This window comes from Sulfurospirillum cavolei (genome assembly GCF_001548055.1).
Taxonomy (GTDB): domain Bacteria; phylum Campylobacterota; class Campylobacteria; order Campylobacterales; family Sulfurospirillaceae; genus Sulfurospirillum.
On record NZ_AP014724.1, the window covers coordinates 344,862 to 401,057 of the forward strand.

Consider the following 56,196-nt stretch of genomic DNA (forward strand, 5'->3'; position numbering starts at 1 on the left):
TTGAGCGCATCGAGGGCGACCTCTCCGTCCATAAAAAGATCGACGGTGTATCCTTCTTTGACCAAGACGCTTTTGATCACGTTGGCAAGGCGTTCGTTATCTTCCAAGACTAAAATTTTCATACGGCACTCCCTAAAATAATCGTAAAGCACGCACCTTGATTTTGATTTGAGACAAAGATACGTCCGTTCATTTTATCTTCGATAATTAATTTTGACATGTAAAGCCCTATTCCGTGTCCGTGTTCTTTGGTGGTAAAGTATGCCTGAAAGACGTAAGGAAGCTTCTCCTCCGCAATACCGCCGGCGTTGTCCGCGATCGTGATGACGAGATTTCCCGCTTGATTGTAAATGGCGATGTCGATGATGCCCCGTTTGATTTTTTTGGCTTCTCGCGCCTCTTTGATTTGATCTTTGGCGTTGTTGACGATGTTGAGCAGGGTTTGCATAAATTCGTTTTTATACCCGCGAACCCTAAGATCGGTCGCGTTTGAGATGTCCACGCTAACGTCGATATAATTGTACTTGATCGTATGGTTGATGATCTTTAGCATCGTTTCAACCGCTTCATTAACATCAAAAACGGTCTTTTCGGAAGAGGGCATAATAAACGTTTGAAAATCGTTGATCGTGTCGGTCATATAGCGTACCTGTACCATAATGTCCTGAACGTATCGAGTGTGTTCTTCGTCGCTTTGAACCTCTTGCGCATAGAAGCGTTCTTGGGCAATGGTGGCGATTTCGACGAGCGGATTTTTCCATTGGTGTGCGATCGAAGAGAAAATTTCGCCGATTTCGGCAAGCTTGGATTGTTGAATGATGAATTGTTGGTGCTTGTTTTTTTGCATTTCGATCGCACGCAGCTCTTGCTCGGAACGGATACGTCGGTAAATATTATGAGCAAGCCCCAAGATCAAGAAAATTAAAAACGGCGAGATTAAAAAGACCGCATCGATAAATTTACGGTACGTGTCGAAAAAAGTCGGCGTTGCGTTGATCGGTTCGTACGTGTCGATCGCAGGCTTTGGGTTTAGGGAAAAAGCCTCGAGTTTTTGGGCATCGAACTGATATGCATACGTTTGAAACGTGTCCACGTCGAGTGCGGGAAGTTTTTTATCTAAAATCTTGATCGCTTTTTCGCCGGTATGTTCGCCCAATTTTTTAATCAAAACGAGTTTACCGCCTAACGCACCTTTGCCGATAAAAAGCGTATCGGTAACAAAAACGGGCAATGCGCTTTTGTCAAGCATCGAGGCGATTTGGTTGTTGTAGTAAAGATTGCCTTCTTTGTCGTTGTAAAAGCGTACGAAAAAGATGGCTTCTTCGGGGTTTGGCTGCGAAAAACGCTCTTCAAGCTCCGCAAGCGTCGATCGACGGATATATTCGATCTCGATCGGAGCGCGGTTGTTACGGATAGCCTCTTGAATAAAAGGTTCGCTGTCGTCGCCGTTCGCACTCGTATCGTTGATAATATAGAGTTTTTTCAAATGCGGTATCATCGAGCGTATCATGGTTATCGTCTCAGGAATGGCACGTCTCTCCAAGATGCCGTAGACGCGATCTTCCAACTGCCTAGAGCTGACTTCTTCGGGTTCGAATTGCTCCAAGCCCGTAAATAAGATAGGCTCATTCGTGAAGAGCTCATGGTAGTATTTGATCACAAAATCATAGGCAAAATTATCGACGGCAATGATCAAATCGTAACGGTTTTTTTGCAATTGAAGCTTATACAATTCGCGCAATTTGGCGTAATACTCTTCGGAATTAATACGCTTAGAATCCATATACCAAATATTGATTTTAATGTCGGGATGCGTGTAAAAAACTCTTTCCATGCCTAAAATAACGTCATCGCTCCATTGAAAGCCGCGATGGTAGGAGTTAATAATTAAGATATTTTTATCGTGAGCCAAAAGAGGAATGACGTTTAAAAGAAGCATAAAACAGAGTAAAATGGCCTTTTTCACGGTCGTCTCCTCTTTAATTTTGGGCAGATATTATAACACCAAACCTTTTGACATGTAAAGAATATCTCACCCCAAAAAATGGGGCGAGAAAAAGGCTTAATATTCCAAGAACAGTTTTTGAAGGGCTTTTTTATCGTTGGTTTTGGTTAGTCCCAACATTAAAAGAACGCGCGCTTTTTGCGGATTTAACGTCGTCGTTGCGATAAACCCGTATTTGGCGTCGTCCACTTCTCCCTCTAAGGTCGTACTGCCGCTACCCACGCGAGAGCTTCGCGCCACGATAACCCCTTTTTTCACCGCTTCGGCCAAAGCCTCTTGCGTTAAAGGGAAAGGATTGCCGTTACCCATACCGGCATGGATAATGCCTTTCGCACCGGCGGCGACGGCCGCTTTAACCATAACGTCCGTATCGCTTGGATGGGCGTAAACGATGTCGACACGCGGTAAATCTTCCAATTTGCTAATGTCGAATTCGGAAGCGACGGTGTGTTTACGGGTCGGTTGCATGTAGTATTCGACATTACCGTAGTAAACGGTACCGATTTTACCGCTGTTAGGCGATGCAAAGGCGTTTACGGAGCTGGTATTTACTTTCGTGACTTCGCGAGCACTGTGAATTTCGTCGTTCATCACGACGACGACGCCTTTACCGGTCGTCTCTTTGTTAATCGCCACGTTGACCGCATTGAAAAGATTCATCGGACCATCGGCACTCATGGACGTCGAAGAACGCATTGCCACAACAAAAACGACAGGCTTTTTGCTTTTAACCGTAAGATCGAGAAAGTACGAAGTCTCTTCGACCGTATCGGTTCCGTGCGTAATGACGACGCCGTCAATGTCCGGTTGCGCTAAAAGCTCGTTGACGCGTTTAGCAAGTTTCAACCAGACTTGGTTCGTCATTTCCTGCGAACCGATGCTAGAAATTTGCTCGCCTTTGATCGTTGCCATGTCGTTAATGGCGGGAACGGCGGCTAGCAATTTATCGACCATTACGGCACCGGCGGAATACGAACTTTTAAGCTCCGACGTTCCGGCTCCGGCGATGGTTCCTCCGGTCGCCAAAATGGCAATGGTCGGTTTGGCGATCAAAGAAGAGGCGCTAATGAGCGCCGACATACACAAGACATGTAAAAACTTCATCGTAACTCCTTTTGAAAAATGTGGAAACCCTCTACACGTTATAAAATGATCTCGCCGATGACGAATGCAAATGCGACGGAAAGTGCGATTGCAACGACACCGGGAATAATAAACGGATGGTTAAAAACAAACTTACCGATGCGTGTTGAGCCGGTATCGTCCATTTCGACTGCGGCAATCAGCGTCGGATAGGTCGGAAGAACGAAAAGCGCACTGACCGCGGCAAACGATGCAACGACGGTCAAAGAGGAAACGCCGAGTAGCAAAGCACTCGGAATCAAGGCTTTTGCGGTTGCCGCTTGCGAATAAAGAAGCGTACTGGCAAAGAAAAGTACTACCGCCAACATCCACGGATAGACGTTGAGCAAATCGCCCGCCATCGCTTTAATTTGTGCGATGTGATTAGCCACGAACGTATCGCCGAGCCATGCGACGCCAAGAACGCAGATACATGCACTCATTCCCGATTTAAACGTTGCGGAATTAAGCACTTGGGCGCATTCGATTTTGGTAAATGCCGCGATCAAGGTTGCCGCCGCAAACATAAAAAGCATAATCGCTTCGTTTCTCGGAACGACCGGATTTTTAATGATGCCGACCTTATCGCTAATGAGCGTTGCGTACGTGACGACCGCAATAATCGTCAGTAAAAAGATACCGACGGAAAGCTTTGCACCCGGTTTAACGTCCAGTTGCGTCGTACCGCGCATTTTAACCAAGCCTTTTGCCACTCTTTCTTGGTAAATAGGGTCGTCTTTAAGCTCTTTTCCGAGGAAGTTGGAAACGAATGCCGCAACCATACATGCTAAAAACGAGGAAGGAATGCAGACCGCCAAAAGTTCCAAATAGCCGATACCGTGTTTTTCCAATGCCCCGCTTAAAAAGACGACGGCGGCGGAGATCGGAGAAGCCGTGATGGCGATTTGCGATGAAACGACGGCGATGCTCAAAGGTCGAGAGGGGCGTATGCCTTGTTCTTTGGCGACTTCCGCAATTACCGGAAGCGTGGAAAACGCGGTATGTCCAGTACCGGCAAAAAACGTCATAACGTACGTTACGATCGGTGCTAGAAACGTAATATACTTAGGGTTTTTACGCAAGATTTTTTCGGCAATGCTGACCATATAGTCCAGCCCGCCCGCCACTTGCATCGCGCCGATAGCCGCAATAACGGACATAATAATTAAGATAACGTCGATGGGAATCGACCCGAGCTTGAGTCCAAGTCCAAGCGTCAAGACTAAAACGCCTAAACCTCCGGCATAGCCGATACCGATACTACCGAGTCTTGCTCCGAAAAAAATCGCGGCAAGGACGACAATCACTTCTAACCATAACATGGAAACTCCTTTAAGTAAACTTCTCTCAAGGTTTGATAAACCCTCAAAGCAGCTTAATGCTCGGGGCTTACGCCCCGAAGCAAAAGGCTATTTTTCGAATTTATCTTTTTCGGAGAGACCGAAATTGCGGGGTTTGATCATATTTTCAGGCTTGATGATGTCTTCAAGCTCTTCTTTGGCTAAAAGACCGCGTTCGAGAACGATGTCGTAAACCGAACGATGGGTTTCCAAAGCTTCCTTGGCGACTTTCGTGGAGTTTTCATAGCCGATAAAAGGGTTGAGCGCGGTCACAAGACCGATGCTGTTAAGCACCAAGGCTTTGCATCGTTCCGAATTGGCGGTAATTCCGTCCACGCACGTATACGCAAGCGTTTCAAACGCATTTCGCATCATGTTGATCGAATTGAAAAGATTAAACGCAATGACGGGCTCGAAAACGTTAAGCTGAAGTTGACCGCCCTCGCATGCCATCGTAACCGTGATGTCGCTCCCGATGACTTGAAAGCAGACTTGGTTGACCACTTCGGGAATGACGGGATTGACTTTGCCGGGCATAATAGAACTGCCCGGTTGCATCGCGGGAAGATTGATTTCGCCAAAGCCCGTACGAGGGCCTGAACTTAAAAGCCTAAGATCGTTGCAGATTTTAGACATCTTGGTCGCAACGCGTTTGAGTACGCCCGAAATCTGTACGTACGCACCCGTATCCTGCGTCGCCTCGACCAGATCGCCCGCCGTCACGAAAGGTCGTCCCGTCACCTCTTGAAGCTTGGCTTCGACGGTCTTGGCATAATCGGGATGTGCATTGATACCCGTACCGATTGCCGTAGCTCCCATATTGATTTCGCGTACGAGTTGTCTCGCTTCGCTAACCCTTTGAATGTCTTCTCCGATCATAACCGCATACGTTCGAAACTCTTGCTCTAAGCTCATCGGTACGGCGTCTTGAAGTTGGGTTCTTCCCATTTTAATGACGTCTTTGAATTCGCTTGCTTTCTTGGCAAACGAATCTTTGATAATCCGCATCGAATCGCCGAGTTCCCCAAGCTTCTCGTAAAGAGCGACCCTTAACGCCGTAGGGTATGCGTCGTTAGTGGATTGAGAAAGATTGACGTCGTTGTTGGGATGTAAAAACTGATACGCACCCTTAGGATGCCCCATCGACTCTAAACCGATGTTGGCGATGACTTCGTTGGCATTCATATTGGTCGAAGTACCCGCACCTCCTTGAATCATATCGACGACAAATTGATCGTGAAACTTTCCGGAGATAATGTGCTCGCACGCTTCGACGATAGCGTTTTTCTTTGCCTCCGAGAGTAAATGCAGTTCGTAATTGGCTAAAGCGGCTGCTTTTTTAACCTTGGCGATGGATTCGATAAAAGTCGGAAAACTACCGAGCGTAACGCCCGTAATGTGAAAGTTCTCCGCCGCTCGCGCGGTTTGAACGCCGTAATAACATTCGTCGGATATCTCTTTATCGCCGATTAAGTCGTGTTCGATTCTGGTTGACATAGTGTCTCCTTAAAATTTAAAGGTAGCGGAAGTGTAAACCTTGAAAGAGACTTGAAAATGACTTTTCGACGTTTTTTTAAAATTTTTTTGAAATAAAGCAACTAATTATCGAACGTAAAAAATAGATCGTAAAAAGAGGGAATGAAGGAGGTAAAGTAGAGGGCAAAATGCCCTCGGAAGCGTTAGCGTTTTTCGAATTTATCTTTTTCGGAGAGACCGAAATTGCGGGGTTTGATCATATTTTCAGGCTTGATGATGTCTTCAAGCTCTTCTTTGGCTAAAAGACCGCGTTCGAGAACGATGTCGTAAACCGAACGATGGGTTTCCAAAGCTTCCTTGGCGACTTTCGTGGAGTTTTCATAGCCGATAAAAGGGTTGAGCGCGGTCACAAGACCGATGCTGTTAAGCACCAAGGCTTTGCATCGTTCCGAATTGGCGGTAATTCCGTCCACGCACGTATACGCAAGCGTTTCAAACGCATTTCGCATCATGTTGATCGAATTGAAAAGATTAAACGCAATGACGGGCTCGAAAACGTTAAGCTGAAGTTGACCGCCCTCGCATGCCATCGTAACCGTGATGTCGCTCCCGATGACTTGAAAGCAGACTTGGTTGACCACTTCGGGAATGACGGGATTGACTTTGCCGGGCATAATAGAACTGCCCGGTTGCATCGCGGGAAGATTGATTTCGCCAAAGCCCGTACGAGGGCCTGAACTTAAAAGCCTAAGATCGTTGCAGATTTTAGACATCTTGGTCGCAACGCGTTTGAGTACGCCCGAAATCTGTACGTACGCACCCGTATCCTGCGTCGCCTCGACCAGATCGCCCGCCGTCACGAAAGGTCGTCCCGTCACCTCTTGAAGCTTGGCTTCGACGGTCTTGGCATAATCGGGATGTGCATTGATACCCGTACCGATTGCCGTAGCTCCCATATTGATTTCGCGTACGAGTTGTCTCGCTTCGCTAACCCTTTGAATGTCTTCTCCGATCATAACCGCATACGTTCGAAACTCTTGCTCTAAGCTCATCGGTACGGCGTCTTGAAGTTGGGTTCTTCCCATTTTAATGACGTCTTTGAATTCGCTTGCTTTCTTGGCAAACGAATCTTTGATAATCCGCATCGAATCGCCGAGTTCCCCAAGCTTCTCGTAAAGAGCGACCCTTAACGCCGTAGGGTATGCGTCGTTAGTGGATTGAGAAAGATTGACGTCGTTGTTGGGATGTAAAAACTGATACGCACCCTTAGGATGCCCCATCGACTCTAAACCGATGTTGGCGATGACTTCGTTGGCATTCATATTGGTCGAAGTACCCGCACCTCCTTGAATCATATCGACGACAAATTGATCGTGAAACTTTCCGGAGATAATGTGCTCGCACGCTTCGACGATAGCGTTTTTCTTTGCCTCCGAGAGTAAATGCAGTTCGTAATTGGCTAAAGCGGCTGCTTTTTTAACCTTGGCGATGGATTCGATAAAAGTCGGAAAACTACCGAGCGTAACGCCCGTAATGTGAAAGTTCTCCGCCGCTCGCGCGGTTTGAACGCCGTAATAACATTCGTCGGATATCTCTTTATCGCCGATTAAGTCGTGTTCGATTCGCGTAGGCACGGGTACTCCTTTGAGACGGTTTGCACCATTATAGAGAGTCTTGCTTTGCGAAATCTTTACATGTAAAAATTATATCGTAGATGAATCTTGAAAGATAAGCGTTTGTAATACATCAATCAGGATGCATTTAATGCATATTTAAGAAAATTTACAGTTAAATGTGACGTTATATTTTTTTATATCTAACGAAATATAACCCAGCGTACCTGTTGTGTGAATTTCATTTTTCGTTCTTGTTTTTAACTTCAAAGATGCTTTTTAGGCTATGCGGATACGATAACTCATCCCAACGAAATGTGATTTTTTTATTCTAAATACCTCACAGGTGAACGTTTTGTTGCTCTATCGGTGAAGCCTAACGCAACGCCACTCATTGTATATAAATAGATATAGTTTAATTATTACTTAAAAGGAGTCGGCGTGAACAAAAACGGTTTGAAGGGGTTGAGTGCGATACTGATCCCTCTTTTGTGTGCTACAAGCGTATGGAGTGAAGAAAGTAAAGACAAAACCAATGTCGTGCTTGAGGGTGTCGTTGTTTCGACGGAACGTTTTCAGGAGTTAGAGGGCGGTATCGCGGACGGTTTTTTAACCAAAGAGGTTTCCGTCGGTGCATTGGGCGATAAACGAGCGTTTGATGTTCCCTATCAAATCAACACCATTCCCAAAGAGATCATTAAAAACCAACGCTCCCAAGGCTTGGAAGACGTTATCAAATACATTCCCTCTGCTCAAATAGAGTGGCGAGGCGGTGCGGATGTCGGGCGTCCACAAACCAGAGGTATGCGAGGCGATGTCGTGGCGAACAGTTACTGGGACGGATTACATGTCGTTTCTACGACCGCAACCCCGATGGCAATGTTCGATAGCCTCCAAATTTTAAACGGGCTCTCAGGCTCATTGTACGGTGCGGCCAATCCTTCGGGCGTATACAATTTTGAACGTAAACGACCGACGAATGAGTATGAAAACTCTCTACTTTTTACGTATGGAGAAAGTGGACATGCCGAAGCAGAAGCCGATGTAGGCGGTAGACTCAACGATAAAGTAGGGTACAGAGGTGTTTTCGTAGGCGGTGACGGCGAGGGATACGTCGAAGGAAGCAATCTCAGACGCCAGCTTATCTCGACGGGGCTTGATTTTTATCTGACCGATCGGCTGACATTGGAGACAAACTTCAGTTACTACAAATACATCAAAGAGGGCTATACCGGTCAGTTTAATATGCCTTATACCGCACTAGGCGTTGCACGCTATACCCTTCCTGACGCATACGATGCATCCGATGAAAAATACGCGCAAAAAAATGCGGGGAGGAAACTCACAACCACCACGTACAGTGGAAAACTCAAATACGACATAGCCGATAATTGGTATGCTGAGGGCGGATACTTAACACAACGTGCCGATAGAGCGCTTTATGGCTTAACCAACACATATAATTCCAATAACGGAACGTATACGTCATCCGTACCGGCTCAAACCACGGCAACCCGCTTTGAGCTTGATAGTTATATGGCTTATATCAAAACGAAGCAAGAGATTTTAGGCTTTGAAAATGATATTGCGATGGGCGGAAACGGTTATATTTGGGATATTTATACCAATAAAGCAACCGGAGGTAGGTACATCTCTTCGACTACCGATGTGAAGAATTTAACGTTGGGAGATACGATTAGGTTTAACGATCAGTGGCAAACTTTAGTATCCGTCGGTAAAAGCTGGATAGGAACCGAATCGTACAATGTTGCGGGAGTAACGACTTCGGACGTTTCTAAACAAGACTACAGTTATGCCGCAAGCGTGATTTACCAGCCGATAGAAAATTTAAGTTTGTACGTGACGTATGCGGACAGTATTCAACCGGGGGATTCCGGAACGGACGTACACGGGGTTATAAGAACGTTAGATCCTTACCGCAGTAAACAGTACGAAGTCGGTGCAAAACTCGCTTTAGAGCGGATCGATCTCTCAACGGCTCTTTTTCAAATCAAACGACCGACAGCGTATACGGGAAGTGATGGCGTCTTTGAAGAACAAGGTGAACAGACCAATAAAGGCGTCGAGTTTATGGCATCGGGTAAGTTGACCCAATCAACGGCGGTATTCGGCGGCGTTACGTTTATGGATACTGAAATCAGCGGTGCCAAAATAGCCAATATCAACAATAAAGAAGCAATCGGCATGCCCGAATGGCAAGCCAATCTTTTGGTGGAATACACCGTTCCTAGCTTTGAGGAACTCGTACTCAGCAGTAACTTTCACTACACGGGTGAGCGAGCGATTGATCCGGCTAATACCCAATGGGCAGATGAATACTTTACGATTGATCTAAGCGCACGGTATGCGACCAAAAAACTTTGGGGCGATCGAACGATTTTTAGGCTTTCTGTCAATAACATCACCGATGAAAAATATTGGGGCGGCATTTTTGCCAGTAACGGTTTAGACGGCAATGCTGCTTCTGGTTCAACCAGCTTGTTTTTAGGCGAGCCGCGCAATATTACGGCTTCGGTTGAAGTTCGATTTTAAGGATTACGATGAACGGACTTGTGAATTGGGAAGCATTGCGTCGACAACGTTTTGCAATGCTTAGAGACCCTAAAACGCCAAACGTTGATTGGAATGCGATGGCGGAAATGTACGACGGCATGGCTAAGCTTGAAAAATCTTTTACGCAAAAACAAGTCGATGCGATGGGTATTACCCAAGACGATACGGTCGTCGATATCGGTTGCGGACCGGGAAGATTAACCGTGCCGATGGCACAAAAAGCTAAATCGGTGACATGCGTGGACGCTTTTGAAAAAATGTTGGAGCGTTGCGTGCAAAACGTACGCGATGCAGGGCTTCATAACGTTAAACCTTTGTTGCAAAGTTGGTTAGAGAAGGACGCGGTAGCAAAGATCGGCAAGCATGATATTGCCGTGGCGTCACGCTCGGTCGGTATGTTTGATATTCTCAAACTCAATCAGTTGGCGACCAAGTATGTTTTTGTGATGAGTTTTGCGAATGCTCCGAGTTTACGGGAAATTCAGTTGGATTTTTTGGAGGGCATTACGGATATTCCTCCGATGAAGAAATTACCGGATGAGCGTATGTTTGACTATAACCTAACGTTCAATACCATTTACGATCTTGGAGCCAACCCCAGCGTCGTTGTATTGGACGACGGGTTTGAGCGTATTTACGATTCGAAAGAAGAGGCGTATGAACATTTACGGTTTGTGGGGAAAATCTTGCCCGAGCACGAGGAACGCTATCGCTATAACGTCGATCGATGTTTGATGCCGCTTGAAGACGGAAAATGGCAAATGCTTCGAAAAACGCAAACGTATGTGATGTGGTGGAAACCTTCGGAATTACAATTACCCTAAAGAAGAAAAACATGAGAAACTTTTTGGTGCTCTGGATCGCCTTTTGGACGATCAGTATTCATTTGTATGCCGACGAAGCGGTACGAACCCTCAAAGATAGCGACGGTAAAGAGGTCGTCGTACCTTTACATGTCAAAAGGGTCGTACCGCTGATCGGGGCATTTGCCCAAGTGACGGGTATGCTTGGCAAAGAGCACACGATGGTCGCGACCGTACCGCGGCTTTCCACCATGTTCTATACGGTTTTTCCTTCCGTAGAGCAAAAAAGTAGCGTCGGTAATCCTTCGGTCAATATCGAAGCGATTATTGCCGCTCAAGCGCAAGTCGTGTACGGACCGACCGCTTATTTTTTAAAGGATACCCAGATCGCTCAATTAAAGAGTGCCGGTGTTGCCGTTGTGAATGTGGCAAACTTTTCGACGATCGAAGAGATGAAAGAGAGCATTACGTTGATCGGAGAGATTTTAGGGGAAGATGCTCCGCAAACCGCAAAGCTTTTTAACGACTATTACGACGCCGTTATAGCGCGCGTACAGGCTAAAACGCAAACGCTTTCTCCAAAGCTGAAAGTTTTAACGCTTAATTTTTCGGCGGGAAGCTATACGACGCTCAACGATAGCGATATAGGGTCTATATACGTTAAAATCGCCGGAGGCGTCAATGTCGCCGCAGATTATGCCTTGGATTCGAAAGGGATCGCAAAAACGCTCAACGGCGAACAGGTTCTTGTATGGAACCCCGACGTCATCGTAACGTATAGCCGAATGAGCCAAGAAACGATTCTTAACAACCCCGCATTTCAAACACTCAATGCCGTTAAAAACCGTCGTGTTTACGTCGTTCCGACGGGCGTTTATTTGTGGGCGGTGCGCAGTGCCGAGGGTGCGTTAGAGCCTTTATGGTTGGCAAAAACGCTTTATCCCGATCTGTTTCAAGACCTCTCTTTAGAAAACGAGGTACGTAGTTTTTATCGGCTTTTTTACCGTTACGACGTGAGCGATGAAGAGATCAAAACGATTTTGAAAGGCGCGTAACGTTACTTTTTCGCAATCCCCACTTTTTGCGGGCGGATCGTCAGGTCGGTGATCGCACCGTTTATATGTAAAACATCTAACACGCTTTGAGCGATGGTTTGCGGTAGTAAATAGGTCTGCTCGTCGTTACTGGGCTCAAAATGCAGAGCGTCAAAAAAAGGCGTTTGCGTCATGTCGGGGTTGATAGAGGTGACCTTCACACCGCTTTTGCGCACCTCTTCAAACAGACTCAGTCCAAAATCGCGAAGCCCGCTTTTGGTGGCAGTGTAAAGGGCTGAGTATTTGGCATGGCGTGTGGCTTCGATGGACGCGATGTTGATGATGTGCCCGCTTGTTTTTTGCAAAGAGCGCAAACAGAGGCTGGAGAGAATGATGGGTGCGGTGAGATTGACATCGATGAGGTTTTTGATCTTAGCGGTGCTGATCGTCTCGTGCGGATCAAACAGTCCCACCCCAGCGCAGTTGATGAGCACATGCACATCGTGTTCTTTCAGCCACGCTTTCACAACGCTTTCAAGTGTCTCGCCATCCCGCAAGTCACACACGATGTCCGCTTCGCGCCTGCCGATGTTAAAAACGATGTAACCGTCCTCTTGAAGTCTCTCTCTGATCGCTTTACCGATGCCGCTACTGCCGCCAGTCATTAAAACGGTTTTCATTGGATTCCTTTTATGTTCACATGCTTTGCTGTTAAATGTTTCTCAACAAGAGTTGAGGCACGATGGGAACCCCAAAACGCTGGCGCTTTTTGTCCCATCGGCTCAAATTGTATCGCAAAATTTACAGCATCGCATTGATTTTGTCTGTGTATGCTTTAAGCATCGCTTCTTCAAACACTTCATTGTTCGCATATTCGCGTCCGAAAACCTTTTTCCACAAGCTCTCATCTTCCATGCAGAGGTAAAAAAAGACTTCATTGTGCCACGGTTGAAACGCTTGGTAAAGCGTGCTAAACATCTGCTCTTTTAAAGCAAGCGGATAGGAGTATTTTCCGTTTGCGTCGTGTAGGGGCATTTGAAGGATTTTACTCTTTTGCGCCCGCAGGCGGATCTTTTTGAGCACGGGTTTGATGAACGTGAGCGTGCCCATCGAAACGAGTGCTACCTCTTTACATGTAAAAAGGTTTGTCAGTTCATGAGCGATGGCGGTGTAGGCTTCTTTCCAGCCTTCAAATAAAACGATGGGATGAAAATGAAACCCAACTCGCACGCCTTTATCTGCCAAAGTTCTAGCACTTTGGATGCGTGCTTTCAAGCTTGCGGCACGCTTTTCTTCATTGTCGATGATGACCTGCGGATTGAGTGACCATGTACAGAGGATATTTTTAGGAACATCGTTTTCCAACAAATACGCGATGTTGTCTGACTTGCTTTTAAGTTCCAAAATGACGTTGGGGTTTTTCCTTGCAAAGTGAAACAGTGCTTCTAAAACACCCGCGCGGTTGCCCCACATCAGTGAATCCGATGATTGACCTGTGCCGATGTGATATTTTTTTGTTGGGTCAAGTTCTAGACGTTCTAGTTTATGCGCGAATGTTTTGTCAAATGTGATGGTGTTGTTTTTGTAAAAACTCTGAATCGAGCAGTAGGAGCAGTCAAATCCGCAACTCTCCACGGCATCCAAAGTCATCAAGTTGCAGCAGCGCGTTTTAGGTGAAGCCACAGGGCAAGACCCAAGTCCTAAGCTCTCCTTTTCGATCTCTTCAACCTTGAAACTCTCTTTTTCAAAATCTATCGGTGTTTGAGGGTAGCGTTTCAGGTTGGTTTTTAATGCTTCGTATCGGTTTTGAAGGTGCGTTAGTGTCTCTTTTTTTTGCTCTTTATCTTCCCAAAGTATGGCAATATTTTCATTCCACATTTGTAAATCAATGGCGATAATGATGCAATTTTGAATTTCCGAAAAACTGAGACGATAGGCATTGGCTTTGTTCCGTAAGAACGTTTGCGTTTTTATATGTAATTTTTCAAATGCCGTATTTTCACAGGCTTTTTCAAAATGTGCTTGTCTATCATCTAACATATTTTCCCCATAATTTTAAACTTTTGTTTATCCAATTTCCCACATCACTTTTGCTTGGAATGCTCCCATCGCAATAATCAGAGACGACTTTAAAGACGTACCTTTCAATGGTGTTTGGAATGGCATCTAAAAAGGCTTTCGCTTCCATATCGACCAGTATGGTTTTTACATGTAAAAGATTTTCTACCGCCTTTGGATGCGAGGAACACGTCGCAAAAGGAACGTCTGAATCATGATGCGTTGTACAAAAAAGTGTGCCCTTGGCAATGCTTGTATCCGTGCATCCTGCGATGCCCACATTGATGGCAACTTCGGGCTCATAAAGGCTCAATGCATACGTAAGTGCCGCTTGTGTGTTTTCGCTTCCCATACCTGAGACGATAAGCGCGACGTTTTCGTTTTCATACAGGTTGTACGGTTGCTTGGCTTTACATGTAAGCCCAAAATACCCAATGATGGGCTTGGCTTCGGCGACAAGGGCAGTATGAATAAGAATAGAAATGGTACGCACGGATAAACCTTTATTTTTATGTGGTCATTATAGACAATCTTTGAAAATATTGCTATAATTATCCTATCCCCTAGTATAGGATATAAAATGTCACAACATACTTCACACGACGAGGTTGTCAAACGGCTCAAACGCGCCCACGGGCATCTGCATAGCGTCATCACGATGCTTGAAAGTGAGCGTTCGTGTACCGATATCGCACAACAACTGCATGCCGTCGAAAAGGCTGTCAATAACGCTAAAAAATTACTCATTCACGATCATATCGATCATTGTTTAGATGGAGCCGTGGGTGAGGGGAGTTTGAGTTCCAAAGAGATTCTCAACGAATTTAAACTCATTACAAAATACCTCTAGAGAAAAATATGGATATTACTTCTTTGATTAGTGAGGGTGCAAACCTCTGGATTTTACTGCCGAGTGCCATCGTTTTAGGTGCTTTGCATGGGCTTGAGCCTGGGCATTCGAAAACAATGATGGCTTCTTTTATCATCGCTATTCGAGGAAGCGTCTGGCAAGCCGCGATGCTTGGCGTTGCCGCTACGATTTCGCATACGGCGATTGTTTGGATCATCGCGTTAGCAGGTCTTTATTTTGGAGCACAGTACAGCGACAGCGCCATCGAGCCTTATTTGCAAATTGCCTCTTCCATCATTATCTTAGCCATTGCCGCGTGGATGATACGCCAAACCTATAAAGACCAACACGCATGCTTGAATCATTGCCATGACGACCATCATCACCATCACGATGAAATTTTCACGATAGAGACGCAAGCGGGTGTTATTGAACTGTCGATTTTTGAAGAGAACCAGCCGCCGAAATTTCGCATCAAAAGTGATGTGCAATCTTCTTTGGCGCACGATAAAATCATTCTTCAAACCGAGCGCAAAGATGGAAGCGTTCAATCCTTTTCGTTTGCCCGTCACGGTGATGGTTTAGAGTCTTTGGAAGCAATCCCCGAGCCGCATGAATTTATCGCTCACCTTTTTTTCACGCACGAGGGTGAGAGCGAACACTACGACGTAGAGTTTGTTGAACACCATCACGAACACGTTCATGAGGAGCTTGTCGGTCTTGATATCACGGCACCTGGCTACCAAGACGCGCACGAACTTGCCCACGCCAATGATATTCGCAAACGCTTTGCCAATCAAGAAGTCACGAACTTTCAAATTCTTCTTTTTGGATTGACAGGTGGACTTATTCCATGTCCTGCAACCATCACGGTCTTACTGTTGTGCCTTCATCTCAAAAAAGTGACGATGGGTGCCGTATTGGTGTTAGGCTTTAGTATCGGGTTGGCACTCACGTTGGTGCTTACGGGCGTTATTGCAGCGCTAAGTATTCGTTACATGTCAAAGCGATTTAGCGGTTTTGGCGATATCGTGAGAAAAGCGCCTTATTTTTCCAGTGCGATTATTGTTTTAATTGGTCTGTATATCGGATATGAGGGATTGTCGCATTTAGGTTAGGAGATATTTCAAAAGGATGAAAAATGAAGCGTCTTTTGCTCATTGAAGACGATGAAGAGTTTGCATGTTTGATTCAGGCTTTTTTGGCTCAACGAAGCTTACATGTTGATATGTGTAATGATCCTTTTTTAGCTCTTGTTACGCCACTTGAGCCGTACAGCCTTATTCTTTTAGATTTAGGCTTACCATGGATGGACGGTTTGGAGGTGTGCAGAGAGCTAAGAAAAAAGAGTCAAATCCCTATCATCATCTCTTCGGCTCGAAACAGCACTGCCGACAAAGTCATGGGGCTTCAAATCGGCGCGGACGATTATCTACCAAAACCGTATGACCCAGATGAGCTTTACGCACGCATTAGTAGTTTGCTTCGCCGTGTCAATGCATTTAGCAACGAAAAGCAGAAAAGGGCTTTTATGATTGACGCACAAGCCCATGACGTCATTTTTTTAGAGCATCCTTTGCTGCTGACCGAAGCGGAATTTGAAGTCGCTTCGCAATTGGTAAAACAAAACGGCCATGTTATCTCAAAAGAGCAGTTGCTCTACGATGCTCCTGCCATCTCTTCGATGGAAGGAAAAAGTTTGGAGATGATTATCAGTAAAATTCGTGCTAAAGTAAAGCCATATTCTTCGAAAGAACACATCGTCGCATTGCGAGGAAGGGGGTATCGTCTTGTTGAATAATATCAAACGCTCACTTTTAGGGCAAATTCGCTTGCTATTTGTTGTATCTTTTGTCGTTATTCTTGGATTGTGGGGCTATTTTTATCTGCGCCAAACACATTTGCAAAATGAGCACGCCATGGCACGTTACTTTAGTATCGCAAGTTCATTACAACCTTTTTTGTTTCAGTCGTATCCTTTAACGAACAAAGAGCTGCAAGAGTATCATGTAACTTTGTTTACGCAAGCGCTTAGCACCAAAGCCAAGATACAAGAGCACAGAGGCGACGATATCAAAGGGTTTACGATTTTTGAGGAGAACGGAAAACACATTTTACACGTGTATAACCCTATCGGAGAGATTTACCTTGAAGATAAAGAAGAGGATTATACCCTTAGCCTCATTCATACCATTTTTTTAGCTCTCCTTGGCATCCAAAGCATTTTGTTGGTTGTTTCACAAAGACTGTTGCATCCAATTTTAGAGATGGGGCAAAAACTTAAAGAGCTTCAACAGGGTGATTTTTCAAAATTGTCCATTCATTCTTCCTATAAAGAGTTACAACAAATCGAACATTCCTACAATCATGCGATTGATTATATTCATTACTTGGTGCAAACCAGAGAGATGTTCAATAAAATATTGATGCATGAGCTTAAAACACCACTTGCAAAAGGGATGTTTTACCTGAAAAATGTACCCTCAACACAAAGTCATACAGATATCAAAAAGGTGTTTGAAACCATTAATTCGCAACTCGATACCTTCCGCATGCTCGAAGAACTCATCGCCTATAAAGGGGAGGTCTCATGCGAGGAACACTCTGTTGTAACCGTCTTAAATCACGCTATAAAAACCTTACATGTAAAGAAAGATGAAACGATAGATGTTCATCAAAGTTGTGAAACCTGTTTGATACAAGGCGATGGCGCATTATGGCAGATTTGTTTTAAAAACCTCATGGACAATGCTTTGCGTTATTCGCCCAATCATCATGTTTTTATTGAATGCTCACAGACGGCTATAACGTTTGTGAATGAAGGTGAGCCTTTACCCCTAGATATTTCTGCTCCTATTCGTGATTGGAAAATAGAGCGCTCAAAAAATCATCGAAGTACAAGCGGATATGGTTTTGGGTTATTTATTGTTAAAAATATTATTGAATTGCACGGGTACACTTTGCGTTATCATTATGAAAATCACCGTCTCGCTTTAAGTATCCAAATCTAAACGCTATTTACCTTCATTTACCTTCGCTTGGGAAAGAGGTTACCTTCGTCTTTTATACTTTCATCATATATCAATAAAAGGATTAACGATGAAAGCAAAACTTATCACACTTGGTTTAACGGTTATGGTAGCATCAAGCTCTCTGTATGCTTTTGGAGGAGTGCAAGGGTGGAATTGTGGTAACCAACAAAACAGGATGCCTTTTTCGCACCCTATGTCTTTTAACGGTAACAGTATGCGAGACATTATGATGACGCTCTCTAGTATGGACTTATCAAAAACGCAATGGAGTGAAATTCGAAAAGTGATGTTTGAGATGCGCGATCAGCACTTTGATGCATCGGCTGAAAAAGCATCGGTAGAGGTGATTCATAAAGACGGCAGTTTTGACAAAGAGCATTTTATCAAAAACAGAACGTCTTTGTCCAAAGAGATGATTGATACTCAAGCCAAGAGTATCGAAAAAATCTTAAGTATCCTCACAGAAGCTCAACGTAAATCGTTAGCCGGCAAGCTTGCGATTTAAGGAGCCGTTATGACACGCTATACATCACGCTCCATCTTCCTTCATTGGCTTAGTGGGGGATTGCTTGCATTTCTTTTGGTGACGGGTACGTTTGTTTTATCCGATATCCCCAATACGGTTGAAAAACTTGGTTCTTTGAAAATACATATGATTTTAGGCATCGTTGCAACGCTAGTAAGCGTGGTGCGCATTTTTGTCATCATTAAATCGCCAAAGCCCGAAGTATTGCTGATGAGCCCATTGCGCGCTAAGCTCATGCACGCCAATCATATAGCGATTTACGCGGTTATTCTTGCTGTTGGAGTAAGCGGCCTTATGTTGGCGCAAAGTGCTTCTTTAGGTCAGATGATTTTTTTTGGAGTAGAAAAAGAGTTATACAGTAGTTTTCACGATTTTGGCGTTGGAGTCGTGCATGGTCTTTTAACCAAAGTGCTTCTCTTTTTAGTTGTGATGCATATTGTAGGAGTGGTTTCTTATACGCTAAGTCATCAGAGCAACATTATAAAACGCATGTGGTTTTAAAGGAGTATAGATGCGTAAATATAATTTTTTAGGAACTTTGGTATTAGGTACTGCTATTGCATGCACTAGTTTGGTTGCAGAGGAAAAGACAGCCGATGATTTGGTTGCAAGCATGCAAAAAGAAGACATTACTTACGCACAACTCATGAGCGGAATGGGTATGGCGTATGAGAGTATTCAAAACGGTGTCATCAGCATGAATAAGCTGCTGGTTGATCGAGGAATCTATTTTATCCGTACCCATCCTGCTCCCAAACAAAAGCCATGGGTGATTATGGATAAAGAGGATCAAGAGGGATTTAAAGCGATGTTGGTCTATTACGATAAAAAGATGGACGAAGATGTTGCTATTATTGAAAAAGCAGCACAGCAAAAAGATTGGATCAAAGCTTATGAGGGTGCGAAAGAGCTAGGCAATAGTTGTCTTTCGTGCCATATGGCGTCTAAAAATAACGTCAAATACGTAATGAAGTAGTCTCTTATCAAAGAGAGTCTATTCTCTCTTTGATTGAGTGTATTTACTATACATGTGAACTAACATGTAAAACCTACTGCATCACCTCAAATCCCGACAGTGCCGCACCCACAGCGCCGATGAGTTGAGGGTGTTTTGGGATGAGAATGGTTCGCTCAAGTTTAAGTTCAAGCATATGGTGCAAGAAAGGGTTGAGCGCGCCGCCACCGGTGAAGACGATGGTTTCATTTTCTTTGATGACAAATTTTCGAGCCATTGAGGCAAGTCGTGAGGCGATGGATTCGTGTACGCCATAGCAGATGTTCGCCAAACTCTCTTTTTTGGCGATAAGGGAGATGACTTCCGACTCGGCAAAAACGGCGCACATGCTTGAAATGGTCAGCTCTTTATCGTGCTCAAAGCCCGCTTTGGCGAAAGTTTCCATGTCAAGCCCTAAACGATTGGCGGCAATCTCTAGGAATTTTCCTGTCCCTGCCGCACATTTGTCGTTCATGCGAAAGTCGGTAAAACTGCCAAATTCGCCCATTTTGATGACTTTGCTGTCTTGCCCGCCTAGGTCGATGACAGTGGCGACATTTGGCTCAAAAAAGTAAGCTCCTTTGGCGTGCGCTTTGATTTCACTGATGACGGGCGCACCGTGCGAATCTTCCAGCATATAGCGACCATAGCCCGTGGCGACGAGCATTTTGACCTCTTTGTCTGCCAAATACTCGCCCACGATGGCATCTTGATTGAAAATGGTCGGGATGACCGCGCTATGAGTGATCTCCCGCTCTTTTCCGATACCGATGATTTTTGTATAGGTCGAGCCTATATCTACGCCCCAAAACATTATTTGGACTGAAACGCTTGCGCTTTTTTCTTGAAGTTGATGCTCTCTAAAAAGGCTTCAACGCGCGTTTTGATCTGTCCGGCATCTTCAGGTGAATAGTCTGATTCGATGACAAGACACGGAATGCCCTCTTTGGCGAGCGCTTCGGTGACGAGGTGCGACTCGACATTGTACGTGTGGCAAAAGGAGAGCGTGTAGTAGATGACACCATCGGCTTTACGGTCTTTATACATTTGAACGATTTTATCGGTTCGAGGTGTATTGGGAGTGAAACAGGCACAGTCGATTTTGGAGTAGCGTTTCATCAAGCGCGCGTAGAGTTCGTCTTCGCTTTGAACGCCTTCGATGTCCACATTGTCTTTAAAGTAGCGATGTCCGATGCACCCTTCTTCGTTGATGATACACGCACCTGAGCCTTCAACCGCGGTGTGGAGTTTCCAGTTTGGCGGAGCGATAGGCGTACCAAGCACCATAATGCGAGGGGTGTTCTCAGGGAAAACGCTCACTTTTTCTTTGATGCGCTCATCCAGTTCATCGCAGAGTTCATTCACTTTTTGCGTAAAGCGTTTGGGGTCATCTAAAAAGCTCATTTGGCTGATGAAAAGCGCGTCTTTGCCACTAATGGGCATGACGTCTGGGTGCATGCCGCGAAGCGTGTCAAGGCGTTTCATCGCGTCGCGTTTGGCGTTGATGACTTTGACACCTTCAAGCATCTCAGCAAGGCTTAGTTTTCGCTCACTCACCTCTTCGATGTGCTCTTTAAACTCTTTGATCTCCTCTTGCCACATTTTGAGGTCTTTCTCACGCTTCATATGCGGAATGTTCATGACATGTACGGGATGGTGTTTGGCTAAGATCTCCCATGCTTTTTTCTTGGCTTCACAGGTGGTTTCGCCGTAAATAAAATCACTGGATTGCGTATACGCACAGGTACGTTGAAGTTTGAAACCGTGCGCGGATTTAATCAACGGGCAGATATTGCGAGGCAGTTCGGTTTCGGCGTCCGCTACGGTAGCGTTAGAACCGCCGCATAAGCCATAACAGGCTCCGCCCGCACCCACGACGATCTCTTCAGGAACGAAGATACAAAACGTACCCACCGCGGGTTTTTTTTCAGCACGAAGCGCGTTGATCTCGGCAATGCGTTGCCCTTGAATCTCGCTCATAAACCAGTCGAAATATTCCATACCGCGAGGGCGATTGGGTTGTCCTAAAAACTGTGCTTTGTAGGCTTCTAACCCGGCACCCATCATCTTTGCGTGACGCTCAACGTCAACACCGATACTTCCTAATAAATCCTTGTGGAGCTCAACACCCATGGTTTTTCCTTTGTGAAAAATGTAGTGCTGTTTGGGTTTACATGTAAAGTGGTGAGCAGGAGAAAAGAGTGCTACGTTTCATGTATGTCTAAGCCTTAGACCAACAGCAATTAATGTATTGTAATCTACTAAAGATTAAAATTCGGTAAATTTTACTTTACCGAATTAAGAGCAAATTTCTCCGCTTACAACGTTGCGTATGCGATGTTTGGCAAAGACTAACGCGGCTTATGCTAAAATCGCGTTTTATCTTTACATGTAGGAATTTTTGTGGATATTTTTCAGTCTATTATTATGGGTGTGGTTGAGGGGTTTACCGAGTTTTTACCCGTTTCATCGACGGGGCATATGATTGTCGTTGCCGACTGGCTCGGTGTAGAACAAAATAGCATGGTGAAAGCCTACGAAGTGATTATCCAGTTTGCCGCCATTTTAGCAGTGGTTTTAAACTATAAAGAAAAATTTTCTCCCAAAAAAATCACGCTTTGGACGAAACTTGCGGTGGCGTTTGTTCCGCTTGGCGTGGTAGGCTTTCTCTTTGCCAAACAGGTCAAAGCGATGTTTAACGTAGACATCGTGGCATGGATGTTCATCATCGGCGGTATCGTCTTTTTGATCGTCGAAAAGCTTTACAAACCCCAAGAACATTTTATCGACGATGTCGAAAACGTGAGTTACAAACAAGCCCTTTGGATCGGTATCGCTCAGATCTTTGCCTTGATCCCTGGAACGTCGCGTGCGGGTGCGACGATCATCGGTGCGATGTTGGTGGGATTGACGCGAAAAGCAAGTGCGGAATTTTCGTTTTTACTCGCGTTCCCCGTGATGTGTGCAACCACGGGATACGACTTGGTGAAACATCGGGGCGAGCTTTTCAGTGATGCCAATTTTACGGTTTTAGCCGTGGGATTTGTTGTCTCGTTTATCGTCGCTTATGCAACGATCAAGCTTTTTTTAAAGTTTTTAGAGACGTTTACGTTTGTCGGATTCGGCATTTACCGCATTCTTTTCGGTGTGGTGTTGCTTGCGATCTATTAACGCTTTAGCCGATCAATCAAAGAGGTGCGCTAGTACCTCTTTATCCACGGCCGTTTTTTGAATAATATGAATCCCCCGCGCGGAGAGTGCGCTTCGAAGTCCTTCCCCTAATTTTTCGCTGATAAAAAAGTTGACCTGATGGTTTTGGAAGAGTTCGGGAAGCACCAAGGGCGGTTTGAGGTTTTGCGCGAAAACGGGATTTTCAAGCTCAACCCACGATACGATCGTATGATCGTGAATCGTCGCGATGATGACGTATTTTCTTTTGGGTTGAAGCGGTAAAAGCGTCTTTGGCGAGTCGCAACACAAAGCGACGACGTAGCGATCGCGCTTGGTCTCCAAGTCCAAATGGTGTCCGCCCAAAAGCGCTAAGGCAACTTTGTAATGCGCCGATTTGATAATACGCGCAAACGTCGGACGCGAAATACCCATTTTTTGTGCCGCATCTTCTTGGTAAAGCCCCATCAAATCCATCCAGTACAACGCTTCGGTCTCTTCGCTTAAAAGCATAATCGACTCGTTGTGCGTGACGTTTTTAGGCGTAAAGCGTGTACAAAGCGGTTGGTAAAACGTTTGACGAAGGCATTTTTGACGCGGCATGAAGCACTCCTTAAATCGTAGAAGTTATGGTAGCATAAAAGCTTTAAAAATACTTGACATATGTTCATTTAAAGTGATACAATTACGAACATATGACCAAAATAAAGGAGATAAAATGATCGCTATGCCGATTAAAACCGATAGTGAAAACAGTGCTTTAGCACCGCTTTTCGGTAAAGCAAAATTTTTCGCGTTGATCGATGAAAACGCTAAAATCACGATTCAATCCAATGAAGTCGAAGGCGGTATGAAAGTCGCACAATGGTTTCAAAAAGCGGGCGTTACGACGCTCATTACCAACCATTTAGGCGAAAAACCGTTTGCGGCACTTCAAAAAGCGGGTATTCGCGTCTACTTCGCCGGAAGTGAACGCATCGAGATTGCCCAAGCCCTTCAAAAGTTTAACGATCGTCTTTTGGAAGAGGTGAGCGCAAGCAACTACGACACGCTTTTAAAAGAGGAAAAAAACGACAAAAAATCCCACGGTTGTCATGATTCGCACGAAGGTGCGTTTCGCTCCAAAGTCAAATGTTGCGAGAAAAACCGCAATCCTCTTGCCTCGGCGCATCGTCACGGTCACAAAGAGGGCGAATGCGGCGAACACGGGCATCATCACGAGCACGGTTGCTGCCACCACGAACACGCATAAGTATTCGTAAAAAGCCAAACGCGCTTCTTCGTTGCGTTTGGCATCTTTAGCCGGTTCTTTCGTCAAAAATTTCGTAAAAACGTCATTAAAATGTTATAGTTTCGTTCTATAATATAAGAGACCCAGCAAGGAAGAGTGATGTTTTTTCAGAAAAAAGAACCCGAGGCCTTAGGAATTTTACGTCAAGAAATCGAAACGCTTAAAGCCGAAAACGCTTTACTTAAGGAACTCTCTTTGTTTTCGCAAGAAGAGATGATCGTAGTACTCGACGCTTCCAAATCGATCGTTATGCAAAACGATTTGGCACGCGCTACGATACAAGAGCCGCAAAAATTAGCCGCGCTTTTAAACGAATCGATGCAAAATATTAGCATGGACGGATGTCAAGGAACGTTGCGAAGCAAACGTCTTAGCGAAGGATGGGTCGCTTACAGCATCATCAAAACCGACGTGCGTAACGCCAAAGACAGTCATATTCTCTCGATGCATCAAGATTCTATCTCCGGTGCGCTTAAAAATTCGCAACAAACCTTTTCCGAAATCTTGAATGATTTAAAGACGATGAAAGAAGAGTCGTCGCAAATCTCAAGCGAAGCGCGCGACGGACTAAGTTTAGCGCATAACGCTTCTTCGGCGATGGATACGTTAAGTGTGTTGATGAGCGACGTTGTCGGTAATGCCAAATCGCTTTCGCAACGCAGCGGTGAAATCTCAAGCGTGGTACAACTCATCGAGGATATTGCCGATCAAACCAACCTTTTAGCTCTCAATGCCGCTATCGAAGCCGCAAGAGCGGGGGAACACGGACGGGGATTTGCCGTCGTTGCCGATGAGGTACGAAATTTGGCGGAACGAACGCAAAAGGCCACCAAAGAGATTGCGATGGTCGTTAAAACGATGCAACAAGAGTCCGCCCAAACCGAACAAAGTACCGCCGAAGTCAATCAAATCGCACAAACGACCAAAAAGCAAACGGACGAGCTTACGACCAAAATCGTCTCTTTCGAGAAAAACGCAACGCGTTCGGTTTTTGAGGTCGATCATCTGAGCGATAAAATCTTCGCATCTTTGGCAAAAATCGACCACGTCATCTATAAAAATAACGTCTATTCGCTACTTTTCGGCGAAAAAAACGAGTTTAAGGCCGTTACGCACCATGAATGCCGTTTGGGACATTGGTACGAAAGAGGTATCGGGAAAGAGGAATTTCATGCGATGCCTTCGTATGCTAAGCTTGAAAATCCGCATGCCAAGGTGCATGAGATCGCCAACCGTTTAGCCCAAGAGTGCGGCGAAGGAAAGGCAATCTGCTCGAAGGCGCACATCGAAGAGATGGTATCGCAAATCGAAGCGGCAAGCGGCAGTGTTTTTGAAAGCTTAGACAGTATGGTTGAAGAAAAAGCTAAAAAATTAATGTTGGAAGCAAAAGATCGCTTATTCGATCGAACGATAAAGGGTGCATAATGGCGAAAACGATAAAAGTTGCTATCATCGACGATGAGCAAGATATTTTGGATATGATCGAAAAGTATTTAAGACGACTCGGCGGTTTTGAAGTGGACGTCTTTAGCAACCCGACCCATGCGTTAACGCGCGTGGACGGGAAGTACGATATTGTTTTCTTGGATATTATGATGCCTCAAATGGGCGGATTGGACGTCTTAAAAGCGTTACGGGAAAAAGCACCCGATTTGAAGATCGTCATGATGACGGCATACTCGACGTTGGATAAAGTGCTTCAATCGCACCGCGAAGGCGCAACGCACTACATTATGAAACCGTTTTCTTCGATGAAAGTGCTTGAAGAAAAAATCCGTGAGCTTGTCAAATAGTTTCGATGGAAGAGGAACTTTTAGAAAAAATCCGCGATCTTGAGCTCGAGCTCGAGTTACTCAAACAGCAAAACAGACGCATTTTAGAGTGTGCCGTCGAAGAAAAACGTTCGCTTGAAGCATTGGCAAAAAAAGCACAGCTCTACTTTAACAATGCCGATTTGGGTTACGTCGTTTTAGACGCAAACCAATGCATCGTAGACGTGAACGAAACGTTTACGACGCTTTTGGGTTATGCCAAGGAAGAGGTGCTTTCTTCGGAAATGCGAATACTTTTTTCTAGAGCTAAGCAGTACCAAGAGTGGTTTAGCAAAGTAACGGCGTCCGAGTCTTGCGCCGGATTGTGCCATCTTGAATACCGTTTTCGCAAAAAAAGCCGACATTCGTTTTGGGCGGAACTTTTCGGACGTAGTTTTATCGACGATCATCGCACATTGATGATTTGGAGTATTCGCGACATAAGCCAGCGCGTCAAATCGCGCAATATTATCGATAAGCTAAGCCGCAAATATCAAAAACAACTGCGCGATTTGGAGACCTTGCTCGACATTATCCCCGTTCCCGTTTTTATCAAAGACCGTTATTTCCGTTACATCGGATGCTCTCGCTCGTTTTGCGAGTATTTCGGTTTAAGCAAAGAAGCGATTATCGGCAAAACCGCGTTTGATTTGTATCCGATAGAGATTGCAAAACGGCTTTTACGCAAAGATCAAGAGATGCTCGAATGCGTGCATCAAGTCTATAAAATCACGACGGTTTCGCCGGCGACGGATAAAGAAGTCACGCTTGAAATTCAAAAAAAACAGATGATACGAAACGGGCATTTCGACGGCTTCGTCGGCGTTTTTATCGATATGACCGAATCGGAAAAACAAGAACTCTATTTGCAAAACCGCATTAACGAAGAGGTGAAAAAAAACCTTCAGATTCAAGCCGCTTTCCAAGAAGAGATGATTCAAAACGCTAAATTTAGCGCGATCGGACAGATGGCGGCGGGTATTACGCATGAGATCAATACACCTTTGACGTACGTGAAAGGCAATTTTGAGATGCTTTTGGAAGATATGGAGGCGTTTATGCCCGATTCCGCGCGCAAGCGTACGATGCTAAAAGACGCCAAAACCATTCAAGAAGGACTCGAGCGCATCGAAAGCATCATCGAAACCATGCGTGAAGCGTCGCAGAAAAGTCGGGAACAAAAAGAGCCGACCAATCTTTTTGAAAGCGTCGTTTCCGCACTGATTTTGTCGTTCAATCGCATGAAACAAGTGGTCGGCGTGCGTTTAAACGAACGTCTTTTTACCTTGCAGATGCCCAAAAACGCCTATACCTTTACATGTACGGTTCAAAAGCAACGTATCGAGCAAGTGTGGATTATCATCGTGAACAACGCACTCGACGAATTGATTAAGATGAGTACGTTTGACGAACGTCAATTTGAGATCACGCTTCGTGAGGAAAACGGGTTTGCGATCGTGCGTTTTCAGGATAATGCGGGCGGCATCGACGCCAAAATTTTACCGCGTATTTTTGAGCCTTTTGAAAGCAGCAAAGAGAGCTCGGGTATCGGCATCGGTTTAAACATCGCACGGCAGATCGTGCTTCAAAACGACGGCGAAATCGTCGCTTACAACGAAGGCGGCGGAGCGGTGTTCGAGGTTCGTTTTGCTCTTACGGAACGTTCAAAACGGTTTTATTCGGACGATTGAACTTTAAGATCCAAACACAGAATTTTTTCACGATCGCCCAAGGTAAATTTTTGCGCAAACGTGCGGCATAAGCGTCCCGAAGCGCGCGAGATGTATTTTTGGCTCAAATAATTGCCACGTTTGGACTCTTTGGTAATGTAAAAATACTCTTTTAAAGCGTGGTTGTCGCCCTCTTTAGCGGGACGGAAAAATTCGTTCGTATCGGAGCAGATAAACGTATCGCCCTCTTGAATGCCGGTATAGGCGTTAATGCAGTAAATTGCCTCGATCGCTTCAAATTGCTGTAAAAAAACGCTTAAGTCGCGAAGCCCCGTTCGCGTAAACGATTTGATAATGGCTTGCGTATACGATTTGGCGTTTTCTATCAGAAGTTCTTTATGAAGCATCGATTGTTTGACATTGCTCGTATGCAACTCTCCGATAGCGGTAATCTTTTCATTGAGAAGCTTTTCGTCGTAGAGAGCGGCGGAAGGTCTTGCAAACCAAAATCCTTGAAAGAGGTCGATATTGAGCTTTAACGAGCGTAAAATTTCGCCTTCTTCTTCAACGCCTTCGGCCAAAACCAATGCGCCGATGTTAAAGCACATGTTGGCGATGGATTTTAAAATCTCTTTGTGGATGAAGTTGTGATGCACGTTAAAGACCAACGATCGATCCACTTTAACGATATGCGGGCGAACCGAGGAGATGCGGTCGAAGTTGGCGTTTCCGGCACCGAAATCGTCCAGTGCGATTAAGAAGCCGCGTTGTTTATAAAACGTGCAAAACTCTTCTAAACGTTCGGTATTTTGGATTTGGTACTCTTTGATTTCGATAACGACATGTGAGGGCGGAATGCCGATATCGTTGGCAAGTGCGCAAAAAGCAAAGTCCTGGAAACGAATCGTCGTGTCCAAAAGATGCGACTCGAAATTGAGAAATAAAAGCAGTTCGGGATTGGCTTTCAAAAGCGGTTTAAACGACTCTAGGGCTTTAATGCGAGCGTGTTTGTCGAGCTCGAACGAGAGGTTTTCTTTTTTGGCTTGATCGAAAATAAAAATCGGCGAAAGCGGCTCTTGGTTGGCGTCATATGCGCGCATTAACGCTTCGACGCCGATGACTTTCGCGCTTCGAATCGAAATAATCGGTTGAAAATAGATCATAATGCGGTTGTCTTGAATTAAGTGTGAAACCACGAAGCACCCTTTTGTCAAACATTAGACGGGCATTATAACGAGGCAGAGCAAGCGTGAATGATTAAAATTTAATCAGTAGGTTTTGCCGACGCCGCTAGCAAATGCTTACGCAAGAAGCGACGACCATGCGACGATCAGTTTTTCCAAAGTCCATGCAGCGTTGGCGGGGCTGGTTGAAGGAAGCGTTTGTGCGGGTAGTTTCGTGAGCGGTTCGCAGTGGATACGGTAGAGTTTTGCCGCGGTTTGACCGTTGCAAAAAATACGTTCGATACGCGCGGCGTGAAGCACGCTTTGCAAGTCGTTACCGCAGGCGTTTTGGATCGTTGCATCGCTTGAGCCGACGATGTCGCAACATCGGATGACGTCCCAAATTGCAATGCCGCTTGCGTGTAAAAGTGCTTTTTTGGCTTCAAGGTCGCACGGCGGCTCTACGCCGTGCAACGCGGCAATTACCTTCCAAAAACGGTTTTGCGGATGTGCGTAGTAAAAGGCTTCTTCCCGCGATTTCACCGAAGGAAACGAACCCAAAACGAGCACGCGCGACGTTGCGTCGTAAACGGGTTCGAAGGGATGAAAGAGCATGTTTTTCCTTTGTCGATAATCGACATTTTAACGTAACATGTCAAGCTTCGCGTCGTATTCTTTGGTTTGAACCTCAAAGAGTCCTAAAATCGTATGAAATAAATTGTCGTGTGAAAAGGCGTCGTTTTGTTTGGCTTTGAGTTCAAGCGTCTTTTGCGGTCGATAAAAAATCGCCGGAATGTGTTTTTGCGCATCGGGAGCGATCATGTAGGGAAGTCCGTGCAGGTAAATACCGTTTTCGCCTAACGATTCTCCGTGATCGGAAGCGTAAATGAGCGTCGTGTCATACTTGTCTTCGTTGGCTTTTAAAAGCGAGATCGTTTTATCGAGAATAAAGTCGGTATACAAAAGGGTATTGTTATACGTATTGACGATCTGTTCTTGCGTGCATTTTTGCAAATCTTGCGTATCGCATGTCGGCGTAAAGCGTTTAAACGCGTCCGGATAGCGTTTAAAATAGGTCGGACCGTGACTGCCTTCTTGGTGTAAAACGATAAAGGTATCTTGATAGCTTCGATCGACGCTTGCTTGAAAATCTTGCAATAGAACATCGTCAAATCCGACGCCGTTAAACTTTTTGACGTCTTGCATGCGCTTGGCGACGTCTTTATCGCCTCCTGAGTTGTTGTCTCTCCAAAGGATGCGTACGCCCGTTTTATTTAAAACGTCGACCAAGTTTTCGTAAGACTCTTTGTCGCTACTCCACTCTTCTCGCGTAAATTTGGAAAACAAACACGGAACGGATACGGCGGTCGCCGTGCCGCAAGAGTAAAAATTGGAAAACGAAACGACGTCGTCTCGTTTGGATAAAAGCGGATTGGTCGGTATTTCATAACCGTTGAGCGAAAAATTTTGTGCACGCGCCGTTTCGCCGACGACCAAAACCACCAATTTCTTTTTGACATGTTCGGGTTTGATCGCATCGGCGGCAATGACGCTTAGATGCGGTTTGGTTTTAAGGTTTTTGGCGATAAATTTTCCTAAAGAAGCAAGCGGATAATAGGGATTAAGGTACATCTTTAATTCATGATGATTGCGAAAAAAAGAGCTATATGTTTTGCTGGTGCTTAAATAAATACCCGTAATGCTGACCGATAATAAAACAATAACGACGGCTCTTTGCAATAACTCTTTCGTATAGTTTTGAAAGTGTAAAGGTGCTTTTCGAATGACCCAAAAAGCGAGTGATAGTGCCGTAAAAACGTAAAAAAGAAGTTTAAGCGTGATCAAATCGAAAACTTCTTCCGTATCGGTTTGCGCCATATTGGCGTACATGTTACTATCGAAAACGATGCCGTATGTGTCGATAAAATAGGCGCAAAGCGTTCCTACTACGATAAAAAACGCAAGCATGACGCGAAAACCCAAGCGATGTGTCGGAAATAATACCACATTTAAAAGGAGCATCAACAGTAAAAACAGAACAAGCGGTGCGGAAAAAATGATGAGATAGTTGTGTTCGTTTGCCGCATACGTAAAAAGTTTTGAAAAAAAAGTCATATTGAAAAAAAGTGTTATCCCCAAAGCCAGTAAAGCGATACTACGCTGAGAGTATGATCGAACAACAAGTTTTAACATCGAAAAATCCCCTAATCGTTTGATGATAGGGAATTTTAAAAAATGAAAATGAATCGAGAATGAATTTAAAACGAGATGCGGATATGCGTGAAACGATCTTTTTGCGAGTCGATACGAATCGTCAATCCGTGTACGTCGACGATAGCTTTAACCAACGCTAATCCCAAACCGCTTCCCTTCACGTCGTCTTTCGTACGGGAGCTTCGGTAAAAGGGCTCAAGGATATGTTCCAAATCTTCCGCGGCAATCCCCTTGCCCTCATCGCGTATCTCAAAGAAGGCTTGAGAGAGAAACAGATGAACGCACGTTTGAGGCGGCGAGTATTTGATCGCGTTATCGATGAGATTGAGGAACATAATTTTTAAAAGCGTCGCATTGGCACTGCGGGTGGTAGGCTCGATATGTTCTAGTTCTAAAGATACGTTTTTTTGGTGTGCGAACGCGGTTTTTTCCTGAAGGGCTTCCAAAAGAATTTCATCGACGTAAACCTCTTCGAAATGGCTTTGAATATCGCGCGAAGTGTTGCTCGATAAAAAGAGGATTTTCTCGATGACTTCTTGTAGCGAGACGATCTCTTTTGCGACGTTGCGTAAAATCATACGGTACTCTTCCGGGCTTCGCTCTTTGCGCAAACCGACTTCAACTTCGCCTTTCATAATCGTCAGCGGCGTTTTGAGTTCATGCGAGGCGTTTTGTCCGAACTGCTTAACTTGGTCGTACGCGTGGCGGAGTTCTTGTAAAAGCGTATTGAACGTATCGATGAGGTCATCGATTTCGTAAGCGATGCTTGTTTTAGGAATGATGCTTTTTGTATCTTGCGCACTGAGGCGTTTGGCCGTTTGAGAGACCGCTAAGACGGTTTTGAACGATTTGGAAATAAGTGCATACGTGAGGACCAAAATCATGGTTAAAAGGACGGAAAAACCGACCCATAACGTGAAGGTAAGTTCTTGAATCTGAGGCGTGTGTTTTTCGTACGGAAGCGCACATACGATTAAAAGCGCATGATCGTTTTGTTGGTCTAAAAGCATCGTTGCGGTGCGGATTTTGCGGTGTGGCGCGTCGCTAAAAGACGAGAGCGCAAACGCGATAGGTTGATGCTTGCGTACTACGGTTTCGCGTTGTTGAAACGCGACGTCGATCGTGCTTTCTTTGAGGTCTAATGAACGGGTTGCGTAGTTGATGACCCGAAGGTCGTTATCGACGCGAAAGAGTTGTGCGTAAAGTATCGGAACGTCGAACTCCTCTTTGACTTCGTCCGGTGTTTTGTCGATGGTTTCGGGGTGTTCCGAATAATCGTGTTTAATATCTTTTAAAACCGTTGTCAGCGTGGCGTCGAGCGACTGGAGATACGAGCTTTCAAACGTATGAATGATGGCGTATCCAAAGCCGTAAAAGAGCAAAAAAAGAATCAAAAAAAAGGTGAAAAGAAGCCTTGTTTTAAAATTCGAGATAAATTTAATCATGGATCGAGTACCCTAAATTGCGATACGTCGTAATGAGCTTTTCGTCAAACGGTTTATCGATTTTCGTACGTAAACGGTACATGTAAACCGAAACGATGTTACTGTTAACCGTTTGATCGTTATTAAACAGATGTTCTTGAAGCGTTTTTTCTTCGACGATCGTTCCTTTGCGACGCAAAAGATACTCCAAAATCGCAAACTCTTTAGCCGTCAGAAGAATTGATACGCCGGCACGTTCGACGGTTTTATTCAAGGGATTGAGTTCCAAATCTCCCGCGCGAAGCGATAAGTCTTTGTGCTCGTGTTTGCGCAATTGGGCATAAATGCGCGCTAAAAGCTCCTCAAAGCTAAACGGTTTGGTCAGATAATCGTCCGCGCCGCTGTTTAAAAGCGTGACTTTATCATTAATGGTACTTTTGGCACTAAGCATAATGATCGGTACGGCGTTTTTTTGAGCGCGAAGCGTTTGGCAGACACTGTCTCCGCCTAAGCCTTTGAGCATAATATCTAAAACGATCAGATCGTAGTTCGTGCTTTGGGCTAAGTAGATTGCGTCTTCGCCGTTATCGCAGGTATCGACGCAAAAATACTCCTCTTCCAAACCTTTTTTTAAAAACGAGACGATTTTGGGATCGTCTTCGACGATTAATAATTTCATCGGAGATCTACCTCCTTTTTTTAAAGTAGGCATCGAGGCTGAAGATCGCCAACGCGATCCAAATCAAAACAAAAGTCGTTAATTTTTCGGGAAGCAAAACTTCGTCGTAGACGAAAATCGCCAATAAAAAAGAGATCGAAGGACCGATGTATTGAAAAAACCCGATGTGAATGAGCGAAATGCGTGTCGTTGCGGCATTGAACCATAAAAGCGGTACGACCGTAACGACGCCGGCTAAGAGAAGAATCCACGACGTACGATCGAGCGGTAGGACAAACGCGTTTTGATCGGTTAGTACCAAATAGACAAAATACAAAAGTGCGATCGGAAATAAAATGAGCGTTTCGACGTAAAGCCCCGTCATCGCCGGAAGGTTGATTTTTTTGCGAATCAGCCCGTAAAAAGCAAAGCTAAAAGCCAATACCAGCGAGACGATCGGTAGCGTTCCTAGCGTAACGAGTTGGTAGACGATCGCGGCGATTGCCAAAGCGATAGCGATTTTTTGCCAAAAAGAGGGGCGGTCTTTAAAGACAATGATGCCCAGTGCAAAATTGACCAAAGGATTGATGTAGTAGCCAAGACTCGATTCGGCAATCATATTGTGCGAAACCGCCCAAATAAAAACCAGCCAATTGAGCGAGACCAAAAGTGCGGAGAGCACCAAGTATTTGAGTTTTGAGAGATCACGTATGAGAAGCTTGAAATGTCCCATCTGCTTACTAAAAAGAATCATCGCATAGAGTAAAACGACCGACCAAATAATACGATGCGCCAAGACTTCTCCGGCACCGACATGGCTGAGGAGTTTAAAATAAATCGGTATCAGACCCCAGAAACCAAATGCCAATACCGCATATAAGTAACCGCGTATCTCTTCGGAATGCGTTTGCATAAAAACCAACTTGTAACGTAAAGGATGGACGTATTATAGACGAAATCAACTTATAAGTAAAAGTTAATTCGCTTTATTCATAATATTTTTCACTTAGGAATTGTTATAATGCGAAAAAGGGCGGAGGTGTGACAATGACGCTTAAATCAAAGTTATTTATTTTCATGTCGGCACTTTTTATCCTCTTCTCCACGTTCGTGTGGATGTATTCCTCGTTTTTGTTCGATAGCATCAACGAAACGTGGGCAAAACATTTTATCGCTAAAGAGCGCTTAAACGACGAGAGTCAAAGCCTTGCTTCGTTTATGTCTCAAGAGGGCGTACATACGTTTTTTAGCGACGCTTCGGGCGTCATACAAAACCTACATGTCAAGACAAACGACAAAAATACTTCCGTAGAAACTTTGGGAACGATTTTTACGAAATCCGGCGACAAAGAAGCGATTTTCAAAGCGATGCAAGCCATGCTTGATCCGACAAAAGACGTGCAGACTTTATGGGTCGATTATCACGACGCGAGGCATCTTTTATGCGTCGACCTTGTGCCCGATAGGACATGGTTTCGTTTAACGCTTATTGATGCTAAAGAGTTGGTTTTACTCCGCGATTTTACGATTTTTCCGATGTTAAGCGCACTTTTTTTAGCGGCATTGTTTGCGGTCGGTTTGGAGTTACATGTACTCATTCTCTCTCCGCTTGCGCAACTCAAAGAGGCGATGCATCATGTTCAAAACGGTCAGTACGCCACCAAGCTTCATTTGGTCGGAACGGCGGAAATTGCAGATCTTTCGCGTCAATTTAGCGATATGGTCGCTTACGTCAATGCAAACAATCGCTCTTTAGAAGCGAAAATTCACGAGCGTACGCAAGCGATTCGCGAAAACGAAAATAAACTCGCTACGATTTTAGATACGGTGGAAGCCTATATTTATATCAAGGACGAAACCTACCGCTATCGCTATGCCAATCGCAAGACATGCGAGTATTTCGGTCGGTCGTTAGAGGAGATTATCGGGCGGGACGATAGTGCCTTTTTTGAAGAAAAGACGTTTCAAGCGATACGTCGTGCCGATGTGGAAGTTATCGAAATGGGGCACAAGATAACGCTGGAAGAACACAATACGACGATGCAAGGCGATACGGATCGCATTTTCTTATCGACCAAAATTCCTTTGTGCAAAGAAGACGGCTCTATTTATGCCTTATGCGGTATTTCGACCGATATTACCGCTCAAAAACAAAACGAAGCGATGATCAAAAAATTAGCGTTTCATGACATGTTAACGAAACTCCCCAATCGAAGGCTTTTTGACGAGCGTTTGAATTTGGTTCTTTCGTTGAGCAAACGAAGCCTTCGATACAATGCTTTAGCGGTAATCGATTTGGATAATTTCAAAACCTTAAACGATCAAAAAGGGCATCAAGCCGGAGACGTATTGTTGATTCAAGCAGCAAGTAGGCTTCAAACGTGCGTTCGTGAAATCGACACGGTTGCGCGTTTCGGAGGCGATGAATTTTTAGTGTTGCTGTCACAATTGGAAGGCAATCGTGAAGCCGCTTGTCGTGAAGCGCAAAAAATCGCATGGCATATTTTAGAGACTTTAGCCAAGCCCTACGTGATTGAATATGATAATGAAGGAGTCGCGCAGACCGTGACGCATCATTGTACGGCGAGTATCGGAGTGTATGTTTTCGGTTATGAAAAAGAGGATAAAATGACGATCTTTAGCAGAGCGGACACCGCGATGTACGAAGCAAAACAAACAGGGCGCAATCGCGTCGTCTGTTACAAGGAGACGGTATGATTAAAGTTTACGGTATTTTAACATGTACAAGCGTGAAAAAAGCGACGGCATTTTTAAAAGCACACGGGAAAACGTACGCGTTTATCGATTTGAAAAGCGTTCCGATCGAGGCGGCAAAACGCAAAGAGTGGCTTTCAAAACAGAGTATGGCAACGCTTTTCAATACGAAAGGAACGAAGTTTAGAACGCTAGGTCTTGACAAAACCATGAGCGACGCGCAAAAAGAGGCATGGCTGGAAAAAGAACCTTTATTGTACAAACGTCCCGTGATCGAGTGCGAAGACGGAACGGTGGTTGTCGGTTTTGACGAAGAACTCTATTTGAAAAAATTTGCCTAAGCCCGTTTGGCACTAGAGAGAAAAAGTGCCGCAAGGAGCAAAAAAGCACCCGTAATGCGGTTTTGAATCCGAATCGCGCGAACCGATTTGATGACGCCTTTGAGCTTGGATGCCAAAGAGCTGTAACCGGTCATAACAATAATATCCACACTAATCAGCGTCGCGCAAATAATCGCAAATTGGATCAAGAGCGGCTTTTCGGGGCTTAAAAACTGCGGAATAAAAGCGACCAAAAAAACGGTCGCTTTGATGTTCGTAAGATTGATGAGCGTGGCTTGAATATAAGCTTTTTTAGCGGAAAAAGCTTTGATGCGTTGCGTATCGCTCGGTAAACTCGGTTTTTCGATAAATTTGATGATACCTAAAAAAACGAGGTAGATAACGCCGATCCATTTGATGATGGAGAAAAGAAGTACCGATTGCATGATGATAGAGCCGAGTCCGATGACGACGACGAACGTTTGAAGAAACAAACCCGTTTGAAGTCCGAAAATTGCGGCATACGAACGTTTTAATCCGTACTTAAGACCGTAATTCATTGAAACGACCGCACCCGCGCCCGGAGAGACGCTAATCAGAATGGAAGCCAATAGCATGGTCAACCAAATATCAAAAGACATAACCCATCCTTTAAAGCAAATGAGCACGCATTGTAACATAGCTTCGATCAAGAGAGCCTTTGGCGCGTATTGATAAATAGGCGTTCGTGTGGTACAATCCGCTCATATTTTTAAAGGAGCGTGATGGTGCGAAGGGTTTGGATAGCGTATATCGCGACCATAAGCGTCTTTATCGTTGCGCAAGTCGTCTATCTTTCGCAAACGCGCTCTTTGGATGCGCAGGCTTTGATCAAAAAAGAACACATCAGCGCATGGGTCGGCTTGCCGGATTTGGCGTTGGTCAGCGAAGCACATTACGTAAGGCATCGAAGTATGAGCGATCTTTTTTCGTATTTTAACGAATCGCCCGAATTGTTAGAGTATTTTCCTTCAACTTTCGTCTATCGCCCTAATGCGCTTGAGCCTTCTTCAAGGATCGAATATGCTCGCTAATATCAATGTTCTACTGCTTGATTACGCTTTAGGTTCTTTGAAGCGGCAAGGCGGGAAAAGCATTTTTATTTTTCTCGTGCTTTGCCTTTTAATCTTTCTTTTGGCATCGGTTTTGATGATTGCCGATGCGATTAAATTCGAACTCAATACGACCTTAAAAACCCTGCCTCAGATTACGCTTCAGCGTTTTGTCGCAGGAAGACAAACCAACGTTTCCGTCGAGCGCGTCGATACGATTTTAGCGTTAAACGGCGTCGAGCGAGCGATACCTCGCGTTTGGGGGTACTACTATTTCAAACCTGCGGGTGTGAATTTTTCGATCGTAGGTATCGATGCGTATGAAGAACCTTATAAAAAACGCTTAAGCGAGTTGACCCGAACGTTTGATCTCTCAACGCTCGAAAAAGAGGGCGGTATGATCGTCGGCGAGGGCGTTCAAAACGTCTTACGAGAAAATTACTATAGCGATTTTTTCAATTTTATTACGCCTAAAGGCGAGCGGTATCCTCTTAAAATCGCGGGTGTTTTTCACTCCGATATTGCGCTAGAGTCGAACGATTTGATGTTGGTTCCCAAACAAGCGGCGTATACGATTTTCGGCATGCCTCCCGAAGAAGCGACCGACATCGTCGTCCATGTCAGCAATCCCGTCGAGATTCCGACGATCGTTCAGAAAATTACCGAACGCTATCCCGATTTGCGCGCGATCACGCAAGATGACCTTCGCATCAGTTATCAAAATATTTTTGACTATAAAAGCGGTTTTTTTCTTTCACTTTTTATCGTATGTGTTTTTGCCTTTTTTATCGTGATTTACGATAAAGCCAGTGGGCTTAGTTCTGAAGAAAGGCGTGAAATCGGCATTTTGAAAGCGTTAGGATGGCGTATGAGCGACATTGTGCATGCGAAGTTTTACGAAAGCTTCGTGATGGCGTTAAGTGCGTTTTTGACGGGATTTTGCGCGGCACTTTTTTTCGTTTACGTGTTACAAGCACCGCTATTGCGTTCCGTTTTTATCGGTTATTCCGAGCTCAAACCCCCGTTTCGTTTACCCTTTAGCGTGGACGTTAAAATGATCGTGCTGCTTTTTTTCCTCAGCGTACCCGTTTATATCGCAGCGACTTTAATTCCCTCATGGAAAGCCGCAAGTTTAGACGCAGACGAGGTGATGCGATGATTTGCTTGCATCACGTGTGCAAGCGTTTTGCTCAAGGCGACGAAGCGATCGAAGCGTTAAAGGACGTCTCTTTGGAAATCGCCCAAGGCGAATGCGTGGTGCTAAGAGGTGCGAGCGGAAGCGGCAAAAGTACGTTGCTCTCGTTAATCGCGGGTTTGGCACAGCCGAGTTCGGGCGAAATACGCGTTTTAGATCGTGAAATTTCCAAATTACCCGAACACCTTAGCGCGCTTTTTAGACGTGCCCATATCGGGTTTATTTTTCAAAAGTTTCATTTAATCCCAGGATTAAACGTTGAAGAGAACGTGATCGCACCGCTGATCCCCGCCAATCTTCCTTTACATGTCTTGCATGAAAAAGCGCGTATCAAAATGGAAGCCTTACATATCGATTCCAAAGCCAAACGCGATGTAAAACGCCTCTCGGGCGGCGAACAACAACGCGTCGCCATTGCTCGGGCATTGATTAACGATCCTGTTTTGATTTTAGCGGACGAACCGACCGCCAATTTGGACGCAAAACTCTCCGCTGAACTGATCGAACATCTTTACATGTTAAAACAAAGCGGCGTAACGTTGCTGATTGCGACGCACGATCCGCTGTTTTTCGATTTAGATTTCGTCGATCGCATCGTTGAGCTTAAAAACGGACGTATCGTATGAGCTTAACGCCGGAAATTATCGCACTTTTACTCCTCGATGCCGTTTTTTTACTCTTTGGAGGGATCGCATTCGTATTAAGTGCGGGTATCGCGTGGCGTTGGAGGAGCAACGAAACGACCGAATTGCAGTATGCGTTGCATCGCCGGAGTTATTTGGTTTCGGTCATTATCAACTATATTTTTATGCTCAAAATTCCTTTGTTTGCTTTTTTTATCTATACATGTGACAAACTCTCAGCGATCATTACGGGAGCGATGTGTGCGAGCGGGGTGGTCAATTCGGTCGATTTCGGGCTTTACTTGACGCTTTTTAAGATCGTCAATCTCTACGTTTTCGGCTTTTGGCTTTTGCTCAACGATGCGGATATGAATGACGAAAAGCTTCCGTTTACGCGGTTGAAATTTATTCTTTTTATACTCTTTTTCATACCGCTTTGTGTGGAAATCGGTTTAGAAATCGGCTTTTTTACCTCTTTGAACGTCAGTAAAATCGTCAGTTGTTGCGGTACGCTCTTTTCGGCATCGAGTACCTCTTCGATTTCGTTACTCTTTAGCGTCGACGAAAAAATTTGGATGATGATTTTTTACGGATGTTTCGCGTTGAGCGTTGCGGCTTATGCCAGTCGATCCCCTTTAGCGTCGGTAGTTTCAAATCTCTTGTTGGCGCTTTTCGCGTTGATCGCGCTTATTTTGTTTTTTAGCCCTTACGTATACGAACTGCCCACGCACCACTGCCCGTTTTGTCTTTTGCAAAAAGAGTATTTTTACGTCGGCTATCTTTTATACGCGCTTTTGTTTTCGGGAACGTTTTACGCGGCGGCGGGCGGCGTACTCGACTTGGTGCAAAAACGCTATACGAAACGTTTCTACCGCTTGAGCCTCTTTTTCAATACGGTATACGTGATCGGCATTAGTCTGTATCCTTTAAGCTATTATTTACGCAATGGAGTGTGGTTATGAGACGGTATCTTGCAACGGTACTTTTGGTGGTATTTCCTCTTCTTTCCCTTGGCGGACTGTTTTGGTTTTTGTCCGTTTCGCATCGTCTTCCAAACGAGATCGTCAATAAAGAAGCCAAAGCATTGGATTTTGAGGACAATACCTTACAATGTCCCGTGTGCCATATGTATCTTGTCGGGAAGAACGATACGGCGCAAATCATTACCGCAGATCGTAAAACGCATTTTTTCGATGACGTCGGATGTGCGATTTTATGGCTTAAAGAGCAAAAAATAGAGCCTCGAAACGTCGTATTTTGGGTTTTCAGCGGCGATACGAAGCGCTATATCGATGCCTACGGAGCTTTTTATTCCATCGACGATAAAACGCCGATGCTTTACGGTTTTCGCGCGTACGAGCAGTTTAGCCAAGGACGTATCGGGTTTGAGACGATGCGGCTTCGAATGCTTCGCGGCGAGACGATGCAAGATCCCAAAGTCAGACAAAATCTTCTACAAGGACGTTAATATGAAAGTAGCCATTAGCGGAGCGAGCGGTTTTGTAGCCAATGCGCTTAAAAAAGCATTTCCCGATTTTGTAGCGATTGAACGCGGCGACGATGAAGCAAAAATCGTCCAAAAGCTTCACGGCGTCGATGCGGTTTTTAATCTTGCGGGTGCTCCTATCGCGGCACGTTGGGACGAAGCGTATAAAAAGGTGCTCTATAGCAGTCGTATCGAGACGACGAAAAAACTGGTCGCCGCCGTCAATCAAAGCGACGTCGGTCGTTTGATTTCGACTTCCGCCGTCGGCATTTACCGCAATAACGTTGCATGCGACGAGACCAACGCTCGGTACGGAGACGATTTTTTGGCGCATCTCGCGCTTGATTGGGAGGCGGAGGCGCAAAAATGTACCAAACCGACTGCGATTTTACGTTTTGGCGTCGTGCTGGGAAACGGAGGCGCGTTGGAGAAGATGTTGCCGGCGTTTCGTATGGGGCTTGGCGGCATTATCGGTGACGGACGTACGGTAATGAGCTGGATCGATATCGACGATTTGGTGTCGATTTACGATTTTGTGTTAACGCATCGGCTTGAAGGCATTTACAACGCCACCTCTCCTCAACCGCTCAGTAATTTTCATTTTACGAAAATTTTGGGAGAGGTATTGCACCGACCGACCTTGATTCCCGTTCCTTCATTTATTATTAAAATGCTTTTCGGCGAGGGTTCGTGTGTTCTCTTGGATAGCAAAGAAGCCTATCCCAAAGCGTTGCTGGCACAAGGATTTACGTTTGCGTATGCGGATGCGAAGAGCTCGCTAACGAAGATACTTGCTTAACGTTTTTCCATCAAAAGGCGAATGCCAAGCCCCACCATCACGACGCCGGAGACGGCGTCCAAACTTTGCCGCACGCTTTTTTTGGTAATAAAGCCGTTGGCGGAGACGATCGTATAGACCAAAATCGCCTGCCAAATCGTTCCGACGATAAAGTGTAACAAGGCTAAAAAAAGCGATTGGGCGAGGGCGGAGTGCTCGTGGTTGATGAATTGCGGTAAAAACGCCATATAGAAAATGACGGCTTTGGGATTAAGAACGTTGGATAAAAAGCCTTCCCTTATTGAGATCCAAAACGAAAACGGTTTTTTTTCGACCGCCTTTTGATGCACTTTGGTGCTGTTCCACAAGGATTTGAAAGAGCCGATTCCAAGCCAAATCAAATACAAAGCCCCCGCGATTTTCAAGACCGTAAACGCCGTTGCCGAGTATAAAAGCACCGCCGAGATTCCCACTGCCGAGAGCGTAGCGTGCACAAAGAGTCCCGAACAAATCCCCAAACTGGAAACCAATCCGTCTTTGGCACCGCCTCGAAGCGTGTTGCGAATAACGATCATCGTATCGGCACCGGGCGTCATCGTAAGAAGCGTAATAGCAATCAAAAACGTCAGAAGATCAATCGGCATACTTTTTCCTTAGCGTCTCTTTCCGTGAGCAAAGACGGTAAGAGCTTTGACAAAATAAGAGACTTCTTTCATAACCCGTTAGAACAAGAGTTGCGAGGCATAGCATATCACTTTTTGAAACTAAAAACATCGCCATAGCTTTGGCTATGACTCAATTTTGAGTTTTAAAAACTAACACACTCTGTTCAAACTCTTTATATTCTAAGGGTTATGAAAGAAGTCTAAGAAAAATTTTACTCCGATACGACTGAAAAGCTCTTGACATATTATTTGAAAACGGTTATCATTTCAATAAATTAACCAAAGAGGATGACATGTCGGAATCGTATTCAACGCTTCATGAGATCAGTCGACGTTTTGATTCGGAAGATATCGCTTTGCTTTCGAGTCATCCCTATTTTTTCCGTACGATCAATACGTACGAGCTCTTTACGAACTATATTTTTGAGCGCGTTAAACGCCAAAATCCTCATAGCGCGATTAGCTTAGAAAAAGAGAGTATCGTGATTTGTCAAGACGGATGTCCTGAAGCGTTGCATTTGTATCCGACATGGAAGGTGATTGAAAGGCGCGTGGATATCGATGCATGCGACGAAATCAATCAAGCCGTTGCGCGACTCGAATCGCAAGAGTGTAAGCATATCTATTTGCTCTTCCCGCGCAACGAAAATTTTCGCAAGCATATTCCGATCAAAGTTCCTAAACTGGACGCTTTAGGTTTGGAATATACTTTAAAACTCGTACCTTACACGATTTATTAATTCAAAGGAGTTATGGATGAGCATCGGCATTTTTTACGGAAGCACCAACGGCAATACCGCGGAAGCGGCAAGCATGATTCAAAAGCAACTCGGTGCGGACAGTTACGACGTAGGCAAACTCAAGAGCGGCGCAGAATTGGCGCAATACGATTTATTGATTTTGGGAACCTCGACATGGTACGACGGCGAATTGCAAGACGACTGGGAAAGTTTTATGACGCATCTCTCAAAAGCGGATTTAAGCGGTAAAAAAGTAGCCCTGTTCGGTATGGGCGATCAAGAAGGTTACGGAAGCGACTACGTCAGCGCGATGCGCGTCCTTTACGACAAAGCGATCGAACAAGGCGCATGCGTGATCGGTGCATGGGATAAGGAAGGCTATTCGTTTGACCACTCTGCTTCGATCGTCGAGGGAAAATTCGTAGGACTTGCGTTAGACGAAGATAACCAAAGCGAATTGACCGCGGGTCGTATCGATGCATGGTGCAAACAAATCGAAGCGGAAATGAAGGCGTGCGCATGAAAACGCTTCTATGCGCCAACGCACAATCCGTCGAAACGCGTAGCAAAAAAGAGAAACTTCTTTTTAAAGGGTGCGCGTGCTAAGCCAAGAGAGTCTCCTCTTGGCTTATTGGCGAATAATCACTTGATAGCCGTAATAAAAGTCGGCGTCGTAACCTCTCGTTTGACATGTAAAGGGTTTTTGACATGTTAAAAACTCCGGCTTCACGATCATCGCGACATACATCTCTCCGTCGTAAAAACGTAACTCGTATTTGGGGATCTTTGGGCGGGGAATGCTAAAGAGATAGCGTAACTTCGAATCCTCAAACGATGCCATAAAATCATCGACCTGCGTGATGGTTTTCTCCTCTTTGCCGTCAAAAGGATGCATAAAAAAACTGTAGTTGGCTATCGTGTCGAAATGGTCTTTTTTTAGGAATGCGATCTCTTTTTCGTCTAAAATTTTATCACGGTTTTTGTCGTAATCTTGCATCAAAATCGACGACGTCATCTCATCAAACGTCCATAAAATCCAAATTTTTTCTTGCTCGACGGAAATGCGCGTATCGATAAAGACATGCGGATGAGCCGATAAGAGACTGACGGTGCCGATGAAAAGTATAAGGCTTCGTGCAAAACTCCTTTTACACGGAGCAAAAGCATCCGAAGTGCGTGTTTTTTGAGTCGAAGAAAACTCCGTGTTAACGTAACCTTTATAGCTTTGCTTTAAGCGCATGCGAGAGAGTTTCGCAAGAACTCTCTTTAAAAAACGTTTCATGAAAACAACAATACCAGCCCGAGCGTAAACATAATCGCCAAAGCGATACTCTCGGAATAAATCAAAAAGCGAGGCGTTTTAGACTGGAAACGTTTTTTAGCATACAGGGTTGAAAATGCCGCCGCGGCGATGATAAGGCTCATGCCCAAACTCATACAAAAAGCACTTAAAAATCCCAAGCTATAAGCGCGGTTGGCAAGCGCGAACGTAAAGATCGCTACGGTTCCGGGGCACGGCACGATACCGGCACTCAAAACGACGCCCCAGTCGCTACTTTGCGATTTAGGCGAGCATGCCGCACAGCTACATGTAAAAGGGTGGGCGGAAAAAGCGACGATTTTCGGACGTGCTCGGTGTACTTTGATTTTCCGATACGCCATGTACGCGACGATGGCAAGAATGATGAGTGCCGAAATTTTGGTCGTGTAGAAGCTCACGTCGGTAAAAAAGGCATTGAAGAAAAGATCGAAAAGAAGGTAAATCGTCAACGTCAGTAAAAATGCCGAAAACGTGTGAACAAGGCCGATCAGTCCCGCCATACTTAATGCCTTGGCATAGCCGTGGTTTGCGGCAAAAAGGTAAGAACTGACCAAGGTCTTTCCGTGTCCAGGACCTGCTGCATGAAGCACTCCGTAGAAAAACGAAAGACCTAAAAAGAGCAAATATCCCGCAAAAGAAGCTTTCTCTTTGAGTCCGGACATCGTATCTTGAATCGTGTTTTGCGTCGAGCTTAAAGCATTTTTGAGCCAAAGAAGCCTTGAAGATTCGGAAGAGGGAGCAACTTCAAGGCGCGTGTTTTCCTGTTTCTCGGGCGTTATCGGTGCAAGATTCGGTTCGCTTGGGGCGGGTGCTTGCGTACGTGTTGCGGCATTGCCGCTAATTTTCATAAAAGCGATGTGGTTAAAAAGATTGAATTCAAAAGGGAAAACATTTGCGTCGGCGGGTTGAATACCGTGGATTAAAAAGACGAAAAAGCCTTCGTTATCCTCGATCGTAAACGAAAGCTCGTCTTCGGGCAAAAGGGCTTGCGTCGTATCGGAGCGAAAGCGAAAAACCAAGTCGTCGTTGGTTTGGAAAAAGAGCTCTTTGCGACTGACATGTAAGCTAAGCGGTACGACGTGCGCTTGTTCGCCGCCGCGTGCGGTGTATTCGACCGAAGTGAGGTAATGTTTTTTTGCGACGTAATTGTTTAAAATAATCTCGATGCGCTTGAGTTCGTCCGGATCGAGCTTTTTATTGCGGTTATCGTCGTAACGATCGATTAGGGTTTTGATAAAATCTTGACTAAAATGCCATTCAAACGTTATTGCCTTGAGCGTAGAAGCATCGCCCTCTAGCGTTATGTTAACGGTCGCCGAGGGCGTATAGAGCGCACAAAGCGCACATGCAAACAGGTGATAAGGAAGAAGCAGGAACCACCAAAATCGTTTACACATTAAAATGCCCTTTGCGGAATAGGATGCGTTAAAAACCAAAGCCCAAGAAGGACGACGCACACGGCACCGAAAAACCGAATCGCCCAAAACCATTTCGGTTGCGTTGCGATTGCCTTGGACGCTTGAACGCTTTGCGCAAGAAGTCCCGCCAAAGAAATAGTAAGCCCCATACCCAAACTCATAAAAAGTGCCGCGATCATACCGATACCCATATGCCCGAGCGTAATTGCAAAAAAAGAAAGCGTAATGACGCCCGGACAGGGAACGACGCCCGCAAGCATCACGACGCCGAAGCGACTTGTCTGCGTACCGACGACGGGCTCATTTACGATGCGCCGCTCTTTAAAGACGTTGTAAACGAGCCAACAGCCTAAAAGTACGATGAGACCTCCGGATATTTGAAACAAAGGAGGATTGACGTCTCGAAAAAGCCTATTGGCACTGATGTTCATAAGGTAAGCGGCGCACAACGTGACGACGAGGGCGGAAAGCGTGTGAACGAGAGCGATCAGAAAGCCGATTTGAAAGACATGGCTTCGTTTGGAAGGATTGGCTAAAAGGTATCCCGCTACCAAGGCTTTTCCGTGTCCTGGACCTAAGGCATGGACGACGCCGTATCCAAACGCCAAAGCGATAATGAACAACGCGGGTTGAACACGTCCGCTATCGATCGCATGAAAATGCTCGGCAATAGCCGTATTGAAATAGTGATTGGCTTGGGCAAAGGTATTTGCGAGGGTTGAAGGCATCATAAAAACTCCAATAAATATCCGTAGTAATACGCGTTATCGACCTCTTTAAGCGTGTAGGGTAAAGAGGTTCGAATCTGCTCTTTTTCGAGCGACAAAGCACATAAAAACGATTCGTCCCAAAAGCCGATCGACTTTTTTTGATGAACGTAGGGTTTTAAATCCACGTGAAATTCTACACCAAAAGCGTTGTTTTCGCGCCAAAGAAAAAGTTGCGTCGGTTTGAGGGGGACACTTTTGTTCGCGACTTGAAGATGCGTGAAAAAGGAAAATTGTTTTAAGTCGTTAAAAACCTCTTTTTTAAAGGCTTCGGTTTCTTTGGGTGAAAAAATGCCGTTACGATCGGTATCGAAATCTTCGAGTAAGCTTTGCGAGGTCATTTCGTCAAAAAGCCACCGAACTTTGAGTTCCGTTTCGTTTAGCTCTAGCGAAACCGTAATAAACGTATGCGGATGCGCCAAGGCACTACAGGCGTAAAAGAGTAAACACGCGCAAATTTTTAACATGTAAGGCTCGGTTTTGAAAAGATGGCGTTAGTGTACTCCCAAAAAGATTTAGAGCGACTGAGTTGCGCTCTTTAACGCGGTGCGTACATGATAATCCCGACGCCTACAAGCGCGATCATACCGCCCAAAAGATCGTACATGTCGGGGACGATCCCGTCTATTTTCCAACCCCAGAGTAACGAAAGGGCAATAAACACACCACCGTATGCGGCATAAACGCGTCCGAAATTAGCGGGTTGCAAAGTCGGTATGACGCCGTAAAGCACCAAAATAACCGCACCTAAAAGTGCGTAAGCGATGCTTTTACCTTCTCGAAGCCAAAGCCAAACGAGGTAACCTCCGCCGATTTCAAACAGTCCTGCCAACAGAAAATAACCTAGCGATTTGATCGTTTCCATGGTGCGATTCCTCCAAAATGAAAAGTATAGCGCAAATAATATGATAACAGTTCTCAAAGTTATAAAACTTTAAGTCAAGATTCCGTATTATTTCAATAACAATTATCAAAAAGGAGAAACAATGTCAGCAGTATTGGTCATCGGCGGAGATAAAATAGATTCGATTACGTCCGTGTTGCAAGATTTCTCTTTTCAAAAAATTACGCATTGGGATGCAAGAAATCCTTCGGTCGTCAAAAAAGAGATTCCTCAAGACGTGACGTTGGTCATTATGTTAACCAACTTTTTGAACCACAACGCGATGAATAAGTTCAAAAACGAAGCCAAACGCAAAGCGATTGAATTTATCTGTGCGAAGCGAAGCGAGAGTTCCGTTTTTTGCGAGTTGTGTAAAAAGTACAATCCGGGCGGTTGTATCCTCGAAAAATAGTAAGATTGATACAGTCAGTTTATGGACATTACATAGATGGAGAGCTTATAAAATTGGACGCTACTCATAAGCTTTATGATACGGAGTCTGGCACACTTTCTGGCACACCTAACATTTTGACGGATGGTAGAAGTGCTTGAAAATTCGGTGGTATCGTGGTGGAGTGTAGGGGGATCGAACCCCTGACCTCAACGCTGCCAGCGTTGCGCTCTCCCAGCTGAGCTAACACCCCGTTTCGGATCGGGAAGAAAATTAAGAAGAGTATTGTACCAATCAAACCTTAAAAAAGATTTTTATGCGGCAGTTTGTCTCTTTTTTTCTGCTTTAATGACTTCATAGGCTTCTTGTATTTGACGAAACTTGAGTGTTGTTGTTTGGCGCAAGGCGTCGTCATTCGTTTGAAGCGTATCGGGATGATAGGCTTTTGCCAAGCGGAGGTATTTACGGCGAATCGAGTGAAAACTCTCGTATTTATTGACCCGAAGCAGGCGATAAGGATCCGTTCGAGTTTCGATGTGCTCTAAAGAAGTATCCGTTGTTGTTTCATGTGTAATAATCAGTTTGATCGGTTTGGCACAAAAAGCGATCAGTTTTTGCAAGAAAAGTGCATTGTGTGTCTTTGAAGCTAAAGCGCAATGACGATATAAAGAGATTAAAAATGCTTTTCGCCGCTCTAATTCATGATGCAAAGCAATATTAATGAGCGTCTCTTTGATCCAAAAAGGTTGTCCGAAAGCTTGATTGAGCGTATGCATCACGGTTTCATAATGTGAAGAAGTTTTTGAGAGGTAAATACAAATACAATGCGGTGTCAAACGAAGTTGCATAATCTCTCCTTTTTGCCTTAAAAAGCAAAAGAAGTTCCATAATGGATTAGCGTACGTATTTTCCCAATATTTTTAACACTCCTTTAATATTCTTTAAGCTATATTAACGAGGATTGCTATTACCATAGAGCACAAAACTCGTGGTAGTCAAAGGAGATAGTGTGGGTAAAAAAGTCATTTTAGTAGATGATTCTAAAACGATTCTTGCAACGGCACAGATGGCTCTTGAAGAGATGATCGGGCGAGGAACGATTCAGTTTACGACGTACCTTAATCCCGCGGAACTGCTTGACGCCCTTTTAAACGGCAGAGAAGATTACGATCTTTTAATCAGCGATATCAACATGGCACAAATGAGCGGACTTGATCTTGCAGCCGAGCTTAAATCTCACGATAAATTTAAAAACAGACCCATTCTTATTTTGACAACGGAAAGTTCTCCGGACATGAAGGCTCGCGGTAAGGCTATTGGGGTGACGGGGTGGATGGTAAAGCCTTTTAGCGACGATAAGCTCATCAAAGCAATTACGATGGTATTAGGACTGTAAATATGGAAGAGAAGCATGCTAAAGGAGTCGGACTAACCGCTAATCGGTTTCTGACGTTTTATTTACAAGAGGAAATATACGGTGTCAATATTTTTGACGTAAAAGAGATCATCGCGATGATGAAAACGACTCCCGTACCGAAAACGCCGCATTTTATTAAAGGCGTTATGAACCTTCGCGGAAATATTATCCCCGTCGTGGATATGCGTATCAAATTTGATATGCCCGAAATTGAACCTCACATGTACACTTCTATCGTGATTATTACGATCGACGGAAAGAACATAGGTTTTATCGTCGACAAGGTTGAAGAAGTCGTGAACGTAGACGATGAAAATATCTCTTTACCTCCGGAATTCGGATCCAACGTGGATACGAAATTTATTAAAAATATGGCAAAACAGAAAAATAAAGTCATTATGATTTTGGATTTAGTAGCTCTTTTCGGCGAAGACGAATTGGGTGTCGTACAAGCATTAAGTAAAACTGCGTAGCACTATAAAAGGATAGGGGATGAATAAGACTATGACATTGGGCAAAAGAATTTCTATCGGATTCGGTATTTTATTGTTCATTACGTTGGCGTTAGGTATTTTGGCTATTGTCAATATGCGTAATGCTTCTCAAGATTCCGCAAAACTTGCAGAAGTTTATGCTCCGGAAGTTGAAATAGCGAGTAAGATTTTTGCATCAGCCAATCAAATTCGTTACGATGTTCGCGCTTTTACCATGCAGGACAATGAACAGTCTCTTGCAAATGCCAAAAAAGAGTTTATTAACCTTCAAAAATATTTGAACGAAGCGCAAGTTCACGGGAAAAAATACCATTTAACCAATTTGATTGAAGGCGAACAAAAAGCTTCAAAAAGCACTTTAGAATATATCGCATCGAATGATCGTTCCGAAAAACTTTTAGAGCGTAAAAAACAGTATGACGCCGCGATGGTTGAAAATGCAACGCTTTTTATGAAAAATGCTTCTAAATACCTCGATAATCAAGAGAGTAAACTTAAAGAAGAGATTAACACGAAGCAAGACGGTGCAAAATTGGTATCACGTCTTACTAAAATAAGCCATATTAACGAAGTCATCGATCTTGCGCACAATACACGCGTCTTAGGTCAGCGTGCGCAACTCAAACGGGATTTGAAAATGCTTGAAAATGCCGTCGCCTCTTTCGATGCCATCTATAAATTATTAACCGAAATCAAAGCCAATACCGTTCAAGCTAATAATCTTGAAGATTTAAAGAACATTGAAAATGCCGCTAAAGTTTACGAATCTTCCTTAAAAGGAATGATAAGCGTTATGCAAGAAACCGCAACGGAAAATGCGATTCGCGTGAAAGCCGCCGCCGATGTTTTAGATGCGGCGTCTTCTGTGATGCAACTGGGCGTCGGCAATACGAAAGAAGTTTCCGATAATGCTTCCGATTCTTTAAGCGTTGCCTCCGTCGTGATGCTCATAGGTTTGGTTATTGCCGTTATCATCAGTCTTTTAACCGCAGTGTTCATTATTCGTAGTATCGTCAAAGTCGTCGTCGAATCCGTGAAGTCGCTCTCTGAAGGTACGACGCAAGTCGTGAGTGCCAGCGAGCAGATCAGCTCGGCGTCGGTTTCTTTAGCAGAGGGTGCAAGTTCGCAAGCCAGTAGCGTCGAAGAAGTCAGCGCGACGATCGAACAAGCCACTGCGAGCAACAATCAAAACGCGGAAAATTCACGCGAAGCGAACATCTTGGCGCAACACTCTAACGATGCGGCAAAAGAGGGCAATCAACGTGTTCAAGATCTTATGGTCGCGATGGAAAAAATTACCGATTCTTCACAAAAAATTGCCAAAATCATTAAAACAATCGACGAGATTGCGTTTCAAACCAATCTTTTAGCACTTAATGCCGCCGTAGAAGCCGCGCGTGCGGGCGAACACGGTCTTGGTTTTGCCGTCGTCGCCGAAGAAGTTAAGAATTTGGCGGAACGCAGTGCGGGTGCCGCTAAAGAGATTACGGGTATTATCGAAGCAAGTATCGATCAAGTCAAAGCCGGAACCGAAGTTGCCAATAAAACGAAAGAGTCGTTTACCGAAATCCTCAACGGCATCAAAAAGACGTCGGACTTGATCGGAGAGATTGCGATTTCCGCCAAAGAACAAGCCGAGGGAATGAACCAAATCGCAACGGCGATGGGATCGGTCGATCAGATTACCCAACAAAACGCTTCCGCGTCTGAAGAGACGGCGGCGGCAGCCGAAGAACTCAACGCACAAGCGTTGGCAATGCTTCAAAGCGTTGCGGAAATGGCGGCTTTAGCCGGGTTTGATATGGGTAAAGATTCGCCTCGTCCAAGTTTAGCGAGCACAACAAAACGTCTTTCACCGGTTGTTCCCGCGCCGAAACGTTTGTCGGTTGCTTCCGGTGCAAAAAAAGCTAAAACGCCTTCCTTTTCGCAAACCGCCTCCAAGCGTAGTAATGAAGATGTCTTTCCTTTAGGCGAAGACGATCTAAAAGAGTTTTAAACAAAAAACTCTTTTTTCCGTACGAAAAAGTGCTGCATCAAAAGTGACATGTAGTGCATTGTGTACCAAGCTTGTAAGAAGGGTAGGATATGTGTATAGACGGTGATGTACTGGAGCTTGATTTTGATATGGATTTGGAAGAGATCAAAGCTCTGACGCTTTTTGTCAAAGACCGATTAGCCTATATTGAAGAGATTGTGATTTTCCCTTCCAAAGAAGGCTTACCGACGAGCTCTTCTTTATGGGCACTTTTATGGTGCTTGAAACAGGAAAAACCGAGCCTTAAAATCGATGCAATCGATAAAATACCTTTAGACTTGGGTGTTTTCGGTACGCTTTATTGGAACAGCCATGAGTAAAGAAAAACTAAAACAGATTTTTATCGAAGAAGCAAACGATATTATCGAAAAGATGGATATCGATATTTTAAATTACGAAGAGTCGCCGAGTAATAAAGCCCTTTTAAATGAAATTTTTCGAGGCGTTCATACCTTAAAAGGGAGTGCTAACGCGTTTAATTTTTCGCGTCTTGGGGAGTTTGTGCATCATTTCGAAGATGTTTTAGACTTTTTTAGAAGTTCCGATATAACGCCGAGCGCAAGCCACGTCGATCTTTTTTTGGAAAGCGTCAACCTGATCAAAGAGACGCTTGAGTTTGAAATTTCGGAGCGTAGCGGTCATCCCGAGGGTTACGAAGCATGCCTCAATCAAATCCAAAAGATTATTTCGACGTTGAAAACGACTCCCGAACCCGCACAAGCGACAATAACATGTAACGATCTTGCGCAAGAGTTCGGTAATGAGATTTTTGACGAACCGATGCCGGTTCAACGCCCTGATGAAGCATCTTTTTTTGAACGACTTGAGGGTGAAGAAACGCTTTATACGATTATTCTAACGTTGGATAGCGATATCTATTTACGCGGATTCGACCACTTTTTATTTTTCAAAAATCTTTCACATGTCGGGCGCATTTTGGCCTCTTTTTGGAGTCCGATCGACACATGTACGCTAGAGACGTTTGATAGCGAATACAATTACTTTAGGCAAGTCGAGATTATGTACGCGACCCAAAGTTCGCAAGCGCAAATCGAAGAGATTTTTGATTTTTTAGAGCCGCAGGAGTACCGTATCGTTGCTACACCAAGACCTACCGTCGCGCAACCGATACTAAACGTCGTTTCTGAGGAGCCTGTAGAAGTCGCAAGTGTGCCTCTTGCCAAAGAGGAAAACAAAGAGATCAAAGCCGCATTGGTTCAAAAAACGTTTTTAAAAATCGATGCGCAAAAGCTCGACGAGTTGTTCGATTCGATCGGAGAGTTGGTTATTGCTCAAAATTATCTGGGCGAAAACGGGAAAATTAAAGCGGTACGCGATGCCGAAGTCACAAAGACCATCGAAAACCTTTCAAAAATTACCAAATTGATCCAAAATCGGGTTATGTCGTTACGTATGATCCCGATTCGCGATACGTTTGAAAAGATGAAACGCGTCGTGCGCGATTCTTCGAAAAAAGTCGGAAAACCGATACACCTCGTTCTTCAGGGCGAAGATACCGAGATCGATAAAACGATGGTGGAAGCACTTTCCGATCCTTTGATTCATATTATTCGCAACTCGATCGACCACGGGATCGAAACGAACGTCGAAGAACGCCGCAAAGCGGGCAAAAGCGATGAGGGTATCGTGACGCTCAGTGCATACCATCGAGGCGGCAATATTATCATCGAAGTCAAAGACGACGGTCGAGGCATCAATAAAGAAAAAGTGTACCAAAAAGCCTTGGAGAGAGGTTTGGTAAAACCCGAAGACGAACTCAACGAGGCACAGATTTACAACTTGATTATGCAACCCGGATTTTCGACGGCGGACGTCATCAGCGATCTTTCGGGGCGCGGCGTTGGACTTGACGTTGTTCGTACGGCGATTGAAAGCGTTCGCGGAAAAGTGGAAATCTCTTCCGTTCCGAATCAAGGCAGTACGTTTCTGATTATCTTGCCTTTAACGTTAGCGATTATCGACGGTATGATTGTACGTTCGAGCGAAAAGATTTTTATTATCCCGACGTTGTGTATTATCGAGTCGTTTCGACCTGCCGAGGATGAAGTCCATGTTGCCGGCAGTAAAGAAGAGTTCGTGCAACTCCGATCGGAGCTTTTACCGATCGTTCGCTTAAACAGAGTGCTTGAACTCGACACTCAAAAGCCGAATGCGTGGGAATCTACCTTAGTGTGTATCGAAAACCAAAAAGGTAAATTCGCTTTATTGGTCGATGAATTGGTCGGTCGTCAGCAAGTCGTCATTAAGACTTTGGGAGAATTTTTCGCTAAAACGGAAGGCGTCAGCGGAGGTGCCGTTATGGGTAACGGCGAGGTGGCATTGATTTTAAATGTTGAAGAGTTGTATTAATGAGCAATTTGGTGCTCAGCCAAAAAGAGTTTACGCTTTTTCAACACTATATTTATGACCATTTAGGGATTAATTTAGGCGCACAAAAAATCTACTTGGTGCAAGCGCGCCTTGCCAAACGCGTAAAACAGCTTGGTTTAGTCAGTTTTAAAGAGTATTACGATCGTTTGTGTAACGATACGAGCGGGGAAGAGTTTGCGTACCTCTCCTCGTTGATTTCGACGAACGTGACCTCTTTTTTTCGCGAAGCCAAACAGTGGGAGTTTTTAAAAACGTACAGTGCCGCACTTGCGGAACATCCGGCTAAAAAGCTACGCATTTGGTCGGCGGCGTGTTCTAGCGGCGAAGAGCCCTATAGCCTTGCGATGTTCTTAGATACGCATTTAGCCAAAAGCGGTGCGTGGGATATTAAAATTTTAGCGACGGACGTGTCGCCGCGCGTTTTAAAAGCGGCGCAAACGGGAACGTATACGCAAAAAGCATGTGCAGGGATCGATCCTAGTTTGCTACAACGTTATTTTACGTACGAAGCGCAAACGCAGTCGTTTAGGATAAACGAACGTTTAAAGTCTATGATAACGTTTCGCGAGTACAACTTGGTGACGGGAAATTACGCTCTTTTTAAAGAAGGGATGTTCGATATTATCTTTTGCCGCAACGTTATGATCTATTTTGATAAGCCTACGCAAGAACAATTGGTTAAAAAATTTCATACGCTTCTTACGAAAGAGGGGTATTTGTTTATCGGAAGTTCCGAAGCCCTTACCGATATGAAACAAGGCTTTAAATCTAAAGGGGCTTCAATTTATCAGAAGGTGTAAGACGATGATGGACGATATAAGCGATGCGCGGTTATTGGCAGAAGTTAAAAAACGCTTCGAGCAAAAAAACGAGACGCTCAAAGAGTTGGAATTTTTAACCAAAAAACTCTACGACCTCAATGAAAAGCTACGTGAAACCGATAAAGTTAAAGGCGAATTTCTTTCATTAATTAAAAATGTTTTCAACAATCCGATCGGCTCGCTTCTCAATCTTTCGTCCATGATGTTGAAAAACGATGATTCGCCGCGTACGCAAAGCATGAAACTTTTGTTGGACGTAGAGCTTCAAAAACTCAATTTTCAGCTCGGGAATATTTTTACCGCCGCCGAGATTGAAGCAGGCGAGATCGGAAGCCATTTGAGCAGCGTAGACATTGATATGCTTTTTGAAGAAGTGTGTAAACTTTTGGGCTACTTGATCGAAGATAAATCCTTACATGTCGTTAAAAAAATCGAAATGCCGAGCAAAATCGTTAGCGATGCCAAGAAGTTGCACACGATTTTAATGAACTTGGTTTCCAATGCCTGCGAATATTCGTTTCGCGGAAATACCGTTTCGTTTCGAGCCTACATTCAAGACGATACCGTCGTCATGGAGATCAGCAATACCGGAGACGTCATTGCCAAAGAGCATAAAAAAGAGGTCTTTAATCGCTTTAAAAAAGTCGATAAACAAAGCCGAGCGCGCGAATCGGTCGACGGATTGGGGCTGGGCTTAAGCGTCGTTAATGCCTTGGTCGAATCGCTGGAAGGTTCGATCGATTACGACTCTTCCGAAGCGTTGACGGTTTTTAAAGTGGCATTGAAGCTTCAAGAAGCAAGTGCTTCGGAGTCGGTTGCGAGCGAGAGTGCCAATGAGTTTATGTTTGACGATTTCGAGATGAAAGAGTTTTAATGCTACCGCGTAAGTTTATCCATGTCGGTGAGATTTTCATAGGAGTCGAAGCTACGGAAATCGTCACGGTACTTGGATCGTGCGTTGCGGTATGCCTTTACGATAGGGTTACGATGATCGGCGGAATGAACCATTATTTACTGCCTTTGTGGAACGGAAACGGTTTGGAAAGCCCGAAATTCGGAAATATCGCAATACCGAGGCTTCTAGAAACGATGGAAAATATCGGGTGTTTGCGCCGCAATATCGAAGCGAAGATTTTCGGCGGAGCTAATATTCACGTTGCCAATAGCGAAGCGCAAATGATCGGGCACAAAAACGTTATGATTGCTAAAGAGACGTTACGATCGCTCGGCATTCCCATTAAAGCCGAAGATACGGGCGGAAATAACGGAAGGCGCATTATGATGATCAGCGATGCCAATCGTATTATGCTCAAATACGTTCAAAACGAGATCATGCATGATTAAAGTTCTTATCGTGGACGACAGTGCCACGGCACGCCATATTTTACAAGAGATTTTACAAAGCGATCCGCGTATCGAAGTCGTAGGTCTTGCCGCAGATGCTTATATCGCACGCGATATGGTCGTCGAAAAACGACCGGACGTGATTTGTTTAGACGTCGAGATGCCGCGAATGGACGGCATTACGTTTCTTCAAAAGCTGATGAACCATATGCCGACACCGGTCGTGATGGTCTCTTCGTTGACGCGCAAAAGCGCGCAAGTCACGCTCGATGCTTTGGCGGCTGGTGCCATCGATTATGTGGCTAAACCGCATTCAAATATTTACGACGGTAAAGAAGAGATTCGAGAAGAATTGATTCAAAAAGTCGTCGATGCATCGTACGCAAAATTGCGTCAAATCGTACCGCTTAAACGGGTGATCGCGAATCAACTCAGCATTGCGGAGACGACGAAAAAAGTCATTGCTATCGGCTCA

The 56,196-nt window shown here is 44.7% G+C and carries 60 protein-coding genes, 1 tRNA gene and 2 pseudogenes (2 of these 63 running past the window's edge); 36 read left to right on the forward strand and 27 right to left on the reverse strand.

Features of this window, described 5'->3' with window-relative positions; translation table 11 throughout:
- From UCH003_RS01790 to aspA (UCH003_RS01815), 6 genes are all read right to left on the reverse strand, one after another.
- On the reverse strand, positions 1-122 hold the start of the coding sequence (locus UCH003_RS01790; protein ID WP_039673726.1) for a response regulator transcription factor. It extends 526 nt beyond the left edge of the window; the window shows 122 of its 648 coding nt (coding positions 1-122); the start codon lies at positions 120-122; the stop codon falls past the left edge of the window.
- Positions 119-1,966: a sensor histidine kinase gene (locus UCH003_RS01795; protein ID WP_060825201.1), complete on the reverse strand. Its 1,848-nt coding sequence runs from the start codon at positions 1,964-1,966 to the stop codon at positions 119-121. The genes UCH003_RS01790 and UCH003_RS01795 overlap by 4 nt, the downstream gene beginning before the upstream one ends.
- 96 nt (positions 1,967-2,062) lie before the next feature.
- Positions 2,063-3,109, reverse strand: a complete 1,047-nt coding sequence (locus UCH003_RS01800; RefSeq protein WP_060825202.1) for a type II asparaginase — start codon at positions 3,107-3,109, stop codon at positions 2,063-2,065.
- Between the two features lie 38 nt (positions 3,110-3,147).
- Positions 3,148-4,449, reverse strand: coding sequence for an anaerobic C4-dicarboxylate transporter (locus tag UCH003_RS01805; RefSeq protein ID WP_060825203.1), 1,302 nt, complete (start codon positions 4,447-4,449; stop codon positions 3,148-3,150).
- A gap of 87 nt (positions 4,450-4,536) precedes the next feature.
- On the reverse strand, positions 4,537-5,964 hold the full coding sequence (gene aspA, locus UCH003_RS01810) for an aspartate ammonia-lyase (RefSeq protein WP_060825204.1): 1,428 nt from the start codon (positions 5,962-5,964) through the stop codon (positions 4,537-4,539).
- A 182-nt stretch (positions 5,965-6,146) separates the two neighbouring features.
- Positions 6,147-7,577, reverse strand: coding sequence for an aspartate ammonia-lyase (gene aspA, locus UCH003_RS01815; RefSeq protein ID WP_060825205.1), 1,431 nt, complete (start codon positions 7,575-7,577; stop codon positions 6,147-6,149).
- 420 nt (positions 7,578-7,997) lie between these two features.
- Here aspA (UCH003_RS01815) and UCH003_RS01820 point away from each other — a divergent pair, with 420 nt between their 5' ends.
- From UCH003_RS01820 to UCH003_RS01830, 3 genes are read left to right on the forward strand one after another with little or no spacing between them, the layout of a single operon-like run.
- A complete protein-coding gene (locus UCH003_RS01820; protein WP_060825206.1) occupies positions 7,998-10,109 on the forward strand; it encodes a TonB-dependent siderophore receptor in 2,112 nt (703 codons plus the stop codon).
- Positions 10,110-10,117: 8 nt separating this feature from the next.
- On the forward strand, positions 10,118-10,954 hold the full coding sequence (locus UCH003_RS01825; RefSeq protein ID WP_060825207.1) for a class I SAM-dependent methyltransferase: 837 nt from the start codon (positions 10,118-10,120) through the stop codon (positions 10,952-10,954).
- Positions 10,955-10,965: 11 nt separating this feature from the next.
- Entirely contained in the window at positions 10,966-11,988 is a 1,023-nt protein-coding gene (locus UCH003_RS01830) for an ABC transporter substrate-binding protein (protein WP_060825208.1), read from the forward strand.
- Positions 11,989-11,990: 2 nt separating this feature from the next.
- Here UCH003_RS01830 and UCH003_RS01835 read toward each other — a convergent pair whose 3' ends face one another.
- The 3 genes from UCH003_RS01835 to UCH003_RS01845 all read right to left on the reverse strand — a co-directional run bounded on the left by UCH003_RS01835 (position 11,991) and on the right by UCH003_RS01845 (position 14,518).
- A complete protein-coding gene (locus UCH003_RS01835) occupies positions 11,991-12,647 on the reverse strand; it encodes an SDR family oxidoreductase (RefSeq protein ID WP_060825209.1) in 657 nt (218 codons plus the stop codon).
- A 121-nt stretch (positions 12,648-12,768) separates the two neighbouring features.
- Complete coding sequence (locus tag UCH003_RS01840; RefSeq protein WP_060825210.1) at positions 12,769-14,007, reverse strand: SPL family radical SAM protein; 1,239 nt, start codon at positions 14,005-14,007, stop codon at positions 12,769-12,771.
- Complete coding sequence (locus UCH003_RS01845) at positions 13,997-14,518, reverse strand: nucleoside phosphorylase (protein WP_060825211.1); 522 nt, start codon at positions 14,516-14,518, stop codon at positions 13,997-13,999. Before UCH003_RS01845 ends, UCH003_RS01840 begins: the two co-directional genes overlap by 11 nt.
- Positions 14,519-14,605: 87 nt before the next feature.
- Between UCH003_RS01845 and UCH003_RS01850 the strand changes: the two genes are divergently transcribed.
- From UCH003_RS01850 to UCH003_RS01880, 7 genes are all read left to right on the forward strand, one after another.
- The gene (locus tag UCH003_RS01850) at positions 14,606-14,875 is read left to right on the forward strand and encodes a metal-sensing transcriptional repressor (RefSeq protein WP_060825212.1); all 270 of its coding nucleotides are present in this window, start codon (positions 14,606-14,608) and stop codon (positions 14,873-14,875) included.
- An 8-nt stretch (positions 14,876-14,883) separates the two neighbouring features.
- Positions 14,884-15,993: a nickel/cobalt efflux transporter gene (locus tag UCH003_RS01855; RefSeq protein ID WP_060825213.1), complete on the forward strand. Its 1,110-nt coding sequence runs from the start codon at positions 14,884-14,886 to the stop codon at positions 15,991-15,993.
- A gap of 23 nt (positions 15,994-16,016) precedes the next feature.
- A complete protein-coding gene (locus tag UCH003_RS01860; RefSeq protein WP_060825214.1) occupies positions 16,017-16,676 on the forward strand; it encodes a response regulator transcription factor in 660 nt (219 codons plus the stop codon).
- A gap of 319 nt (positions 16,677-16,995) precedes the next feature.
- Positions 16,996-17,886, forward strand: coding sequence for an ATP-binding protein (locus tag UCH003_RS01865; RefSeq protein ID WP_158509027.1), 891 nt, complete (start codon positions 16,996-16,998; stop codon positions 17,884-17,886).
- Positions 17,887-17,974: 88 nt separating this feature from the next.
- Positions 17,975-18,412, forward strand: coding sequence for a hypothetical protein (locus UCH003_RS01870; RefSeq protein ID WP_060825216.1), 438 nt, complete (start codon positions 17,975-17,977; stop codon positions 18,410-18,412).
- Between the two features lie 9 nt (positions 18,413-18,421).
- Positions 18,422-18,934, forward strand: a complete 513-nt coding sequence (locus UCH003_RS01875; RefSeq protein ID WP_060825217.1) for a cytochrome b — start codon at positions 18,422-18,424, stop codon at positions 18,932-18,934.
- A gap of 10 nt (positions 18,935-18,944) precedes the next feature.
- On the forward strand, positions 18,945-19,409 hold the full coding sequence (locus UCH003_RS01880) for a hypothetical protein (RefSeq protein WP_060825218.1): 465 nt from the start codon (positions 18,945-18,947) through the stop codon (positions 19,407-19,409).
- 73 nt (positions 19,410-19,482) lie between these two features.
- Here the strand turns inward: UCH003_RS01880 and UCH003_RS01885 are convergent, their stop codons facing one another.
- Together UCH003_RS01885 and UCH003_RS01890 are read right to left on the reverse strand one after the other, a co-directional pair.
- Complete coding sequence (locus UCH003_RS01885) at positions 19,483-20,241, reverse strand: acyl-CoA dehydratase activase (RefSeq protein ID WP_060825219.1); 759 nt, start codon at positions 20,239-20,241, stop codon at positions 19,483-19,485.
- The gene (locus UCH003_RS01890) at positions 20,241-21,560 is read right to left on the reverse strand and encodes a double-cubane-cluster-containing anaerobic reductase (RefSeq protein ID WP_060825220.1); all 1,320 of its coding nucleotides are present in this window, start codon (positions 21,558-21,560) and stop codon (positions 20,241-20,243) included. The genes UCH003_RS01885 and UCH003_RS01890 overlap by 1 nt, the downstream gene beginning before the upstream one ends.
- Before the next feature lie 270 nt (positions 21,561-21,830).
- Between UCH003_RS01890 and UCH003_RS01895 the strand changes: the two genes are divergently transcribed.
- The gene (locus UCH003_RS01895) at positions 21,831-22,598 is read left to right on the forward strand and encodes an undecaprenyl-diphosphate phosphatase (protein WP_060825221.1); all 768 of its coding nucleotides are present in this window, start codon (positions 21,831-21,833) and stop codon (positions 22,596-22,598) included.
- A gap of 12 nt (positions 22,599-22,610) precedes the next feature.
- Here UCH003_RS01895 and UCH003_RS01900 read toward each other — a convergent pair whose 3' ends face one another.
- Complete coding sequence (locus tag UCH003_RS01900; protein ID WP_060825222.1) at positions 22,611-23,198, reverse strand: DUF134 domain-containing protein; 588 nt, start codon at positions 23,196-23,198, stop codon at positions 22,611-22,613.
- A gap of 115 nt (positions 23,199-23,313) precedes the next feature.
- Between UCH003_RS01900 and UCH003_RS01905 the strand changes: the two genes are divergently transcribed.
- From UCH003_RS01905 to UCH003_RS01920, 5 genes and pseudogenes are all read left to right on the forward strand, one after another.
- Positions 23,314-23,847: a NifB/NifX family molybdenum-iron cluster-binding protein gene (locus tag UCH003_RS01905; protein ID WP_082709127.1), complete on the forward strand. Its 534-nt coding sequence runs from the start codon at positions 23,314-23,316 to the stop codon at positions 23,845-23,847.
- Between the two features lie 657 nt (positions 23,848-24,504).
- Positions 24,505-24,882, forward strand: a pseudogene (locus UCH003_RS14005) (methyl-accepting chemotaxis protein); the annotation flags it as partial.
- 33 nt (positions 24,883-24,915) lie between these two features.
- Positions 24,916-25,311 (forward strand): CZB domain-containing protein, encoded by a 396-nt coding sequence (locus UCH003_RS14010; protein ID WP_231964826.1) that lies wholly within the window; start codon positions 24,916-24,918, stop codon positions 25,309-25,311.
- A complete protein-coding gene (locus UCH003_RS01915) occupies positions 25,311-25,679 on the forward strand; it encodes a response regulator (protein ID WP_060825224.1) in 369 nt (122 codons plus the stop codon). Before UCH003_RS14010 ends, UCH003_RS01915 begins: the two co-directional genes overlap by 1 nt.
- Before the next feature lie 5 nt (positions 25,680-25,684).
- The gene (locus UCH003_RS01920) at positions 25,685-27,388 is read left to right on the forward strand and encodes a PAS domain-containing sensor histidine kinase (RefSeq protein WP_060825225.1); all 1,704 of its coding nucleotides are present in this window, start codon (positions 25,685-25,687) and stop codon (positions 27,386-27,388) included.
- On the opposite strand, the gene UCH003_RS01925 is transcribed toward UCH003_RS01920, so the two are convergent.
- The 6 genes from UCH003_RS01925 to rarD form a co-directional block, all read right to left on the reverse strand.
- A complete protein-coding gene (locus UCH003_RS01925) occupies positions 27,373-28,563 on the reverse strand; it encodes an EAL domain-containing protein (RefSeq protein ID WP_060825226.1) in 1,191 nt (396 codons plus the stop codon). The genes UCH003_RS01920 and UCH003_RS01925 overlap by 16 nt on opposite strands.
- A gap of 105 nt (positions 28,564-28,668) precedes the next feature.
- Positions 28,669-29,145: a DNA-deoxyinosine glycosylase gene (locus tag UCH003_RS01930; protein ID WP_060825227.1), complete on the reverse strand. Its 477-nt coding sequence runs from the start codon at positions 29,143-29,145 to the stop codon at positions 28,669-28,671.
- A gap of 27 nt (positions 29,146-29,172) precedes the next feature.
- Positions 29,173-30,723 (reverse strand): phosphoethanolamine transferase, encoded by a 1,551-nt coding sequence (locus UCH003_RS01935; protein WP_060825228.1) that lies wholly within the window; start codon positions 30,721-30,723, stop codon positions 29,173-29,175.
- Between the two features lie 65 nt (positions 30,724-30,788).
- Positions 30,789-32,189 carry a sensor histidine kinase gene (locus UCH003_RS01940; protein ID WP_060825229.1) on the reverse strand — a complete coding sequence of 467 codons (1,401 nt, stop codon included), beginning with the start codon at positions 32,187-32,189 and terminating at the stop codon, positions 30,789-30,791.
- Positions 32,182-32,847, reverse strand: coding sequence for a response regulator transcription factor (locus tag UCH003_RS01945; protein WP_060825230.1), 666 nt, complete (start codon positions 32,845-32,847; stop codon positions 32,182-32,184). The genes UCH003_RS01940 and UCH003_RS01945 overlap by 8 nt, the downstream gene beginning before the upstream one ends.
- Before the next feature lie 7 nt (positions 32,848-32,854).
- Positions 32,855-33,739 carry an EamA family transporter RarD gene (rarD, locus tag UCH003_RS01950; protein WP_060825231.1) on the reverse strand — a complete coding sequence of 295 codons (885 nt, stop codon included), beginning with the start codon at positions 33,737-33,739 and terminating at the stop codon, positions 32,855-32,857.
- A 134-nt stretch (positions 33,740-33,873) separates the two neighbouring features.
- Here rarD and UCH003_RS01955 point away from each other — a divergent pair, with 134 nt between their 5' ends.
- On the forward strand, positions 33,874-35,544 hold the full coding sequence (locus UCH003_RS01955; RefSeq protein ID WP_060825232.1) for a GGDEF domain-containing protein: 1,671 nt from the start codon (positions 33,874-33,876) through the stop codon (positions 35,542-35,544).
- Positions 35,541-35,882 carry an arsenate reductase family protein gene (locus tag UCH003_RS01960; RefSeq protein WP_060825233.1) on the forward strand — a complete coding sequence of 114 codons (342 nt, stop codon included), beginning with the start codon at positions 35,541-35,543 and terminating at the stop codon, positions 35,880-35,882. The genes UCH003_RS01955 and UCH003_RS01960 overlap by 4 nt, the downstream gene beginning before the upstream one ends.
- On the opposite strand, the gene UCH003_RS01965 is transcribed toward UCH003_RS01960, so the two are convergent.
- Positions 35,879-36,502 (reverse strand): LysE family transporter, encoded by a 624-nt coding sequence (locus UCH003_RS01965; RefSeq protein WP_060825234.1) that lies wholly within the window; start codon positions 36,500-36,502, stop codon positions 35,879-35,881. The two genes, UCH003_RS01960 and UCH003_RS01965, sit on opposite strands and share 4 nt — an antisense overlap.
- A gap of 123 nt (positions 36,503-36,625) precedes the next feature.
- Here UCH003_RS01965 and UCH003_RS01970 point away from each other — a divergent pair, with 123 nt between their 5' ends.
- From UCH003_RS01970 to UCH003_RS01995, 6 genes and pseudogenes are all read left to right on the forward strand, one after another.
- Entirely contained in the window at positions 36,626-36,934 is a 309-nt protein-coding gene (locus UCH003_RS01970) for a hypothetical protein (protein ID WP_039673670.1), read from the forward strand.
- Complete coding sequence (locus UCH003_RS01975; RefSeq protein WP_060825235.1) at positions 36,924-38,111, forward strand: ABC transporter permease; 1,188 nt, start codon at positions 36,924-36,926, stop codon at positions 38,109-38,111. Before UCH003_RS01970 ends, UCH003_RS01975 begins: the two co-directional genes overlap by 11 nt.
- Before the next feature lie 101 nt (positions 38,112-38,212).
- A pseudogene (locus UCH003_RS01980) lies at positions 38,213-38,773 on the forward strand (ABC transporter ATP-binding protein); the annotation flags it as partial.
- Complete coding sequence (locus tag UCH003_RS01985) at positions 38,770-39,732, forward strand: hypothetical protein (protein WP_060825237.1); 963 nt, start codon at positions 38,770-38,772, stop codon at positions 39,730-39,732. The pseudogene UCH003_RS01980 and the gene UCH003_RS01985, both read left to right, overlap by 4 nt.
- Positions 39,729-40,238: a hypothetical protein gene (locus tag UCH003_RS01990; protein WP_060825238.1), complete on the forward strand. Its 510-nt coding sequence runs from the start codon at positions 39,729-39,731 to the stop codon at positions 40,236-40,238. The genes UCH003_RS01985 and UCH003_RS01990 overlap by 4 nt, the downstream gene beginning before the upstream one ends.
- Position 40,239: 1 nt before the next feature.
- Positions 40,240-41,055, forward strand: coding sequence for a TIGR01777 family oxidoreductase (locus UCH003_RS01995; protein WP_060825239.1), 816 nt, complete (start codon positions 40,240-40,242; stop codon positions 41,053-41,055).
- On the opposite strand, the gene UCH003_RS02000 is transcribed toward UCH003_RS01995, so the two are convergent.
- Positions 41,052-41,678, reverse strand: a complete 627-nt coding sequence (locus UCH003_RS02000) for a LysE family translocator (RefSeq protein WP_039673661.1) — start codon at positions 41,676-41,678, stop codon at positions 41,052-41,054. The two genes, UCH003_RS01995 and UCH003_RS02000, sit on opposite strands and share 4 nt — an antisense overlap.
- Before the next feature lie 314 nt (positions 41,679-41,992).
- On the opposite strand from UCH003_RS02000, the gene UCH003_RS02005 reads away from it, so the two are divergent.
- Both UCH003_RS02005 and UCH003_RS02010 read left to right on the forward strand, forming a co-directional pair.
- The gene (locus tag UCH003_RS02005; RefSeq protein WP_060825240.1) at positions 41,993-42,439 is read left to right on the forward strand and encodes a hypothetical protein; all 447 of its coding nucleotides are present in this window, start codon (positions 41,993-41,995) and stop codon (positions 42,437-42,439) included.
- Positions 42,440-42,455: 16 nt separating this feature from the next.
- Positions 42,456-42,962, forward strand: a complete 507-nt coding sequence (locus tag UCH003_RS02010; protein ID WP_060825241.1) for a flavodoxin — start codon at positions 42,456-42,458, stop codon at positions 42,960-42,962.
- 105 nt (positions 42,963-43,067) lie between these two features.
- Here UCH003_RS02010 and UCH003_RS02015 read toward each other — a convergent pair whose 3' ends face one another.
- The 5 genes from UCH003_RS02015 to UCH003_RS02035 form a co-directional block, all read right to left on the reverse strand.
- Positions 43,068-43,721, reverse strand: a complete 654-nt coding sequence (locus UCH003_RS02015; protein ID WP_231964796.1) for a DUF1007 family protein — start codon at positions 43,719-43,721, stop codon at positions 43,068-43,070.
- Positions 43,718-45,157, reverse strand: a complete 1,440-nt coding sequence (locus tag UCH003_RS02020) for a nickel/cobalt transporter (RefSeq protein WP_060825242.1) — start codon at positions 45,155-45,157, stop codon at positions 43,718-43,720. The genes UCH003_RS02015 and UCH003_RS02020 overlap by 4 nt, the downstream gene beginning before the upstream one ends.
- Positions 45,157-45,909: a nickel/cobalt transporter gene (locus tag UCH003_RS02025; protein WP_060825243.1), complete on the reverse strand. Its 753-nt coding sequence runs from the start codon at positions 45,907-45,909 to the stop codon at positions 45,157-45,159. The genes UCH003_RS02020 and UCH003_RS02025 overlap by 1 nt, the downstream gene beginning before the upstream one ends.
- Entirely contained in the window at positions 45,906-46,412 is a 507-nt protein-coding gene (locus tag UCH003_RS02030) for a DUF1007 family protein (RefSeq protein WP_060825244.1), read from the reverse strand. Before UCH003_RS02030 ends, UCH003_RS02025 begins: the two co-directional genes overlap by 4 nt.
- Positions 46,413-46,483: 71 nt before the next feature.
- Positions 46,484-46,810 carry a YnfA family protein gene (locus UCH003_RS02035; protein ID WP_060825245.1) on the reverse strand — a complete coding sequence of 109 codons (327 nt, stop codon included), beginning with the start codon at positions 46,808-46,810 and terminating at the stop codon, positions 46,484-46,486.
- Positions 46,811-46,931: 121 nt separating this feature from the next.
- Here UCH003_RS02035 and UCH003_RS02040 point away from each other — a divergent pair, with 121 nt between their 5' ends.
- Positions 46,932-47,240, forward strand: a complete 309-nt coding sequence (locus UCH003_RS02040; RefSeq protein WP_039673655.1) for a DUF2325 domain-containing protein — start codon at positions 46,932-46,934, stop codon at positions 47,238-47,240.
- Positions 47,241-47,396: 156 nt separating this feature from the next.
- On the opposite strand, the gene UCH003_RS02045 is transcribed toward UCH003_RS02040, so the two are convergent.
- Together UCH003_RS02045 and UCH003_RS02050 are read right to left on the reverse strand one after the other, a co-directional pair.
- A tRNA-Ala gene (locus tag UCH003_RS02045) sits at positions 47,397-47,472 on the reverse strand.
- A gap of 61 nt (positions 47,473-47,533) precedes the next feature.
- Positions 47,534-48,067 carry a J domain-containing protein gene (locus UCH003_RS02050; protein WP_060825246.1) on the reverse strand — a complete coding sequence of 178 codons (534 nt, stop codon included), beginning with the start codon at positions 48,065-48,067 and terminating at the stop codon, positions 47,534-47,536.
- Positions 48,068-48,228: 161 nt separating this feature from the next.
- On the opposite strand from UCH003_RS02050, the gene UCH003_RS02055 reads away from it, so the two are divergent.
- The 9 genes from UCH003_RS02055 to UCH003_RS02095 all read left to right on the forward strand — a co-directional run.
- Positions 48,229-48,615: a response regulator gene (locus UCH003_RS02055; protein ID WP_060825247.1), complete on the forward strand. Its 387-nt coding sequence runs from the start codon at positions 48,229-48,231 to the stop codon at positions 48,613-48,615.
- 2 nt (positions 48,616-48,617) lie between these two features.
- Positions 48,618-49,109 carry a chemotaxis protein CheW gene (locus UCH003_RS02060; RefSeq protein WP_060825248.1) on the forward strand — a complete coding sequence of 164 codons (492 nt, stop codon included), beginning with the start codon at positions 48,618-48,620 and terminating at the stop codon, positions 49,107-49,109.
- A gap of 19 nt (positions 49,110-49,128) precedes the next feature.
- On the forward strand, positions 49,129-51,126 hold the full coding sequence (locus UCH003_RS02065) for a methyl-accepting chemotaxis protein (protein WP_060825249.1): 1,998 nt from the start codon (positions 49,129-49,131) through the stop codon (positions 51,124-51,126).
- 89 nt (positions 51,127-51,215) lie between these two features.
- On the forward strand, positions 51,216-51,485 hold the full coding sequence (locus UCH003_RS02070) for a hypothetical protein (RefSeq protein ID WP_039673572.1): 270 nt from the start codon (positions 51,216-51,218) through the stop codon (positions 51,483-51,485).
- Complete coding sequence (locus tag UCH003_RS02075) at positions 51,478-53,535, forward strand: chemotaxis protein CheA (protein WP_060825250.1); 2,058 nt, start codon at positions 51,478-51,480, stop codon at positions 53,533-53,535. Before UCH003_RS02070 ends, UCH003_RS02075 begins: the two co-directional genes overlap by 8 nt.
- A complete protein-coding gene (locus tag UCH003_RS02080) occupies positions 53,535-54,356 on the forward strand; it encodes a CheR family methyltransferase (RefSeq protein ID WP_041962407.1) in 822 nt (273 codons plus the stop codon). The genes UCH003_RS02075 and UCH003_RS02080 overlap by 1 nt, the downstream gene beginning before the upstream one ends.
- A 4-nt stretch (positions 54,357-54,360) precedes the next feature.
- A complete protein-coding gene (locus UCH003_RS02085) occupies positions 54,361-55,251 on the forward strand; it encodes a sensor histidine kinase (RefSeq protein ID WP_060825251.1) in 891 nt (296 codons plus the stop codon).
- The gene (locus tag UCH003_RS02090; RefSeq protein WP_039673567.1) at positions 55,251-55,721 is read left to right on the forward strand and encodes a chemotaxis protein CheD; all 471 of its coding nucleotides are present in this window, start codon (positions 55,251-55,253) and stop codon (positions 55,719-55,721) included. Before UCH003_RS02085 ends, UCH003_RS02090 begins: the two co-directional genes overlap by 1 nt.
- On the forward strand, positions 55,714-56,196 hold the 5' portion of the coding sequence (locus UCH003_RS02095; RefSeq protein WP_060825252.1) for a protein-glutamate methylesterase/protein-glutamine glutaminase. Its footprint extends 543 nt past the window's final position; only the first 483 of its 1,026 coding nucleotides appear in the window; the start codon lies at positions 55,714-55,716; the stop codon falls past the right edge of the window. The genes UCH003_RS02090 and UCH003_RS02095 overlap by 8 nt, the downstream gene beginning before the upstream one ends.

Excerpts from the sequence above, each read along its gene's own strand:
- UCH003_RS01880 (WP_060825218.1), top strand. The coding sequence starts at position 18,945 with ATGCGTAAATATAATTTTTTAGGAACTTTGGTATTAGGTACTGCTATT.
- UCH003_RS02035 (WP_060825245.1), bottom strand. The coding sequence starts at position 46,810 with ATGGAAACGATCAAATCGCTAGGTTATTTTCTGTTGGCAGGACTGTTT.
- UCH003_RS01875 (WP_060825217.1), top strand. The coding sequence starts at position 18,422 with ATGACACGCTATACATCACGCTCCATCTTCCTTCATTGGCTTAGTGGG.
- UCH003_RS01935 (WP_060825228.1), bottom strand. The coding sequence starts at position 30,723 with ATGTTAAAACTTGTTGTTCGATCATACTCTCAGCGTAGTATCGCTTTA.
- UCH003_RS01905 (WP_082709127.1), top strand. The coding sequence starts at position 23,314 with ATGATCGCTATGCCGATTAAAACCGATAGTGAAAACAGTGCTTTAGCA.
- UCH003_RS02090 (WP_039673567.1), top strand. The coding sequence starts at position 55,251 with ATGCTACCGCGTAAGTTTATCCATGTCGGTGAGATTTTCATAGGAGTC.
- UCH003_RS01900 (WP_060825222.1), bottom strand. The coding sequence starts at position 23,198 with ATGCCGCGTCAAAAATGCCTTCGTCAAACGTTTTACCAACCGCTTTGT.
- rarD (WP_060825231.1), bottom strand. The coding sequence starts at position 33,739 with ATGCAAACGCATTCCGAAGAGATACGCGGTTACTTATATGCGGTATTG.
- UCH003_RS01970 (WP_039673670.1), top strand. The coding sequence starts at position 36,626 with ATGGTGCGAAGGGTTTGGATAGCGTATATCGCGACCATAAGCGTCTTT.
- UCH003_RS01840 (WP_060825210.1), bottom strand. The coding sequence starts at position 14,007 with ATGTTAGATGATAGACAAGCACATTTTGAAAAAGCCTGTGAAAATACG.
- UCH003_RS01850 (WP_060825212.1), top strand. The coding sequence starts at position 14,606 with ATGTCACAACATACTTCACACGACGAGGTTGTCAAACGGCTCAAACGC.
- UCH003_RS01870 (WP_060825216.1), top strand. The coding sequence starts at position 17,975 with ATGAAAGCAAAACTTATCACACTTGGTTTAACGGTTATGGTAGCATCA.
- UCH003_RS01985 (WP_060825237.1), top strand. The coding sequence starts at position 38,770 with ATGAGCTTAACGCCGGAAATTATCGCACTTTTACTCCTCGATGCCGTT.
- UCH003_RS01800 (WP_060825202.1), bottom strand. The coding sequence starts at position 3,109 with ATGAAGTTTTTACATGTCTTGTGTATGTCGGCGCTCATTAGCGCCTCT.
- UCH003_RS02030 (WP_060825244.1), bottom strand. The coding sequence starts at position 46,412 with ATGTTAAAAATTTGCGCGTGTTTACTCTTTTACGCCTGTAGTGCCTTG.
- UCH003_RS01955 (WP_060825232.1), top strand. The coding sequence starts at position 33,874 with ATGACGCTTAAATCAAAGTTATTTATTTTCATGTCGGCACTTTTTATC.
- UCH003_RS01945 (WP_060825230.1), bottom strand. The coding sequence starts at position 32,847 with ATGAAATTATTAATCGTCGAAGACGATCCCAAAATCGTCTCGTTTTTA.
- UCH003_RS01990 (WP_060825238.1), top strand. The coding sequence starts at position 39,729 with ATGAGACGGTATCTTGCAACGGTACTTTTGGTGGTATTTCCTCTTCTT.
- UCH003_RS01960 (WP_060825233.1), top strand. The coding sequence starts at position 35,541 with ATGATTAAAGTTTACGGTATTTTAACATGTACAAGCGTGAAAAAAGCG.
- UCH003_RS02020 (WP_060825242.1), bottom strand. The coding sequence starts at position 45,157 with ATGTGTAAACGATTTTGGTGGTTCCTGCTTCTTCCTTATCACCTGTTT.
- UCH003_RS02080 (WP_041962407.1), top strand. The coding sequence starts at position 53,535 with ATGAGCAATTTGGTGCTCAGCCAAAAAGAGTTTACGCTTTTTCAACAC.
- UCH003_RS01890 (WP_060825220.1), bottom strand. The coding sequence starts at position 21,560 with ATGGGTGTTGAGCTCCACAAGGATTTATTAGGAAGTATCGGTGTTGAC.
- UCH003_RS02060 (WP_060825248.1), top strand. The coding sequence starts at position 48,618 with ATGGAAGAGAAGCATGCTAAAGGAGTCGGACTAACCGCTAATCGGTTT.
- UCH003_RS01825 (WP_060825207.1), top strand. The coding sequence starts at position 10,118 with ATGAACGGACTTGTGAATTGGGAAGCATTGCGTCGACAACGTTTTGCA.
- UCH003_RS02000 (WP_039673661.1), bottom strand. The coding sequence starts at position 41,678 with ATGCCGATTGATCTTCTGACGTTTTTGATTGCTATTACGCTTCTTACG.
- UCH003_RS01920 (WP_060825225.1), top strand. The coding sequence starts at position 25,685 with ATGGAAGAGGAACTTTTAGAAAAAATCCGCGATCTTGAGCTCGAGCTC.
- UCH003_RS01855 (WP_060825213.1), top strand. The coding sequence starts at position 14,884 with ATGGATATTACTTCTTTGATTAGTGAGGGTGCAAACCTCTGGATTTTA.
- UCH003_RS01835 (WP_060825209.1), bottom strand. The coding sequence starts at position 12,647 with ATGAAAACCGTTTTAATGACTGGCGGCAGTAGCGGCATCGGTAAAGCG.
- UCH003_RS01830 (WP_060825208.1), top strand. The coding sequence starts at position 10,966 with ATGAGAAACTTTTTGGTGCTCTGGATCGCCTTTTGGACGATCAGTATT.
- UCH003_RS01885 (WP_060825219.1), bottom strand. The coding sequence starts at position 20,241 with ATGTTTTGGGGCGTAGATATAGGCTCGACCTATACAAAAATCATCGGT.
- UCH003_RS02050 (WP_060825246.1), bottom strand. The coding sequence starts at position 48,067 with ATGCAACTTCGTTTGACACCGCATTGTATTTGTATTTACCTCTCAAAA.
- UCH003_RS01930 (WP_060825227.1), bottom strand. The coding sequence starts at position 29,145 with ATGCTCTTTCATCCCTTCGAACCCGTTTACGACGCAACGTCGCGCGTG.
- UCH003_RS02070 (WP_039673572.1), top strand. The coding sequence starts at position 51,216 with ATGTGTATAGACGGTGATGTACTGGAGCTTGATTTTGATATGGATTTG.
- UCH003_RS02005 (WP_060825240.1), top strand. The coding sequence starts at position 41,993 with ATGTCGGAATCGTATTCAACGCTTCATGAGATCAGTCGACGTTTTGAT.
- UCH003_RS01940 (WP_060825229.1), bottom strand. The coding sequence starts at position 32,189 with ATGATTAAATTTATCTCGAATTTTAAAACAAGGCTTCTTTTCACCTTT.
- UCH003_RS01860 (WP_060825214.1), top strand. The coding sequence starts at position 16,017 with ATGAAGCGTCTTTTGCTCATTGAAGACGATGAAGAGTTTGCATGTTTG.
- UCH003_RS02075 (WP_060825250.1), top strand. The coding sequence starts at position 51,478 with ATGAGTAAAGAAAAACTAAAACAGATTTTTATCGAAGAAGCAAACGAT.
- UCH003_RS02040 (WP_039673655.1), top strand. The coding sequence starts at position 46,932 with ATGTCAGCAGTATTGGTCATCGGCGGAGATAAAATAGATTCGATTACG.
- UCH003_RS02025 (WP_060825243.1), bottom strand. The coding sequence starts at position 45,909 with ATGATGCCTTCAACCCTCGCAAATACCTTTGCCCAAGCCAATCACTAT.
- UCH003_RS02065 (WP_060825249.1), top strand. The coding sequence starts at position 49,129 with ATGAATAAGACTATGACATTGGGCAAAAGAATTTCTATCGGATTCGGT.
- UCH003_RS01915 (WP_060825224.1), top strand. The coding sequence starts at position 25,311 with ATGGCGAAAACGATAAAAGTTGCTATCATCGACGATGAGCAAGATATT.
- UCH003_RS01975 (WP_060825235.1), top strand. The coding sequence starts at position 36,924 with ATGCTCGCTAATATCAATGTTCTACTGCTTGATTACGCTTTAGGTTCT.
- UCH003_RS02010 (WP_060825241.1), top strand. The coding sequence starts at position 42,456 with ATGAGCATCGGCATTTTTTACGGAAGCACCAACGGCAATACCGCGGAA.
- UCH003_RS02015 (WP_231964796.1), bottom strand. The coding sequence starts at position 43,721 with ATGAAACGTTTTTTAAAGAGAGTTCTTGCGAAACTCTCTCGCATGCGC.
- UCH003_RS01965 (WP_060825234.1), bottom strand. The coding sequence starts at position 36,502 with ATGTCTTTTGATATTTGGTTGACCATGCTATTGGCTTCCATTCTGATT.
- UCH003_RS02085 (WP_060825251.1), top strand. The coding sequence starts at position 54,361 with ATGATGGACGATATAAGCGATGCGCGGTTATTGGCAGAAGTTAAAAAA.
- UCH003_RS01995 (WP_060825239.1), top strand. The coding sequence starts at position 40,240 with ATGAAAGTAGCCATTAGCGGAGCGAGCGGTTTTGTAGCCAATGCGCTT.
- UCH003_RS01805 (WP_060825203.1), bottom strand. The coding sequence starts at position 4,449 with ATGTTATGGTTAGAAGTGATTGTCGTCCTTGCCGCGATTTTTTTCGGA.
- aspA (WP_060825204.1), bottom strand. The coding sequence starts at position 5,964 with ATGTCAACCAGAATCGAACACGACTTAATCGGCGATAAAGAGATATCC.